Annotated in this window: 50 protein-coding genes, 1 tRNA gene, 2 pseudogenes and 2 riboswitches; of the genes and pseudogenes, 30 read left to right on the top strand and 23 right to left on the bottom strand. The window is 49.8% G+C overall.

Annotated elements, in window-relative coordinates:
- Positions 1-222 (top strand): annotated as a pseudogene (locus tag L2082_RS02995) (IS66 family transposase); the annotation flags it as partial.
- On the opposite strand, the gene L2082_RS02990 reads toward L2082_RS02995, so the two are convergent.
- From L2082_RS02990 to L2082_RS02960, 7 genes are all read right to left on the bottom strand, one after another.
- The gene (locus L2082_RS02990; RefSeq protein WP_446011439.1) at positions 170-3,040 is read right to left on the bottom strand and encodes an NHL domain-containing protein; all 2,871 of its coding nucleotides are present in this window, start codon (positions 3,038-3,040) and stop codon (positions 170-172) included. The pseudogene L2082_RS02995 and the gene L2082_RS02990 overlap by 53 nt on opposite strands.
- Entirely contained in the window at positions 3,037-4,524 is a 1,488-nt protein-coding gene (locus tag L2082_RS02985) for a hypothetical protein (RefSeq protein ID WP_446007896.1), read from the bottom strand. The genes L2082_RS02990 and L2082_RS02985 overlap by 4 nt, the downstream gene beginning before the upstream one ends.
- A 307-nt stretch (positions 4,525-4,831) precedes the next feature.
- A complete protein-coding gene (locus L2082_RS02980) occupies positions 4,832-5,794 on the bottom strand; it encodes a hypothetical protein (RefSeq protein WP_446007895.1) in 963 nt (320 codons plus the stop codon).
- Positions 5,775-6,089: a rhomboid family protein gene (locus L2082_RS02975; protein WP_446007894.1), complete on the bottom strand. Its 315-nt coding sequence runs from the start codon at positions 6,087-6,089 to the stop codon at positions 5,775-5,777. Before L2082_RS02975 ends, L2082_RS02980 begins: the two co-directional genes overlap by 20 nt.
- Positions 6,082-7,104 (bottom strand): hypothetical protein, encoded by a 1,023-nt coding sequence (locus L2082_RS02970; protein WP_446007893.1) that lies wholly within the window; start codon positions 7,102-7,104, stop codon positions 6,082-6,084. The genes L2082_RS02975 and L2082_RS02970 overlap by 8 nt, the downstream gene beginning before the upstream one ends.
- The gene (locus L2082_RS02965; RefSeq protein ID WP_446007892.1) at positions 7,101-7,667 is read right to left on the bottom strand and encodes a hypothetical protein; all 567 of its coding nucleotides are present in this window, start codon (positions 7,665-7,667) and stop codon (positions 7,101-7,103) included. The genes L2082_RS02970 and L2082_RS02965 overlap by 4 nt, the downstream gene beginning before the upstream one ends.
- A 40-nt stretch (positions 7,668-7,707) precedes the next feature.
- The gene (locus L2082_RS02960; protein WP_446007891.1) at positions 7,708-8,736 is read right to left on the bottom strand and encodes a zinc-ribbon domain-containing protein; all 1,029 of its coding nucleotides are present in this window, start codon (positions 8,734-8,736) and stop codon (positions 7,708-7,710) included.
- Between the two features lie 216 nt (positions 8,737-8,952).
- Here L2082_RS02960 and L2082_RS02955 point away from each other — a divergent pair, with 216 nt between their 5' ends.
- Entirely contained in the window at positions 8,953-9,240 is a 288-nt protein-coding gene (locus L2082_RS02955) for a DeoR family transcriptional regulator (RefSeq protein WP_446007890.1), read from the top strand.
- Between the two features lie 270 nt (positions 9,241-9,510).
- On the opposite strand, the gene rrtA is transcribed toward L2082_RS02955, so the two are convergent.
- Complete coding sequence (rrtA, locus tag L2082_RS02950; protein WP_446007889.1) at positions 9,511-10,113, bottom strand: rhombosortase; 603 nt, start codon at positions 10,111-10,113, stop codon at positions 9,511-9,513.
- Between the two features lie 199 nt (positions 10,114-10,312).
- A complete protein-coding gene (locus L2082_RS02945) occupies positions 10,313-12,436 on the bottom strand; it encodes a VIT and vWA domain-containing protein (RefSeq protein WP_446011438.1) in 2,124 nt (707 codons plus the stop codon).
- 192 nt (positions 12,437-12,628) lie between these two features.
- Here L2082_RS02945 and L2082_RS02940 point away from each other — a divergent pair, with 192 nt between their 5' ends.
- From L2082_RS02940 to L2082_RS02900, 9 genes are all read left to right on the top strand, one after another.
- Positions 12,629-13,237, top strand: a complete 609-nt coding sequence (locus tag L2082_RS02940; protein ID WP_446007887.1) for a TetR/AcrR family transcriptional regulator — start codon at positions 12,629-12,631, stop codon at positions 13,235-13,237.
- A gap of 279 nt (positions 13,238-13,516) precedes the next feature.
- Positions 13,517-13,741: a type II toxin-antitoxin system Phd/YefM family antitoxin gene (locus L2082_RS02935; RefSeq protein WP_446007886.1), complete on the top strand. Its 225-nt coding sequence runs from the start codon at positions 13,517-13,519 to the stop codon at positions 13,739-13,741.
- Complete coding sequence (locus L2082_RS02930; protein WP_446007885.1) at positions 13,729-14,232, top strand: type II toxin-antitoxin system VapC family toxin; 504 nt, start codon at positions 13,729-13,731, stop codon at positions 14,230-14,232. The genes L2082_RS02935 and L2082_RS02930 overlap by 13 nt, the downstream gene beginning before the upstream one ends.
- 270 nt (positions 14,233-14,502) lie before the next feature.
- Positions 14,503-14,745: a hypothetical protein gene (locus tag L2082_RS02925; protein WP_446007884.1), complete on the top strand. Its 243-nt coding sequence runs from the start codon at positions 14,503-14,505 to the stop codon at positions 14,743-14,745.
- A 419-nt stretch (positions 14,746-15,164) separates the two neighbouring features.
- Positions 15,165-16,343, top strand: a complete 1,179-nt coding sequence (gene cfa / locus L2082_RS02920) for a cyclopropane fatty acyl phospholipid synthase (RefSeq protein ID WP_446007883.1) — start codon at positions 15,165-15,167, stop codon at positions 16,341-16,343.
- A 598-nt stretch (positions 16,344-16,941) separates the two neighbouring features.
- On the top strand, positions 16,942-17,316 hold the full coding sequence (locus L2082_RS02915) for a hypothetical protein (RefSeq protein WP_446011437.1): 375 nt from the start codon (positions 16,942-16,944) through the stop codon (positions 17,314-17,316).
- 110 nt (positions 17,317-17,426) lie between these two features.
- Positions 17,427-17,939, top strand: coding sequence for an N-acetyltransferase (locus L2082_RS02910; RefSeq protein ID WP_446007881.1), 513 nt, complete (start codon positions 17,427-17,429; stop codon positions 17,937-17,939).
- 136 nt (positions 17,940-18,075) lie between these two features.
- A complete protein-coding gene (gene secA / locus L2082_RS02905) occupies positions 18,076-20,634 on the top strand; it encodes a preprotein translocase subunit SecA (RefSeq protein ID WP_446007880.1) in 2,559 nt (852 codons plus the stop codon).
- Positions 20,635-20,686: 52 nt separating this feature from the next.
- Positions 20,687-21,052: a YraN family protein gene (locus L2082_RS02900; RefSeq protein WP_446007879.1), complete on the top strand. Its 366-nt coding sequence runs from the start codon at positions 20,687-20,689 to the stop codon at positions 21,050-21,052.
- 9 nt (positions 21,053-21,061) lie between these two features.
- On the opposite strand, the gene L2082_RS02895 is transcribed toward L2082_RS02900, so the two are convergent.
- On the bottom strand, positions 21,062-21,520 hold the full coding sequence (locus L2082_RS02895; protein WP_446007878.1) for a PilZ domain-containing protein: 459 nt from the start codon (positions 21,518-21,520) through the stop codon (positions 21,062-21,064).
- Between the two features lie 232 nt (positions 21,521-21,752).
- Here L2082_RS02895 and pdxA point away from each other — a divergent pair, with 232 nt between their 5' ends.
- On the top strand, positions 21,753-22,856 hold the full coding sequence (gene pdxA, locus L2082_RS02890; RefSeq protein ID WP_446007877.1) for a 4-hydroxythreonine-4-phosphate dehydrogenase PdxA: 1,104 nt from the start codon (positions 21,753-21,755) through the stop codon (positions 22,854-22,856).
- A complete protein-coding gene (gene tmk / locus L2082_RS02885; RefSeq protein ID WP_446007876.1) occupies positions 22,844-23,434 on the top strand; it encodes a dTMP kinase in 591 nt (196 codons plus the stop codon). The genes pdxA and tmk overlap by 13 nt, the downstream gene beginning before the upstream one ends.
- Positions 23,435-23,565: 131 nt before the next feature.
- Here tmk and L2082_RS02880 read toward each other — a convergent pair whose 3' ends face one another.
- Positions 23,566-23,982 (bottom strand): secondary thiamine-phosphate synthase enzyme YjbQ, encoded by a 417-nt coding sequence (locus tag L2082_RS02880; protein ID WP_446007875.1) that lies wholly within the window; start codon positions 23,980-23,982, stop codon positions 23,566-23,568.
- 195 nt (positions 23,983-24,177) lie between these two features.
- Here L2082_RS02880 and L2082_RS02875 point away from each other — a divergent pair, with 195 nt between their 5' ends.
- The 3 genes from L2082_RS02875 (at position 24,178) to L2082_RS02865 (ending at position 25,672) form a co-directional block, all read left to right on the top strand.
- The gene (locus L2082_RS02875) at positions 24,178-24,621 is read left to right on the top strand and encodes a DUF4395 domain-containing protein (RefSeq protein ID WP_446007874.1); all 444 of its coding nucleotides are present in this window, start codon (positions 24,178-24,180) and stop codon (positions 24,619-24,621) included.
- A 415-nt stretch (positions 24,622-25,036) separates the two neighbouring features.
- Entirely contained in the window at positions 25,037-25,225 is a 189-nt protein-coding gene (locus tag L2082_RS02870) for a hypothetical protein (RefSeq protein WP_446011436.1), read from the top strand.
- 164 nt (positions 25,226-25,389) lie between these two features.
- Positions 25,390-25,467, top strand: a riboswitch (cyclic di-GMP riboswitch).
- Between the two features lie 34 nt (positions 25,468-25,501).
- Entirely contained in the window at positions 25,502-25,672 is a 171-nt protein-coding gene (locus L2082_RS02865) for a hypothetical protein (protein ID WP_446007873.1), read from the top strand.
- Here the strand turns inward: L2082_RS02865 and L2082_RS02860 are convergent.
- Positions 25,644-25,937, bottom strand: coding sequence for a type II toxin-antitoxin system Phd/YefM family antitoxin (locus tag L2082_RS02860; protein ID WP_446007872.1), 294 nt, complete (start codon positions 25,935-25,937; stop codon positions 25,644-25,646). The two genes, L2082_RS02865 and L2082_RS02860, sit on opposite strands and share 29 nt — an antisense overlap.
- Before the next feature lie 143 nt (positions 25,938-26,080).
- On the opposite strand from L2082_RS02860, the gene L2082_RS02855 reads away from it, so the two are divergent.
- Positions 26,081-26,332 carry a hypothetical protein gene (locus L2082_RS02855; RefSeq protein WP_446007871.1) on the top strand — a complete coding sequence of 84 codons (252 nt, stop codon included), beginning with the start codon at positions 26,081-26,083 and terminating at the stop codon, positions 26,330-26,332.
- 43 nt (positions 26,333-26,375) lie between these two features.
- Here L2082_RS02855 and L2082_RS02850 read toward each other — a convergent pair whose 3' ends face one another.
- The 4 genes from L2082_RS02850 to L2082_RS02835 form a co-directional block, all read right to left on the bottom strand.
- Positions 26,376-26,570: a type II toxin-antitoxin system Phd/YefM family antitoxin gene (locus tag L2082_RS02850; RefSeq protein WP_446007870.1), complete on the bottom strand. Its 195-nt coding sequence runs from the start codon at positions 26,568-26,570 to the stop codon at positions 26,376-26,378.
- A 221-nt stretch (positions 26,571-26,791) separates the two neighbouring features.
- Positions 26,792-27,133, bottom strand: a complete 342-nt coding sequence (locus L2082_RS02845; protein WP_446007869.1) for a hypothetical protein — start codon at positions 27,131-27,133, stop codon at positions 26,792-26,794.
- Positions 27,081-27,785: a transposase gene (locus L2082_RS02840; protein ID WP_446007868.1), complete on the bottom strand. Its 705-nt coding sequence runs from the start codon at positions 27,783-27,785 to the stop codon at positions 27,081-27,083. Before L2082_RS02840 ends, L2082_RS02845 begins: the two co-directional genes overlap by 53 nt.
- Before the next feature lie 476 nt (positions 27,786-28,261).
- The gene (locus tag L2082_RS02835) at positions 28,262-33,979 is read right to left on the bottom strand and encodes an RHS repeat-associated core domain-containing protein (RefSeq protein WP_446011435.1); all 5,718 of its coding nucleotides are present in this window, start codon (positions 33,977-33,979) and stop codon (positions 28,262-28,264) included.
- A 27-nt stretch (positions 33,980-34,006) separates the two neighbouring features.
- A riboswitch (cyclic di-GMP riboswitch) is annotated at positions 34,007-34,086 on the bottom strand.
- Between the two features lie 302 nt (positions 34,087-34,388).
- Between L2082_RS02835 and L2082_RS02830 the strand changes: the two genes are divergently transcribed.
- Positions 34,389-34,838 carry a LexA family protein gene (locus L2082_RS02830; RefSeq protein WP_446008327.1) on the top strand — a complete coding sequence of 150 codons (450 nt, stop codon included), beginning with the start codon at positions 34,389-34,391 and terminating at the stop codon, positions 34,836-34,838.
- A 15-nt stretch (positions 34,839-34,853) separates the two neighbouring features.
- Positions 34,854-36,137, top strand: a complete 1,284-nt coding sequence (locus tag L2082_RS02825; protein ID WP_446008326.1) for a Y-family DNA polymerase — start codon at positions 34,854-34,856, stop codon at positions 36,135-36,137.
- 122 nt (positions 36,138-36,259) lie between these two features.
- On the opposite strand, the gene L2082_RS02820 is transcribed toward L2082_RS02825, so the two are convergent.
- The 5 genes from L2082_RS02820 to L2082_RS02800 all read right to left on the bottom strand — a co-directional run bounded on the left by L2082_RS02820 (position 36,260) and on the right by L2082_RS02800 (position 40,533).
- Positions 36,260-36,336: transfer RNA gene (locus L2082_RS02820), tRNA-Pro, on the bottom strand.
- 48 nt (positions 36,337-36,384) lie between these two features.
- Positions 36,385-37,692 carry a branched-chain amino acid ABC transporter permease gene (locus L2082_RS02815; RefSeq protein WP_446008325.1) on the bottom strand — a complete coding sequence of 436 codons (1,308 nt, stop codon included), beginning with the start codon at positions 37,690-37,692 and terminating at the stop codon, positions 36,385-36,387.
- 185 nt (positions 37,693-37,877) lie between these two features.
- Positions 37,878-39,353, bottom strand: coding sequence for a sodium/proline symporter PutP (putP, locus tag L2082_RS02810; RefSeq protein ID WP_446008324.1), 1,476 nt, complete (start codon positions 39,351-39,353; stop codon positions 37,878-37,880).
- A 145-nt stretch (positions 39,354-39,498) separates the two neighbouring features.
- Entirely contained in the window at positions 39,499-39,765 is a 267-nt protein-coding gene (locus tag L2082_RS02805) for a hypothetical protein (RefSeq protein ID WP_446008323.1), read from the bottom strand.
- A 402-nt stretch (positions 39,766-40,167) separates the two neighbouring features.
- Positions 40,168-40,533 carry a CZB domain-containing protein gene (locus tag L2082_RS02800; protein ID WP_446008322.1) on the bottom strand — a complete coding sequence of 122 codons (366 nt, stop codon included), beginning with the start codon at positions 40,531-40,533 and terminating at the stop codon, positions 40,168-40,170.
- Between the two features lie 604 nt (positions 40,534-41,137).
- Between L2082_RS02800 and L2082_RS02795 the strand changes: the two genes are divergently transcribed.
- Positions 41,138-42,214: a hypothetical protein gene (locus L2082_RS02795; RefSeq protein ID WP_446008321.1), complete on the top strand. Its 1,077-nt coding sequence runs from the start codon at positions 41,138-41,140 to the stop codon at positions 42,212-42,214.
- A gap of 4 nt (positions 42,215-42,218) precedes the next feature.
- Here the strand turns inward: L2082_RS02795 and L2082_RS02790 are convergent, their stop codons facing one another.
- Positions 42,219-43,121 (bottom strand): AEC family transporter, encoded by a 903-nt coding sequence (locus L2082_RS02790; protein ID WP_446008320.1) that lies wholly within the window; start codon positions 43,119-43,121, stop codon positions 42,219-42,221.
- Between the two features lie 281 nt (positions 43,122-43,402).
- On the opposite strand from L2082_RS02790, the pseudogene L2082_RS02785 reads away from it, so the two are divergent.
- From L2082_RS02785 to L2082_RS02770, 4 genes and pseudogenes are all read left to right on the top strand, one after another.
- Positions 43,403-43,531, top strand: a pseudogene (locus L2082_RS02785) (type II toxin-antitoxin system RelE/ParE family toxin); the annotation flags it as partial.
- Positions 43,532-43,571: 40 nt separating this feature from the next.
- A complete protein-coding gene (locus L2082_RS02780) occupies positions 43,572-43,868 on the top strand; it encodes a HigA family addiction module antitoxin (protein WP_446008319.1) in 297 nt (98 codons plus the stop codon).
- A gap of 46 nt (positions 43,869-43,914) precedes the next feature.
- Positions 43,915-45,159 carry an RNA-binding domain-containing protein gene (locus tag L2082_RS02775; RefSeq protein ID WP_446008318.1) on the top strand — a complete coding sequence of 415 codons (1,245 nt, stop codon included), beginning with the start codon at positions 43,915-43,917 and terminating at the stop codon, positions 45,157-45,159.
- A gap of 332 nt (positions 45,160-45,491) precedes the next feature.
- A complete protein-coding gene (locus L2082_RS02770) occupies positions 45,492-46,271 on the top strand; it encodes a rhodanese-like domain-containing protein (RefSeq protein ID WP_446008317.1) in 780 nt (259 codons plus the stop codon).
- A 170-nt stretch (positions 46,272-46,441) separates the two neighbouring features.
- Here L2082_RS02770 and L2082_RS02765 read toward each other — a convergent pair whose 3' ends face one another.
- A complete protein-coding gene (locus L2082_RS02765; protein WP_446011434.1) occupies positions 46,442-46,612 on the bottom strand; it encodes a hypothetical protein in 171 nt (56 codons plus the stop codon).
- Positions 46,613-46,716: 104 nt separating this feature from the next.
- On the opposite strand from L2082_RS02765, the gene nifE reads away from it, so the two are divergent.
- The 6 genes from nifE to dprA all read left to right on the top strand — a co-directional run bounded on the left by nifE (position 46,717) and on the right by dprA (position 56,047).
- Positions 46,717-48,096, top strand: coding sequence for a nitrogenase iron-molybdenum cofactor biosynthesis protein NifE (nifE, locus tag L2082_RS02760; protein WP_446011433.1), 1,380 nt, complete (start codon positions 46,717-46,719; stop codon positions 48,094-48,096).
- Between the two features lie 371 nt (positions 48,097-48,467).
- Complete coding sequence (locus tag L2082_RS02755) at positions 48,468-49,652, top strand: pyridoxal phosphate-dependent aminotransferase (RefSeq protein ID WP_446008315.1); 1,185 nt, start codon at positions 48,468-48,470, stop codon at positions 49,650-49,652.
- 140 nt (positions 49,653-49,792) lie between these two features.
- A complete protein-coding gene (locus L2082_RS02750; RefSeq protein WP_446008314.1) occupies positions 49,793-50,776 on the top strand; it encodes a M28 family peptidase in 984 nt (327 codons plus the stop codon).
- Between the two features lie 63 nt (positions 50,777-50,839).
- Complete coding sequence (gene dnaG / locus L2082_RS02745) at positions 50,840-52,792, top strand: DNA primase (protein ID WP_446008313.1); 1,953 nt, start codon at positions 50,840-50,842, stop codon at positions 52,790-52,792.
- Between the two features lie 589 nt (positions 52,793-53,381).
- The gene (locus L2082_RS02740; RefSeq protein WP_446008312.1) at positions 53,382-54,887 is read left to right on the top strand and encodes a sigma-70 family RNA polymerase sigma factor; all 1,506 of its coding nucleotides are present in this window, start codon (positions 53,382-53,384) and stop codon (positions 54,885-54,887) included.
- 11 nt (positions 54,888-54,898) lie between these two features.
- Positions 54,899-56,047, top strand: coding sequence for a DNA-processing protein DprA (dprA, locus tag L2082_RS02735; protein ID WP_446008311.1), 1,149 nt, complete (start codon positions 54,899-54,901; stop codon positions 56,045-56,047).
- Positions 56,048-56,291 lie beyond the last annotated feature (244 nt).

The raw sequence follows: 56,291 nt of genomic DNA, 5'->3' as shown, positions 1-56,291 counted from the left end.
CTGACCAATAATGAGGCGGAGCAAGCACTACGTCATTGGGTTATTGCGCGCAAATTAAGCCACGGTACCCGTAATGGCCAAGGCAGTCATGTGTTCGCCATACTTGCGAGCGTGATTGATACGTGTAAGAAGCGCAACGCCTGTCCGTGGAAATATCTCGCTGAGGTTATCACGGCTCGGCGCCAGGGGCTGGATGTGCCTCCTCTGCCTCTTGCTGCGTAAAAAAATGAGAGGGATCTGAACGGTTACGTTGCCGGGTGTACTGCCAATGACCGCCTTCCTCGTCCAGCACCTCAGCGATCTTGCCGTTGGCATCAAAATGATGCTCAAAACGGTTACCGTTGGGTTCTTCTTCAACGGTCATCAGGTCATCAGCGGTGTAGGTGAAATTGTAGGTGCTGCTGTCCGGGTAGACGACTTGGGTGAGCTGCTGATCCGCATTGATATGCAGCTCGGTGCGCAGGCCGTCCGGGGAGATAATGGCGGTGGGAATGCCGTCCGCGCCCCGCTCAATGGTGGTGACATTGCCGAACTGGTCGGTGATGGAAATCAGGTTGTCGTCGCTGTCATAGCCGAATTCCTGCAAGACAAGCCCGCTGTCTAAGTCAATGGTCTTTTTATGCAGTCCGGTAGCGGACATGATGTAGCCGAGACCGTTTGGGTCGGCAAAAGGGATGTCACCGGTTGCCGCTATATGCGATTTGAACACAGCTGATGCAAGGGCGACTTTGCGGATGCGGTGATGACCATACTCAGCAATGAAAATATTGCCTTCATGATCCACTGCCACCCTGTTAGGTTCAAAAAGACTGGCAGCAGCAGCCGGGCCGCCGTCACCTTCAGAGCCTGATGACCCGTTACCGGCTACTGTGGTGATGATGCCGTTCGTATCCACCTTGCGGATACGTTTGTTGTAGTAGTCGGCAATAAAGAGGTTTCCAGCTTGATCTACAGCAAGATCCGCTGGCGTATTAAAACTGGCCTCGGTTGCCAGTCCGCCGTCACCGCTATAGCCTGATGATCCGTTACCGGCCACTGTAGTGATGATACCGCTGCTGGAATCAATCTTTTTGATATAATGGAACATTGGATCGGCATAAAGAAGGTCGCCAGTCTGGCTGACTGCTAATCCGCCGATTTTGTATGGTTTTAGCAAAGTGGTGATAATACCGTTTGCATCCACCTTGCGGATATACCTGCTAATCAGGCTGGTATTATGCCCAATAAAGATATTGCCGCTTGCATCCACCGCCAATTGATAAGGATTCTGAAGCTCGGTCTCAATAGCCGGAACATTGTCAGCACCGTTACCCGCCACTGTGGTGATAATCCCGTCAGTATCCACCTTGCGGATACGATGGTTCTCGTAGTCGGCAATGAAAATATTGCCGAGCTGATCAACCACGACATCGCTTGGTTCAGCAAGCTTGGCCTCAATAGCCGGAATGTTGTCGCCGTTATAGCCTTCAGAGCCGGTGCCTGCCACTGTTGTTATAATGCCGTTTATATCTACCTTGCGGATACGATGGTTTCCTCTATCGGCAATGAAGATATTTCCCGCTTGATCTATCGCCACTCCTATTGGCTTATTAAGCTCGGCTTCGGAAGCCGGAATATCGTCGCCGTTGTAGCCACCATTGCCGTTGCCTGCGAGTGTTGTTATGATACTGGAGTTCTTATTTTCTAAACTTGAGCCATTTCCTTTGTACAGGTGAACGGCTCGTCTTCCAAGAACATGATGATCAGACAGGCTCCAGCCTTCAGCAATGTTGCCCGCAGCTTTTCCGGCACCAACCTGAAGCTGAAACCGCTGCCAGGAAGTAACCTCCTGCCGCGCTTCAATGGCTGTCACCTCACTCCCGGCCTGAGCAAAGGCATTGGCAAAATCTCCGGCAGTGTAATACACGGCATCATAAACAAAGCCTACCGACACATCGGCCTCCACCGTTCCTACTTCCCGTCCCAAATAATCCAAACCATCCCAGACAAATTGCGCCTGCTGATTCGGCAGCGCATCCAAGGTCTGGGTCAGCTTGCGACCAGCAAGCTTCACCTCCACGATGATGCTTTTCAGGCTCTCCGGCACCGTATCGCCGCTGGCCGGCACCGTGATGACCTGCTTATAGCCGTCCACCCGATTTGAGGCGTAATGCAGAGTCATGCCGGTTCCCGGAATCGGAATATCTTCATGAAAGATGAGACCCCGTTTTTTGACGTAGGAGTTGATATTCTCGCAATCGCCTGGTGCATCATCTTTAGATTCTTCCGCATCAGGAACACCGTCAGGATTCGGCCCTGTCGCACCCTCCGGCGGGCCATAGGGCCAATTGCAGTCCCACGGCGTGAAATGGGTGACAGCCACCCGCCAGAAGGTCGCTCCCGGCGCATAGCGGCTCGCATCTTCCAAGCCAATCACTTCATCGGCAAAGGAACCGTCATTATTCAGATCATCTGGCTGGTCGTTGCCGTCTTTATCCAAGGCATCGACCATACCGTCGCTGTCCGTATCCAGCAGCTTGACCACAATCCCGTTCTCAGACGGCACCCAGACTCCCCGATCACGGTCGTAATACCCGACCGGCACGGCCTCGCCGACCTCAAAACCGAGGAAATTGTCCACCCAGACCGTGACCGGCTTGTCAAAGCGCACTCGCGCCGCACCATCCACGGACAGTTCCGTGCAGTAGGTATAGGCGGAATTCGGCGGCAAAACCGCAGGCATGGATTCCTGCGTCTTGAACTCCGTGGCCCTGGTGGTGATGTTCGACAATTCCTGAACAGTATTCCCATGTTTGTCCACCAGATAGGCCCTGTTGTCGCCCTGAAAGACCACGGTCGTTGACCGGTTGCCGAACTCATCGCTGACCTGCGTGCTGGTATGGGTGACCACGGTGGCAGGGTTGCCGTCAAAGGTGACTTCGGTAGCTACCGAATCTTCAGCCGTCATCTGCACGGTTTCCGCAACAGCAATGTCATTCCAGGGCACATAGACCTGACGATGCGAGGTGATGAAACCGTCATGCCTGTAGGCAAGGGTCATGGGCCGCCGCCTTCAACAGGCATGGTGAATCTGCCGTCTGTATCGGTGAGCACGGTACCGTATTCAGGATGGCCATGCACGGTGATCCGCACCTCGGCCAGCGGCGATCCGGAAAGATTATGCACCTGACCGGTGATCAGGGCAAATCGTTCTTCATCGTATGCATCGACCGTCGCATCGTCCGGGACAAGGTCGTCATACTGCTCACCATACGAACCTTCCGGCTGCGCTGCCGGGCTGCCAGTCACTTGCACTGTCACCTGCGCGCTGACCGTGCCTTTGTCTCCTGAACCGGTGATGGTGTAGGTTGTGGTATGTTCGGGAGTGACGCTCCGGGAACCCGTTGCCGCAACCTCCCCTATCCCGTTGTCAATGCTGATCTTGTCAACGTTGCTGCCGGTCCAGGTCAGGGTTGCACTGCCGGTCCAGGTCAGGGTTGCACTGCCGCCTGCGGTGATGGAGATCGGGTCGGCGGAAATCGTAATGACAGGTTCGTCAGCAGCAGGCAATACTTCAACTGTGGCAGTGTCCGTTGCCGTACCGCCCGCACCTGTGGCGGTAATGGTATAGGTGGTTGTTGCTGAAGGGGTCACGGAAACCGAGGCGTTGAGATCAACCGTGCCGATACCGTTATCAATGGTCACGGAATCCGCATTTGTGCTGGTCCAGCTCAGGGTTGCACTGCCGCCTGCCGTGATGGAGGTCGGGTCAGCGGATAAGGAAACTGTGGGCGCGGGCGATGCCGAAACCTCCACTGTCACCGTATCAGTCGCTGTACCGCCCGCACCGGTGGCAGTGATTGTGTAGGTGCTTGTTTCTGTCGGTGCTACGGCAACAGAGCCGTTGAGATCAACCGTGCCGATCCCTTTGTCTATGCTGACGGAATCCGCATTCGTGCTGATCCAGTTCAGGGTCGAACTGTCACCCGCTGTGATGGAGGTCGGATCAGCAGAGATCGTGACTGTGGGCGCAGGAGTTGTTCCGGCGACCTCGACCGTCACAGTGTCCGTTGCCGTGCCGCCCGGCCCCTGGGCCGTGATCGTGTAGATCGTTGTTATCGTCGGTGTGACGAACGTGAAACCGCTGAAATCGACCAGGCCGACGCCGTTATCAATGCTTACAGAATCTGCGTTCATGCTGGCCCAGATCAAGAATGCACTGTCGCCTGCGCTAATGGAGGTCGGATAGGCGCTCAGAAAGACCAAAGGAAACGGAGCATCAGAGATCGTGACTGTCACAGTATCCGTTGCTGTGCCTCCGGGGCCTTCAGCGGTGATCGTGTAGGTTGTTGTTTGTGAAGGCGTAACAGTGGTTGTGCCGCTTGCGGAAACACTGCCGCTATCCGGGGATATGCTGACCCTGTCCGCATTGCTGCTGGTCCAGCTCAGGGTCGAGCTGCCGCCTGCTGTGATGGAGATCGGATCAGCGGTAAGCCTTGCTGTGGGCGCGGGAGAAGGCTCTGTATCGTTTTTCAGCTTGAGCACCAAAAACTTCCCGACTTCCAGGGTAACACCAATACACGGCCGGACGATGCCGTCGCAGAGGCAGAGGAGAGAAGAAAACAACCCATAATGGAGATAATGAACAGCAACGTTATTTTTTTCACAAGGAACCTCGAATGTTCTTACTTGTCAAGAGGTGGTGGAGGTAATTATCAGGAGCAACATATGACCATATTCCACTCTGCCGACGAATGTTAATATCTTTTGCATAGAAAAACAAAATGGTAATAATATTCAATCCCGTTTTTAAAACGAAAATACGGGAGAGTTGCTTGCCCAGCTTGGAGCATCACTTACATAAACGCAAGTCAACCAGCAGATCCGTCCCGCTGCGTAAGGACATACCATAGAAGCAGCGCAGGGTGTAAGCGGCCTTCAGGAGCGGATCAAGAAGGAGATAGGCTCCACAGGAAATGGTGAGCAGGCTAGTGGTGTTAGCAACCCAGTAATATCCACTGCGGAGCATGACCGTTTCAACGCCGGTGAGCATGTTGATCAGATAGGGCAAGGCCATGAGAAGGAGAAGAATATTAGCAGCAACCACCACGCCCAAAGGGCTGGCTGGCCAGACCCCGATAACGATGAACAGGGTGCCAATGATAAACCAGGGAAGATCCCCAAGCAGATCAGGAGATACCCCCATCATTCCTGTGGAGGTGCTGATAGCAGCGGCCAGACCAAAACAGCAGAGGAAGACCAGAAACAGGGGCCAGGGACTGAGAATCCAGATGATCACATAATTCTGCCATTTCTCCTTTGTTGCCAGTTTGCGACTTTGCCGGGTAAGTTCTTTCTTATCCGCAACCGCACCAAGCACAGTATGGTTTTGGAAAAAGGCATTTATCCAGGGAAAGGGGATAAAGAGCAGGGGCATACAGAGAATAAAGAGAAGGATTCCCCAGGGCTGGATTCTGGCCTGCTGGACACAGATGCGAAGAAATTCAACGGGATTTATGGGTTGCGGGGGTGTGCCCAGCCGAACTTCATAAAGGATTCTCCCGTACACGGCCTGCCAGCCCTTCATCCAACAAAAGAGTACAGCCATAAGCAGAGAGGCCCAGAGGATGTGGTCAGCTGCAAAGCTGGATGAACTCATATCATTCCAGAAAAAGAGCAGGCCAATCACAAAGGGAATGGTGCCCAGATAATAGGCCACCAGAGCTGTTGAACCGCCACTCCTGACCAAGGTCAGGGCCTCGTCCATGAGCAGAAAATGATTGACGCTGAACAGCTCATCGTCTTGTTTGTTCATGCCAGATAGTCCCGTCGTGGATGGTTGCTGGAATGGAGAGAAGGCCGGTAGCCAGGAGATAAAAGGCCAGCCAGGCCCCGAGCAGGCCAAAGATCAGCTGCAAAGGCGGCAGTAGCTTTTTGATCCGGGCCTGCTGTTGCTCCTGTTGTTGCTTGGTCAAGGCCAGAAGGCAGTCAGAGCAGAGCAGACGACCGTCATGGTCACTGACGCATTCCCGACAAAAATAACGATTGCATTCCGGGCAACGGGCCACGGGTTCCCGGTCAGCATGATGAAAACAAAATTCTTTAAGCATCTGTTGCCGTTCCTCCGGCTTTGACGGTGAACCGAAGTCCAAGGCCTCCCAGCAGGCTGAAGCAAACAATCCTGGTGATCAACAATATCCTGAGATAGAGCGAGTCAGCTGGCTGTATCTGGCCCAGCATCATCCAGAGTTCATATTCATTACTGGGCATGGTTTGTAGTTTCGCCATTTGACGAAACAAGGCAACAAGCAGGCCAAAATTGGCAAGCACACTGAGTATCAGCCATAATGAGGACCACCAGGTCAGATTGGCTAACATCCCCCTGATTTTGCTTTTTGATTGGCGATACAGGGCCGTGACAAGTGCGAGCAAAGCCAGGAAACAGGTTATATTCTCAAGAATATAGATGAGTTTCCCCCGGCCTGCAAAGGAAACCAGATAAATGATAGCCAGCAGGAGAAAGAGAGTATAGCTGATCAAATGGGCCTTATTATCAAAGAACAGAGAAAATTCCTCCAGCTCTTCTGGCTTTTTTGCAGTCTGTTTGAGATGGTTGGCAGCGGCAACCTGTTCATGTTTACGACCAAGTTCTTCTTCGTGGTCTGGAGTAAAATTCCCTTGTACCTGTTCAATAGAAGCGTTCAGTTTTTTCTGAAGCTTTTGGGCAACAGGAAGCCGCTTGCAGGGGAGAAGTGTGGTCTGCACCGCAGTGCTGATCTGGACCGTGCAGGTTGCACCTTTGAACCAATTCACGGAGAGGAGTATAAAGCTAAGAAAAGCTATTGCCAAGTGGATTATCCTGCCGACGTCCCCGGACAGGCCAGCCAGAACCAAAAAAAACAGGATAATGACCAGGAAGATTATACTCTGATTGCGCCGTTGCTTATTTTCAGCAACCACCAGGGCCTGAATATCCTGGAAATAAAATTTTCGGTACAACTCCTTCCAACCCTCATTCCTGACCAGAAGCAGATGGTCCTCAGCAAGCCAGAGGCGTGATACGCCACCAAAGAATCCGCGATGTTGACATCCTTTGACCGGAGAGTAGGTATGTTGTTTCTTCATGTTAACAGGAAGGGCCAAAGATATACCACCAAGCCAATACCGATGATCTGAGCCGTGGCCAGGAGGGTAGCCATGGGAAAGCGCCAACGGCTGACAGGAGTTATGGAGATTGGTGTCTTATGATATTTGACGATAAGATAAAGGGTCAATGGGGCAGTGAGCACGGTCAAGGGTATGATCAGGAGAAAGGGCCAGAAAGCAAGGGCCAGCACAAGGATGTCATAGCGAACACATCCCTGCTTCTGCTCTATCACTCCCTGTTTATCCTTGCCCCGCTCCAGGCAGACAGGACAAATATGGCTTGCTCCCATATCAAGGTCGCAAAGGGCACAGAGAAAACGGCCACAGTGGGAGCAGTCAACTACAGCTTGTTTTTCTGGATGATAAAAGCAGCTTGCCTGGTTCGCAGCCTCCACCTGTTCCGGGTGGATAACCTTTTGCTCTCTGAGCAGGGCTGGATAAGCTGTGCAGTGCAGAGGTGCTGAACAACCTGGACAGAGCGAGTCTGTATTATACTGTTCAGCTGGAACAGGGGTTCTGCATATCGGACATTTGATGATCATCGGTTCCTGTTTCTGAGGCGAGCCCTGAGACCTTTTCTTCCTACTCTTCTGTGCCAAAAATAATCCTGTAGACGATACCGAGAACGATGGTTCCCATAGGTATGGTCCAGATCAGGCCGATTCCCAGGGGAATAGCAGAAACCATGAAAATAAGTCCCATAACAAAATAAAGTCCGAATATCTGGAACCAGCTATGATGAATTGCCTTGCGTGAGGCCTCCATAGCCTCCCAGGGGCCAAGTTCTTTGTCCATGATCAGGGGGATGGTGAGTCCGTAGGCAACACTGAGGTAAATTCCCGGAATAATCAGAAGCAGAAAGCCGATCATGATAATGATTGTCTGAAGGATCATGGCAATAAGAAGCGGCTTTACCTGGGCAATCCCGTCAAAAAGCATGGAAAAATTGATCGACTCATCCGATGCCCGTCGTACGCCCATCATCATTATACCAGCGGTCAGAACTACTGTCAGGGCTGCGTAGATCAACTGGAGCCCCAGCTGGCTGATGATAGCGAGCACTATACCGCTTTCATTAAGCCCCAATAAGCCTATGAGCATTCCGCCGATGAACATGATGAAGAAGGAAATAACATACATGGCAAAGACTCCGCCAAATATTGGTCCCTTTGCCCCCTTGACCTTTGCCCAGCCTTCTGAAAGAACCTCGCCTATCTGAAAACTGTACTGACCAGCTATGCCTTTTTCTAAGCTCCCGGAATCAGTTGCAACCGTCCCTTCCTTGAGTTTTTGGAGGATGATTGGCTTACAGGTTGCACAGATCTGTTGTCCTTCCAGCTCTATCAACTCGTCTTCAGGAAAAGAGTTACCGCAATTTGTGCAGGTCTTTGTCTCGTTAACCTGTTCATCAGGATTTGAAGAGGAAGGGAGCGGTGGGGGGGAGGCAGCACTCTCTGACTCAAAAGGATCATCAACAGGTGGTGCAACTTGCGCAGCTTTTTCCTCTGTCACGGTAAAGCTCTGTCCGCATTTGGGGCATTTTAATTTTTTGCCGACATATTTATCGTCAATGGAACCTTTGACATTGCAATGGGGACAGACAAGCTTCATTATTTATCTCCTTTTGTTGCTATCAATTGAGGATACACACGGAAATCAGTTACTCTCAAATTAAGATAACTTAAAGTTACGAAGCGATTACGTCAAGTTTTTCTTTATTCTTTTTACCATGATCCAGCAAGCCAGCATTGATACATACGCCACCATTGCCTATGAGGCAAATAGCCTCTATAATCACCTCATGGATTGAGGCGAAAATAGGGAGGCATGATGAAAAGTTTCTGGCAGGAGTTTACCGGGATAGAACTGAATCCGCGACAGAAAAAGGTGGTCAATGCCCTGCTTGATGCGGGGAAGAGAAGGTTTGAAGGGTACTTGGCTGCCAGGAAATACAGATCTCTGGCCAAGACGAGCAAGGCGACAGCCTCCCGCGATCTGGAGGATTTGGTCAGAAAAGGTGTGTTGCGGCGACTGGACGGCGGCGGGAGGAGTACGAAATATGATCTCTGCTGGGAGCGATTTGAGTCCGTGGGGCTATCTGTTCCCGGATCATGATCGGTTTGTTCCAGTGCAAGGATGGCCTGTATGATATTGAATTGGAAAATGATAAGGTGGTGAGCAACATTATTCGGAGCAGGCAGGTGTGGTCTTCGCCTGAATTACGATGCGTTGCCGTTCAAAAAGGTGGTGGAGAAAGAGGGGGTGGTGATGCTCCTTTCTCTGTATCATATCACCGATCAGGCTGTTTGTCGCTACTCAATGCAGCGGAAGGTCAGGCTGAGAATTTGCCTATCACTGCCAATGGTGCCGGGCATTACTGTTGGGTCATGAGCTGTTCACACTCCTTTTCGCCTCGCTTGTTATTACAAGGAAAAGTATTCCGGTAACCAGTCCGGCCCCATGTGCTTCGGGAAACCCGGCCCAGCTCAGATGGGTAAAAATTGCCTCCTGCGTTGTCGTTTCAACGATAATCTTCAAGACAGCGACCAGCCCGATAAGCGGCAGCATTGGATGCCTGTTCTCCTGCCAAATTCTTACTAACAGCACGACCAGCAAGCCGTTGAGCATCCCGGACAGACCGCAGTAGAGCAACAGCTCGTTTCGACCAAACCAGAGCCAGCTGCTGACTCCCAGGCAGCTGACAATGGTCACATCGGCAAACCGCCGCCAACCGATGCGCTGTTCCAGCAAGCCGCCGATGAGTGCCAAAGGCAGCAGATTCCAGAGCAGATGGGGCAAATCGCAATGGATAAAATGGCCTGTGAGTAATCGCCATATTGCCCCCTGAGCAATGGCGGTACGATCATACACCAAGGTTGCCGATGCCTCCCCGAAGAGCAAAAAAAAGAGTAAGGAGGCAGCGCAAAGGATAGCGGTGAGCCAAGGCTGTTGTTGCCAGCCTGAGTGATTATCGTTTCTGCTGAACATCTTCATTTGCTCCTCCCTGTTGTAGGGGAGACCGGCGGTCGCCCTTGGTGTATGCGATCATCCGGGTATTAATGGGCGAGCACCGCTCGCCCCTACGGTTTCTCTGGTTCCCAAGCTCCGGCTTGGGAACCTGTAATCCTTCCATTATGCAAGACCGACCAGCCGGTCTCCCCTACGATTCGTCCTGTTTCCGGTCTTTTCAGGCCTGTTTTTTCCTGCGCCCGATCCACGCCAACGGCAGCAGGAAGAGCAGAGAGATAAGGTCAAAGCTGCCTGCGCCACCGCCTCCGCCGGAATTGCGTGTAGTGGGCTGATTGCTGTTCTTAAACATGGGCCGTGCAGTGTCAGCGCGACGTTGGACAACCGGCTGGGCAGCCCGTTCTTTTTGGGCAGTGAATTCCCGTTGCAGACGTTTTGAGTTTCTGCGTTCAATACCAAGCTTTTTGAACACCTCATCCCGAACCACAATCATAGAGGTGTAATCAGTGACCAAGCCATACTGAATACCCAGGTCGGTTATTGCCTGCTTCATATCAGCATCTTCGCCGAAATTTTCCATCTCCCGGTTGAGTTGTTCAATGCTGGCATAGGCCCAGAGTCGTTCCAGTTCAGGGTTTGCTGTGGATGTCTCCGGGAAGGTGCAGTCAGTCTGATAGACCTTCTCTTCACCGGAGATCTTGCCGCTCAGGCTGACTTTTGCCTGTCCGTTGCCGCTGTAATGCCCGAACATGGTCAGCTGCTGACCACGGTAGAGGCTGCCGATCTTTTCTGGAGTCAGGTCAAAGGTTTTGATACCCTTGATTTTGAGTTGTGCCCCGTGCAGGGCCTCATGGGTGACCTTGGATTGGGCCAGCAGGATGGAGCCGACAATATCGTCGCTGTTGGAGACACTCATGGCAAAGCCGTTGGAGGCATCTGTAATCGCGGTGAGCAGGGGACGGTTGGCACTGTTGCCCATGATAAAGGTGAAGAGGCGTACATCATGGCTGCGAATCAGCTTGATAAAGTCTTTCTGCCGGGTAACACCCACATTGGCTACCCCGTCAGTGACCAGGAGGATCGCGCTGGTGCGGTCGCTGTCCAATCCCTTGATCCCCTTGTGCAGGCCGTCGTAGACATTGGTTCCGCCGTTGGGAGCGATTTTCCCTACCTTGTCGATATACTTCCGTACATTCTCCGGGTTGGCCAGGGTGTAGCCTCGGGTCAGCTCAGAGGCGGAATTATTAAAGAGGATGATTCGAAAGCGTTCATTGGGGGACATCTTTTGCAGGGCCCGGCTGACGCCGTCTGCCAAGGTCTGATATTTGCCCTTCATGGACCCGGAAATATCCAGAATAAAGAGCCAGTCCCGACCCTCGGTGATGGGCTGGAGATCCATGGCCGGAGTGACTGTCAGCATAAAGGTACCGGCTTTATCCTGTTCCGGCTTATAGGTGACCAGATCCACTGATCCGGGCAGGTTGTCGGCGTGGCGGTAGTAGACCACGATATCCTGATCCAAAGTAAAGGCCGTGCCATCAGGCTGAACCGGGGGTTGGAGAGTTGTTGTCCGAGCAATCTGCTGCCTGCCTTCTTCCGCATCAGTAATCGTCTCGGCCGCAGCAGGAGCGGCAGGATTGTCACCGCTACTGTTGCCGAGATGGACATGATAGCTGTCTCCCTTTTTGACTATCGCCGCATTAGGATGATTGGGCAGGCGTATTCCGTCCACCGGATAGCCGGGTCGCAGGATCAGGTCGAAACTGAAGGTATTGGTGACCTTTTCATTGGCTGTCCAAAAGGAGAGCTTGGTGTCATCCACGCCGCCTTCTTCTAAAGGATAAACATAACGGCCCATGGCGCTGTCCACCTTGACCGGCTGGATATAGCCGAAACGGATTCGGGTATCCTGTCCGGCCCGCACCGGTGAGACCGCGATGTCAAAGGTCTTATAACTGTCCTTTTCAGTCAGCCCGGCATCCTCGCCCGCAGCCTTCTGTTCTTCATAGACTTTTCTGGCCTTGCCCTTTTCCAGGACTTCACCGTGAACTGGCTTATTGTCGATCCACATGGTGAACTCGGCAACCGCCGCCTTTTCCGGCACCGGAAAGGAATAGATCGCCTCAAGATCCTGGGCGTGCGGATTATGAAAGACCTGCTCCACCGTGGTGATGGCGTAACCGTCCTCAATAACTACTTTAACTTGGTGATCCCTGACTTCTAGGGCAGGCAGGCTGTTGTCACTTGGCGTGAGTAGCCCGGCAGCTGAAGCGGATCCGAATCCGAGCATCGGGAACAGGCAGCACAATAAGGCGTTGATGATGAGTTGTTTCATGGGGTTCATGGTTTTCCTCCGAATTAGGGTTGGTTTTATGAACATTGTTCAACTTTAAAGTAAAAAATATATGAACACCGTTCACATCTCTACCGTACAATTTTATTGAACACTGTTCAAGTAAATTCTTTCCTTTCTCTCCTTTTTTTTGTACGATGGTCTTACAGGAAAAACAAAAGGCCAAAATTACAAGGAGTGCTTATGGGACGTGGGCAAAAAGTGGAGTACGGGCAATTGCGGGCCACTGTTATTGAAGTTTCAACAGAAATGGTTATGGCGCATGGTTCGACCTCTTTAAGTATCAGGAAAATCGCCAAGAAGATCGGCTGTGCAGTCGGCACAATATATAATGTCTTTAGTAATCTGGATGAAATTATCCTGACAGTAAACAGCACCACCCTGAGCGAATTGCAATCCCGGCTGCTGGCGGACACCGGGCAGAAGGATGATGCGCTTGCCGCCTTAATAGGATTAGGGCAATCCTATGTCGCCTTTTGTCGGGAAAATTATAATCTCTGGTCTTTAGTGCTTGAGCATAAGCTGGCACCGGGAAGCACTTTACCAGAATGGCATCAGCAACAGGTGGACGACCTCTTTTTATTGGTCACCCGGATGACGGCACCATTGGTGGCTGATGACAACGAAAGGGCGGAGCGAGCCGCACGGGTGCTTTGGGCCGGGCTGCACGGAATCTGCGCCCTTGCGATGAGCGGCAAGCTGGACGTTGTCCATGCGGAATCCGCCGAGGTGCTGGCCGAGTCTCTGGTGCGTAATTATTTACTGGGGTTGCGGGCGGAGGATATGGTATGAGAAGCCACCCACCGTTAAAACGGTGGGCTATTATCAATCGCCCCTCCGGGGTGGGGATATCCGGGAAACAGCGTCCCGGAGGGACTGCCGAAAATAGCCCGGTGTTTCAACGCCGGGCACAGAAAATAGGCTCCCCCCCTAACTCGTAGATGCGCCCAGCGGGATGAGCATTCCGTCCCGCCGGGCAGCAATCTGTGCTGCTCTATTATTCCTTTTCTTCTTCGGCAAGACCGGATAAACTAAGTCATGAGACTAAGTTTAAAAAAAGAGGAAGGAGTAATGGAAACCGTTAACGTCCATGATGCAAAGACACATCTTTCCAGACTGCTGACCCGTGTTCATGCTGGCGAAGAAATCGTTATCGCCAAGGCCGGGAAACCGTATGCAAAACTTGTTCCGCTGGCGCAGCCGAAGAAAAGACGGCCCGGCATTGCTCGGGGCGCAGTGACCGAAGAATTCTTTGAAGCACTACCGGAAGAGGAGTTGCAGGCATGGGAAAAATAACCCTGCTTCTTGATACGCATATTTTCCTGTGGTGGCTTTTTGATGATCCGCATTTGCCTGCAGAAATCAGGGGACATATCGTGGAGGCGGAGAATACAATCCTGATAAGTGCGGCCTCGGTCTGGGAGATTACAACGAAATTCCGCCTCGGCAAGCTGCCTCAGGCCGAAACAGTGGCTCGAAATGTTCCGAAATGGATCTGCGGGGTCGGGTTCACCGCCCTTCCTGTCGGTACTGATCATGCCCAGCTTGCCGGGGAATGGAAAATGGAGCACCGCGACCCTTTTGATCGAATGCTTGCGGCACAGGCAGAAGCGGATGATGCCGCTGACAAAGGAGGTGGCAGGGGGGAGTTGGTTGTTTTTGGGGGTCATGGCTTTCTTGTCAATATTTTCTGGAAGAGAAGCGGGTGCGGCAAGCAAAAATGGCCTTGCAATGCTGCAAAGTCGTTTTCTCCCGCTGCAGACCCGTTTTCTCCCGTTACAGAATGATTTTTGCCTGCTTCAGTACCATCTTTTCCCACTCCAGAATGCTTTCTTCCTGCTGCAGTGGAATTTCTGTCGATCCGGGAAGACATTTTCCTGCTGCAATGAGTTTTTCTCCCGTTCCAGCAGGACGCTCTCCCGATGAGGATGGTTTCAGTATATCTCCTGCTGAAAGGAAATGGAACCTCTTATAGCTTCATATCCAGCACACCAATCTTTGCTGAATTTTCCCCGTTGACATGGGGGGATGTGCTTTGTAGATTTCTCGGGTAAAAGATGAAACTCTACGGAAGCGATTCCTATGAAGAGCACAGCTTCCACCTTGAAAAATCGGTTGCCCTGGCAATGCAGTGCAGCGATGATCTGATGAATCTTCTAGGTGTAGAAATTCTTCAAGGCACAAAACTGAATAAGAACGGCCAAAAGCAAGATCAATACAGAAAGGTACGCAACTCAGCAATCTTTGCCAAATGGGCACAGAGCGTAAATAATGCAATAGTCCAATATAGGAATTTCTAGGCCTGCTTGAATACAACGCAAGCGGACAACACACTGGATACAAGATGGTGTCCTTTCCAGTCAAGAACAACCTGTTGCAAGGAGGAACTATACTGTGAAGATCACAAATTACATAGGCCAAGTCGAAACCTGTGGAATGCCGCCATGGTCGTGTTCATTGCCGGTATGCTCGGTTCGTTCATAGCCATCCCCGTGCTCAGTTCAGCGGCATTCTATCTGGTTGCTCTATCGGCAGCATTGCTGCTCCTGGGTACTTGGGTTTTCTGATCTACAGATTCCTTACGAACTGCCTTCCATCCCGGAAATTCAGAGAGTTTCAGCCGATATCGAGCCACATGTTTAGGAATTGATCGAAAAAGGAGGTATCCATTATCTTTCTGAGAACCAATACATCACAACAGAGAAAGGAGGAGAATGCAATGTCAAATGTACAAGAAGCTCTACTTCCCCCGAAAATCCTGTTTGACCTGGCAAAAAATGCAGGTGTGGCCTTTAACGGCGATCAGCCCTGGGACATTACCGTACATGATCCGGTCGTCTATCAACGCATCCTCTCGCAGGGTTCGTTGGGTTTCGGTGAAGCGTACATGGATGGGCAATGGGACTGCCCGGCCCTTGATCAGTTATTTGATCGTTTACTCAGTATCGAAGACATCGAAAAGACGGTGTCAAAGCGACAGAAACTCAAACTTGGTATCAAGGCGGTATACAACAAACTGCGGAATCTGCAGAACTATAAACGTGCCTTCCAGGTGGGTGAACAGCATTACGACATCGGCAATGACCTTTTTGAAATCATGCTGGATCCGACTATGAGCTATTCCTGCGCCTATTGGGAAAATGCGAATACATTGGAACAGGCTCAAAAAAACAAACTGGACATGATTTGTCAGAAGCTGAAACTCAGCAAGGGTGAACGCCTGCTGGATATAGGTTGCGGCTGGGGCGGTCTGGTCAGCTATGCGGCTGAATACTATGGTGTGGAGGCGGTTGGCATCACAGTGTCGCAGGAACAACAAGATCTTGCCTCGGCATACTGTAAGGGGTTGCCGGTGCGGATCGAGCTTATCGATTACCGGGAGTTAGACGGAGTTTTCGACAAGATTGTCTCAGTGGGCATGTTTGAGCATGTCGGCCTGAAAAATTATCGTACCTATTTCACTAAAGCGGCGGATCTGCTTGCGGATCACGGCCTGTTTCTTTTACATACCATCGGCAGATACAAAACATCACGATCCTTTGATCCGTGGTTAAACAAATATATCTTTCCCAACGGCAAACTGCCTTCTGCCGCAGATATCGCTCAAGCGGCGGACGGCCTTTTTCTGATTGAGGACTGGCATAGTTTCGGTCATAATTATGACCGCACTCTAATGACGTGGATGAAACGCTTTGATGAGGGATGGGACAAACTGAAACACCGGTACGATCAGCGATTCTACCGTATGTGGAAATATTATCTGCTCTCCTGCGCCGGTGTTTTCCGTTCACGACGGGGACAGCTCTGGCAGATAGTCTTAAGCAAGCGCGCAGGAAGGCGGTCGTATCGTTCAACACGACGCTTCTCTTTTTCTCAGGAACATGCAAAGGCAGATTAAAGGCTCCGATGGTATTTCCTGGTTCCCAAGCTCCGGCTTGGGAAGCCTTTATTGCTGAAGCTCTGTTTTGTTGGTACCGCCTTTCTACTCCTTCTCTTTGGAAAACAGCAAGGAGAGAGGCTCCTTTACTCACTAAATCCCTGACAGCAACTCGCCCGGAAGCATATCTAGGGTCAATCCCGCTCTGGCTGTTTGTTTTTTATATTAACAACCAGGAGTATTCTCAAAAATGTCCTGTTTGCAGTTTTCTTTTTACATAGTTAATAGCAAAGTGTATTTCTACTTTAACATAGGAAAAATGCCATGCTGCTGCCAGGAAACCTTTATCATTAAAAAAAATTTTTCCCAGTTTTTTTCAATAAAAACAAAGAGGTTTTCAAGAGTGCAATCAGCTTCAGCCGGGAAAAGTTCGGGTTTTGAAACCTCAGAATCTGGCCAAATCCCTTTCTGAGAATTCCCAAAGACGTACATCATGCTCTCGGGATAAGAATGCCTGATGAATAAATGTTTGAAAAGAAACCCTGATTATGGGATGATAGGACAAAATAAGCTAAGCACAACTTGTCTTGTGTATTCTGTTAACATTGCGTAGTTTTTCATGCCTCCACGTAAAAAAAATACGGCTGCTTCTCAAAAAGCACCATTTAAACATTTTATCTTTCAACTGAGCCTTAACGGAGTTGCCGGGATAGCCCTGGTCGCCTCTTGTTTGTTTCTCTGGATGTTTTTTATTGGCGTCTGGGCAGGGCGGACAATCATATCCCCCTGTCCTTCTGCCCCAGCTCCGGCTGCACAGGAAAATTCACAAGAGGCTGCACAAGAAGCTATACCGGAAACACAGCTGGAGGCAACAGTACCTGATATTGAACAACCCAATATTGAACAGGTTGATCCCCCTGCGATCTATATCCAGCCCAGAGAACGAAAAAAACGCATTTCCCCACACGAATCTCCCCTGCATCAGAGGCCTTGAGCAGGGAGATAACTTATCAGGCTGATATTATATATAAACCATTTGTCCCCTTGACCAACGAACGGTAAAGAGGTACCTTGGAAAAATTTTGAATAATTTGACACTCCATAATGAAGACTTGTACAACAGATTGCAGATGTACTCCTGCACCGGGTTTAACGAGTAGCTCAATCCGTCCGGCCCGGATGAGCGATGTAAAGGAGATCCACAGTCTCTTACAGCAATTCGCCACCAAGGGCCTGCTCCTGGGGCGCTCTATCAGCTCGCTCTATGATCAACTACGTGACTTTGTTGTGTTTGATGACAAGGGTATTCAGGGGGTCTGTGCTCTGCATATTTGTTGGGAAAACCTGGCAGAAATACGTTCTTTGGCTGTTGCAGAACATCACCAGGGCAAGGGGATTGGCAGGCATTTGCTCCATTCCTGCCTTGATGAGGCATGGAGCCTGGAGATCGGTCGGGTCTTCACCTTGACGTATCAGGCGAATTTTTTTAAAAAGCTCGGTTTTATTGATATTGAGAAGAATGATCTCCCCCATAAAATATGGAGCGACTGTCTCCAATGTCCCAAGTTTCCCGATTGTGACGAAGAGGCCCTGATCTGGACGGCAGAGAAAAAGTAGGGGCACGGCGTGCCGTGCCCCTACGGCATCCTGCAGACACACAAAAGAGATGACCGGTATCAGTCGGTACTGACCGGCGGTTACCCGCAAAAAAGAAAATAATGAGAACCTCCGGTTCTCCTTGCGGAGAGATAGAATGATAAACAAAGCGTTAACCAAAGTATTTGGCAGCAAAAACGATCGCGAGGTCAAGGCATTGCTCAAGGTGGTTGATCAGATCAACGACCTTGAGCCCGATATAGAACCATTAAGCGATATACAATTACAGGCTAAAACCAAGGAATTCAAACAGCGTTATACAGACGGCGAAACCTTGGATGATCTCCTGCCTGAAGCCTTTGCGGTCTGCCGGGAAGCAGCAAAGCGGGTGCTGGGAGAACGGCATTATGATGTCCAGCTCGTTGGTGGTATTGTCCTGCATCAGGGTAAAATCGCTGAGATGAAAACCGGTGAGGGCAAAACCCTGACCTCCACTGCTGCGGTCTATCTCAACGCCCTGAGCGGTAAAGGCGTGCATGTGGTCACGGTTAATGATTATCTGGCCAGCCGTGATGTGGAATGGATGGGCAAGCTCTATCATTTTCTTGGTCTGACCACCGGGGCCATTGTCCATGATATGGACGATGCTGCCCGCAAAGAGGCCTATGACGCAGATGTGACCTATGGTACCAATAACGAGTTTGGCTTTGACTATCTGCGCGATAATATGAAGTTTGACACCGCAGAATTTTGTCAGCGCGGCTTTAATTTTGCCATTGTTGATGAGGTGGACTCTATCCTGATTGATGAGGCCCGGACCCCGCTGATCATCTCTGGCCCGGCAGACATGTCCACTGACCTGTACACGAAGGTTGACGGGATCATGAAGAATTTTCAGGAAGAGGAGCATTACACCAAGGATGAAAAGGCCCGTCAGGTTCTGCTTACTGACGAAGGTGTGCTGCTGGGAGAAGAACTGCTGGGTGTGGATAATCTCTATGACCCGCGCAATATCAACCAACTCCATCATATCAATCAGGCCCTCAAGGCCCATGTCCTGTTTCAGCGGGATGTGGATTATATTGTTAAGAACGGTGAAGTAGTCATTGTTGATGAGTTTACCGGACGAACTATGGAAGGACGGCGCTATTCAGATGGTCTTCATCAGGCCCTGGAAGCAAAAGAAGGGGTGAACATTGAAAAGGAAAATCAAACCTTAGCATCCATCACCTTTCAGAATTATTTTCGGATGTATGATAAGCTGGCCGGTATGACCGGAACAGCAGACACAGAGGCACCGGAATTTAAAAAAATCTATGATCTGGACGTGGTCATTATTCCGACTAACCGGGATATGGTTCGAAAGGATTATGCAGATGTTATCTATAAAAACCAGGCAGCCAAATACCGAGCTATTGTCCAGGAAATCAAAGAACTGCACGAAAAAGGCCAACCTGTGCTGGTGGGCACCATATCCATTGATGTTTCAGAAAAGATCTCCAGCATGCTCAAAGAAGAGCGGATTCCCCACGAAGTCCTGAATGCCAAGCATCATGAGCGTGAGGCAGAAATCATCGCTGATGCTGGTCAAACCGGCAAGATCACCATTGCCACTAATATGGCTGGCCGTGGAACTGATATTAAACTGGGAGAAGGAGTACGGGAGGTGGGTGGACTCCATATTCTCGGCACCAGCCGCCATGAATCCCGCCGGATTGATAACCAGTTACGCGGTCGTTCCGGTCGTCAGGGCGATCCTGGTTCCTCCCGCTTCTTCCTTTCCCTGGAAGACGATCTGCTGCGCATCTTCGGTTCAGGAAAACTGGGCACGATCATGGATAAACTGGGCATGGAAGAGGACGAACCCATTGAGCATTCCATGATTTCCAAGGCCATTGAAAATGCCCAACGCAAGGTGGAAGGCCATAACTTTGATATTCGTAAGCATTTACTGGAATACGATGATGTCATGAATAAACAGCGTGAGGTCATCTACACCCAACGGCGCAAGGTGCTGGAGAGTGAAGATGTTCATGAGACTATCAAAGATATGATGCAGGAGCTGGTGGAAAGTCTTGTGGGAGAGACGGCTCAAGAGCGTAAGCATCCAGAGGATTGGGAATGGGATGCTCTCAATGATCGCGTTGAGGAGATCTTTAATATCAAGCCGGGCTGGCTGGATACAGATCCCACAGAGGTTACTGCTGACTCCTTGCAGGAGACCTTACAAGCCGCTGTTGAAGAGGCGTATAAGGCCCAGGATGAACGTAACCGGGCAGACCAGATGCGCCAGATTGAGCGGATGATCCTGCTCCAGATGGTGGATACCCTGTGGAAAGAACATCTGCTCAATATGGATCATCTTAAAGAGGGGATCGGCCTGCGTGGCTATGGTCAGAAAAATCCTCTGGATGAGTACAAACGCGAAGGCTTTGAGCTTTTCCAGTCCATGATTGAGACCGTGAAAGAACAAACCATCACCACCCTGATGCATGTCCGCATCCTTCAGAGTGATGAAGTGGATCGCTTTGAAGAAGAACAGCGACGCAGGCAGGAAGAAGAGCTGGAACAGGTGCGACTTTCGGCCAGAGCTGCCGGGGCTGATGACGAGGGTCCGAAAACTGTTCGCCGCGATACAGAAAAAGTCGGACGTAATGCTCCCTGCCCCTGTGGCTCTGGTCAAAAATACAAAAAATGTTGCGGCAGGTTGAGCTAAGGAGATTTGATCTCAGGAAAATACCCCGCTTCTTGGGGCGGGGTCGTTTACCATGAAAGCTTCAGTCACTCGCAAAGATTCCAGAAAAATAACCGGACACACAGGTGAAGAGGCAGCAGTCCGGTATCTGGAGCAACAGGGCTACACTATTCTGGAGCGTAATTTTCGTCTGCGGATCGGGGAGGTGGATATCATTGCCCGTGATGGTGAGGACTTCGTTTTTATTGAGGTAAAAACCCGGCGCACAAAAAAGTTTGGCAGTCCTTTTGAGGCAGTGGATGTTCGTAAGCAACAACAGATAACAAAGATTGCTGCTGCCTATGTGCAAGGTCGGGAGATTCCTGTTCGTTTTGATGTGGTTGCTGTCCACCTGAACGGACAGAATATACAGGTTGAGTTACTCAAGAATGCCTTTTAAAAAGGCCTCTTATTTCAGCCTGCTCAGATAATTCCGCATCTGTTTTATGGTTTGAACATGCACATTATCTGCCTGAAAAAAGATCAAATCGCCTTCAACTTCAAAAATATTATTATCAATAAACTCCTTCCCCAGCAGCATTGGGTCAATAGCCTTATAATAAAGAGCTGTTTGTAAAAAGAAAAAGCTGTCTAATTTCATAGAAAGAAATTCCACAGCCATGCCCTGCTCGTCAACTCTGCTAATAGCACCAACTGCCCTGATCGCCTCTTCGGTAAAAAAACCAGATTGTTTCAGGTTGACCGTACAAACATCGCCATTCAAAACCTGCTGGAACTCGCCCTCAATGTATAACCCGCCAAGGCTGATATTATGGATAAACCGCTTATACTCCACAGCACCAAAATCCAGCCGGACAGCCCACTGAATATTTAGCCGTGAGAATCGACGTCTATTTTTTGCTTTCATAATTTTTCTTTCATAACAGCACCCTCTTATTGGTGTGTCCCATCCTTCACTCTTTCCAAAGCAACTGCTCTATAAAACCAGTGTATCGCATTTTCAAACAAGAAAGAAGGAACGAAAAAGGAACCTGAAAACTGATCAATGTTTCCTCCAGCAGCTCAACAAGGATATCATCATGTTACCCCCAGCTAACTTCTTGACAAAAAAGCCTGTCCTCTTTAGGATAGCCTGAACAATGAATGCTTATACTACCGAGCCAGCCAACAGATCATCGCCTCCCTTATTCAATAAGAAGAAATATTATCAGCTTACTATGGAGCCAATTGCCGTAACTATGGGATGTCCGGTCGGGATTGGCCCTGAGATTCTCCTTTCTTTCTTTGAAGGACTTGAAAAGAGAACCAAGTTCCCTCCTGTCGTACTTGGGGATCTTGCGGTTCTTTCCCAGGTTGCTGCCCAGCTCAATGTGCAAATAGAGCCGGTTCCCTGGCTCCCTGGTCAGGAAATAGAGCCGGGCAGTCTGCCAGTCATGGAACTTTCACAGCTTAATGCCAAAAAACTGCATTGGGGAGAACCGATCCAGGAAACCTCGGTTGCCATGGCTGACTATATTCGCCACGCAGTCCAACATACCCTGCGTGGTGATTTTGCAGCAATGGTCACCTGTCCTATTTCTAAAAAAGCACTCAATAATGCAGGGATTCATTTTCCCGGCCACACTGAGATGCTGGCCCATTTGACAGAAACTGATAAGTATCTGATGATGTTGGCTGGTTCCCGACTCCGGGTGGTTTTGGTCACTATCCACGAACCCCTGGCAAAAATTCCTGAGCTACTGACCATACATGAAATTCAGGAGTGCATCAGAATGACAGCCCACGCCTTGCAAAAGGATTTTGCGATAAATAATCCCAGAATAGCAGTGGCAGGCCTCAATCCCCATAGTGGCGAACAGGGGATGTTTGGTCAGGAAGAGATTGAAATCATTAAACCTGCTTTGGAACAATATAATTTCAGAGGCTGCAATGCTGAGGTCAGCGGCCCCTGGCCCCCTGATACCATTTTTTATAAGGCTGCCAATGGGGAATTTGATGCTGTCGTCTGCATGTACCACGATCAGGGGCTGATCCCCTTTAAGCTCCTCCATTTTCAGGATGGGGTTAATGTTACCCTGGGCCTTCCCATTGTCCGCACCTCGGTGGATCACGGCACAGCCTATGATATTGCCGGTCAAGGTAAAGCGGATTCTTCCAGTCTCAGGGCAGCATGGCAGATGGCCGCAGAAATAGCATACAACAGGACACAACAGAACAGGAGTTTAAAAAAATGGGTATGCTGATTGCCTTTGAAGGCATTGACGGAACGGGGAAATCAACCCAGGTACAGCTTCTGGCCCATTTTCTTGAGGAACAGGGTTTTCCGGTGGTCACCACCTACGAACCCACAGACAGCGAGTATGGTCGTCGGATCAGAGAATTATACAAGGACAGGAGTAGCTGCACCCCGGAAGAGGAACTCAACCTTTTTATAGAGGATCGCCGCCTTCATGTCCACGAGTTTATCAAGCCGGAGTTGGCTGCTGGTAAGATCATTCTTACTGATCGGTATTATTATTCCACAGCCGCTTATCAGGGAGCAGCAGGTATGGATACAGGCGAGATCTTTGCCCGTAACAGCTTTGCTCCCAGGCCAAGTCTGGTACTTTTGTTGACTATGGACCCGGAGGTCTCCATTGCCCGGATCCGGGAAGGACGGGGAGAGGAACTTAATGATTTTGAACAACTGGATCAACTTCGCAAAGTGGCAGATCATTTTGCTGCCTTTTCTGACCCCTGTATCGCCCGTATCAATGCAGCCCAGTCGCCGGAACAGGTTCATAAGGATATTTGCAGAACAGTACAGGAGCGATTATTTTAGATGATGAATTGTAGGGGCAAGACCTGCGTGTCTGCCCGGTATAAAAGGGCGAACACATAGGTTCGCCCCTAGGGCTTTCGAAATAATGGATAGAATATTTCTCCTTGAATCCATAAAGTTACACGCTATCTTTACTCGCCGATAATCTTGACCAGTACCCGCTTTTTACGCCGACCATCAAACTCACCGTAAAAAATCTGCTCCCAGGTGCCGAAGTGTAATTTACCTTCAGTGATGGCCACAACCACCTCCCTGCCCATAACCTGTCGTTTCATATGGGCATCAGCATTATCCTCATAGCCATTATGGCGGTACTGGGAAACCGGGGCATGAGGGGCTAACTTTTCCAACCAGACCTCGTAATCATGATGAAGCCCGGCCTCGTCATCATTGATAAAGACTGAGGCCGTGATATGCATGGCATTGACCAGACAAAGCCCCTCCTGAATCCCGGATTCTGCCAGGCAGGCCTCTACTTCCGGGGTGATATTAATAAATTCCCGACGGGTCTTAATTTCAAACCACAGTTCTTTGTGATAGCTTTTCATTGTATCTCTTTCTTTTCGTTGTTTATTCTTTACTAAGTGCCTTTTTCAGCACGTCCTCTTTTCCTTGAAGACTCTTTTTTCCTTGACCTCACTCAGCCATTGCGTTACAGATTTCCCTTGCAGGATAGAATAAATATTCGTTTTTAAAGATATAATAGATATAGTTATCATTCCCAGGCTAAGAAGAGGTTTTCTATGAAGCTTATGTGCCCTGTTTCTTTGAAACAAATTAATGAAAATGCTGTACGTATCAATGCAGCCTTGGCCTTTCTCTCTATCCTGCTTTTTCTCCTGACTCCTTGGAAATGGATCATCCTGATTGTTGGATTCGATTTCTTTATTCGGGGTTTCCTTAATCCTCAATACAGTTTGTTCGCCAATATCAGCAAGAACATCCTGTCCCTTGTCAAAGCCAAACCTGTGATGGTTGATGCTGGCCCCAAAATCTTTGCCGCCAAAATCGGTTTTTTCTTCTGCTGCCTGCTCACCGTATCATGGCTCTTTGCCCTTGAACGAACCGCCCTGGTTGCAGGAGCAATGTTTATGATTTGTGCTGCCCTTGAAGCTGTCTTTAAATTTTGTGTGGCCTGCCAGATATACCCTTTTATCTACAGTCTGAAAGAGGTAAAAGTTGAATAGTAAGGGTACCTTGTTAAGGCGTAATGGATTTTATGAATTCGCTTAACCTCTTAGTGTTCGGCATATCACGTTGATAATATGGAAACATGTTATGAATATCTGGGCTGTATCAAAAAAGCCTGCATCATGTTTCACATAAAGGAGAAAATTCCGTGTTGGGAAGTTGAAGGAACATTATGTTCCCATGAGGGCGTTGAGATAGTATCAAAAGAAAATAACAAGAAAATGGACGCATGTGTTTACTGTCTTTACTATCAATCAGTGAATAACGAGAAATGAGTACATCAGTTGCATAATATTCGATAAGTAAGCAAGCCTCGTTCCCGGCTATTGATTATAAAAATGCTAAAGTACCTCTGATTCAGTACCCGGTCAACTATAAAGCCTTTTGGCCTTAGGGTGATTTCAAAAAGCTATGAAACTTCCAACACGACTTCGCAACGAACCAATTTTCTGGTTCCGAAACTTCACGATGTCTGTACCCAAGCAGAGCTTGGGCACCAGCCTAACTCTGGGCCTTGAGCCTTCAAGATGGATTAACGAAAATCATGAAAAACGATTTGCCCCTCAATCTCAGCGACCCTATGCTCAGATGATTCGCTGACAACATATATTATTTACGAGTAAAATTTTTCCCGAGGAAAAAGAAAGATTATCTTGACATGTTCATAAGAGGGGGTTATAAAAAATTATAGCCAATTGAAAAGTCTTTTTTTTCATAGCAGGTTCTTTTACATAACAAGCTTTCTGGACGTTGCAGGGCCGGAAAGTTGATAAAGCCACAACCGTCGCGAGGCGGTGTCGGAAAGCCACGGATCTCCATAAGGAGACCGCCGGGTTGCCTGCTTTCATTAAACGCTCTAAAACCAGGAGGAATGTTATGAAAACCACATCTCAAAAAATCCGCACAAGTTTTGTAACCGCCGCAGCAATTCTTTTTGCAGTTCCCCTTGCCGCTCAGGCGAAAGGTTCTTCCCTTGAAGTCATCCCATTAGATGAACGATGGGTTGTGCACATAAATCTCACCTGCCATATTCACTACCGCCCTTAATCCTTTTCTGCTCCCGCAGGTTCCGCAAAACTTCGACAGGATCCTGCTCCATTGCCAGGGCAGGCAGGCTGTGAAGTTTTTTCAACAATTCGCTTTGGCGCGGTGACACGTCCGTGTCATGAGATTTTCGTAGCTCCAGAGGTACAAGCCGAGCCAATGCTTTTCCTTTTCTGGCAATAATCACTGTATCGCCTTTATGAAAAACTTCATCAAGCAAGGTGCCGAATTGTCTCCGGGCTGAGGTTACATCAAGTATTCTTTCCATGGTATTCTCCCTGTAAAGTATAACAACTCTACAAGTCATGATACTTGCAGGGAAGAGACTCTGTCAAGCTGCTTGTTTTTTGTCGGAGGGAGGCAGAACTCCTTTTGATAGGCAAACCCTATGCCTTTTGACAGGCAAACCCTATGCTGTTTTTCAGACGGTCGAATAGAACGACGGTGGTGGATGTCCGGTTCATTCATGATTCGTTATTCACCACGGATTGTAGGGGCAGGTCCCCGTGCCTGCCCGGTTGCAATATGCCGGGATGGTGGACAAACCGGGCGGACACAGGGGTCCGCCCCTACAGGATCGGCCATGCCCTGATTGATTATCGGGGCAGGGTGCGGGCCGGGCATAATCGTCATGGCGCAGGGAAGTGGAATGGGTGGTGGTAATCCCGTTGGGGCACGGCACGCCGTGCCCCCTACTATGGAGGAATTATAATCCCAGTTCCGCAATCACTTCCGTGATCGGGATTGATTTCTGCCCCTGAGACTTTTCTTTCGCGTCTCTCAGTTCTCGTAAATCTTCATAATCTTCAATCAGCTCCGTCATTGCCTCGAATTCTTCAATCGGCAGAACAACAAACTCACTCTTTCCCTGCCGTTTAATCAGCTGCGGGTTCAATTTCATAACATCACCTCTTGCGGTACACCTCTTTTCTGTGTCGTATTCGATAAACCACAATCCTGTTGCCTTCAACTAGCTGTGCTTTCCAGTTGCGAACAGGCAAAACCTGTTCCGGGCCGGATAAAACTGAGAGAAACGTACTGCAGAACGACTTTCTCCCGCTACAGAGGCATTTTTACCCGCTGCAGAACGACTTTCTCCCGTTACAGAGGCGTTTTTACCCGCTACAGAATCACTTTCTCCTGCCGCAGTGCCATTTCCTCCCGCTTCAGGATGTGTTTTACCCGCTCCAATACCATTTCTGCCCGTTGCAGGGGCTTGTTGCCCTGTTTCATCGGGTTATTTTCCCGAAGAGGCAGGGTTTTCTCCGGCTCCGAAGGCGAACCGCCCCTACAGGATCGGCCCTGCCCTGATTGATTATCCGGGCGGGGTGCGAACCGGGCATAATCGTCATGGTGCAGGGGGATGGAATGGGTGGTGGGGAATCCCGTTGGGGCACGGCACGCCGTACCCCTACACCATCCACACCTCATGACCGCAAGAACCATACGGCGGCGTGAATTCACGGGTTTCACCGGGGAACGGAGGCTGGTCGGGATGCAATGCGTCCTGCTGCCAACGGGCCGGGTTATTGCGGATGTATTCGCGGATGCGGTGTAATTCGTTTTCATTGCGGATGACATGATCCCAGTAATTGCGCTGCCATAATTTACCGGGAAACGGTTGCCAACCGTTTTGTTTCACCCCGTCGATATACTGGTTGGTGGTCAGGGATTTGTATCGTTGCACCACATCCGGCAATGATAACGGTTCCGTAGGGGCAGGCCCCTGTGCCTGCCCTTGGTGGTTCTGCCGTGATGGTGGATCAATAGGGCGGACATGGGGATCCGCCCCTACAACAGGATCGGTCAACACAATAATTCCGTGGATATGATTCGGCATGACCCTGAATTCATCAATATCCACACCGGGATAATTATCCGGGATTTCATCCCATATTTTCTGCACCATTCGGCCTGCGTCGGTTAAATGAATTTCGGAGGAAATACCAGGGCAGACACGGGGGTCTGCCCCTACGGCGGCGGGAACGGAAATATGGCCCAACAGACATTCCCGATGTTGCACGCATATCGTCACAAAATAGGCCCCGGCCCGTGTGTAATCATACCCGCGCAGACGGATGGAACGGCGGTGATGGATGTCGGGGTTGTATTTCATGGTCGGTTATTCACCACGGATTGTAGGGGCAGACCTGCGTGTCTGCCCGGTTGGAACGTGCCGGGATGGTGGACAAACCGGGCGGACGGGACGGCGATGATACATGTCAGATTGTATTTCATGGTCGGTTGTTACCACGGTTTTGTAGGGGCAGGTCCCCGTGCCTGCCCGGTCGGAACGTGCCGAAATGGTGGACAAACAGGGCGGACACGGGGGGATAACCAGGGCGGCCACGGGGGGCCGCCCCTACACCCGGCCTTCGATTTTAAACATCACGCTGCCGATGAAAAGAATCGTGGGCTTGTGTTTTTAACGCGAAGGCTTGCGATTAAAAATCCATGCCCCGCAAAAAAACATCCGCCAACCGATTCTTTGCCCCTGCCCGGCATTTGCGGCAATTATTCGCATGATTCGGTTGCGCGGCCCAAGGGGGGTGCCGGAAATGGTGCATGGTGGAATGCACTTGCATTGCTTGCTCAAATTCCAGGAGTAAGAACTGATCGAATTTCATATATAAAATTACAAATACTTGGGAACAGACCACACCCCTCTTGTGATTGAAAAAACCAAAAAATATCTGTTGATTCTTTTTTAATTTCCTCTGCTTCTGCTTCTATCTTCTTTTTGGCCTCGGTACCAGAAAGAGATCTTTCACCTCCAAATCCTAAACACTCTATTGATGCTCCTATTGCAATATCATCACTTCCTATTGATAGACAACCTGCAAGGCTGGCCTTGTCTCCAGTTAATTTCTTGATTTTCTTGGAACCTAAGCATACTTGAAGTCCTATATCTCCTGAGTCAGAAATACGATATAATTCTCCACTAAATGCTTTTGCATCACCTTGGAGAGATATTTTCCCATTTTTAGAGTAACAAGCATTGAGAGGAGAGGCAGCTTTAAAAACAAAATTATTTATCAAACACGCCTTAACATCAGTATTAAACATGCTATCGTCGCTAAACCCATACCAATCCCACAACGTCACCGGATTATTCCTCACATATCCAAACCTATGCAAGCTCATAGGCTCATCTAACCTTCCCCTGTACACATCCTGCCCCATCCACACCCCGGTCTCAGGCTCATAATGCCGCGCCCCGAACCAGACCAGCCCGGTGTGCTCATCAAACTCCTTGCCGGTCAAGGTGTAATGGTTATGCGGATCAGTGAAGTTGCCGTTCTCCGGCAGCACAGCCCCGTAGGGATCATAGCGGTAGGTATGGTGCGAGTTGCCGTTCTGTTTGGTCAGCCCTGCAACATCGCCCTTATTGTTGTAGTGATACCAGTACATCTGCCCCTGAGTGCCGCCTTTGTACTGGTGCATCAGGGCCAGGTGATTGCCCGCGCCCCGGTAATAATCCGTGCGCTGGCCGTTGAGCATATCGTATTCAGCCACCGGATCAAGCCCGTCAAACACGTACTCATCCCGTTTATCCACCCCGTTGCCGCCCTGTTTGGGATCGTAATGCTGCACCAGCCGCCGACCGCCGCCGTCGTATTCCAGGGTGGTGAAGGCCCGGTCGATGCGATGCCCGCCTTTCTTCCCTTTCCCGACCAGTTGGTAATCCTGAGCCAAAACCAGACGGTTTTCCGGGTCATAGCTGTAATCAACCCCGTACTGGGGGCCGTTCCGGTCGATGAGCTGCCGGTTGATCCGGTTGCCGTTGCCGTCAAAGCGGTACTCGTATGCAAAATCATCGTTCTTCTTGTCCGCAGCGTTTTCCATAGCCAGCATCTGGTTGGCCGCGTTGTACTCATAGCGGCGGTAAAAGCCGTCAAAGGGGGTATTGGTCTGGAGATCGTCATTGCTTTCCCAGCTCAGGCGATTGCCCACCGGATCATAGCTGTAGGCTGTTTCCACGGTGCCGCCGTTGTTCTTGAGCGGGGACATGTTCATATAGGAAAGGCGATGGAGGCCGTCGTACTCATAGGTTTCGGTGATGGTTGACGGATTGCGCCAGCCGTATTCCTTGATGGCCTGGGTGACATGGCCGACCTGGTTATAGGTATAAGCAAAGGATACGACCTGTTGGGTAGGGGCAAGGCGTGCCGTGTCCCTACGGATCGTCCTGTAGACACGGTCGTATTCGATATTGCTTTCTGTATTGTTGGGATTAACGATCCGGGTCAGGTTGCCCACCAGATCGCGGCTGTATTCGGTCTGTACGGGCACGGCCTGCCGTGCCCCTACGGGATCCACGGTCATTGTTTTTAACCAGTTATTGGGGCTGTACTGGTAGCCCAGCTGATTGCCGTCCGGGTAGGTGATGCCGGTACGGTTGGAGGCCGCATCATACTGATAGGCCAGCATCCGGGCCAAGGGGTCGTTCTGCTGCGTAATCCTGGCCAGGGGATCGTAGTCCCAGCCGGTCTGTCCCAACCCGTCCTCCATCAGGACACGTCGGTTATCCGCATCATAAGCATAGCTGACTGCGGTGCCGTCGCTGTAGGCGATGCTTTGCAGCAGGTCATCCGGGTAAAAGCTGTACGCAGTCAGCGCACCCTTGCCGTCCCTGCGACTGATCCGATTGCCCATGCCGTCGTAGGTGTAGGTCCAGGTCCTGCCCAGCGGGTTGACCTCTTCAATCAGATTGCCCACTTTGTTGTATGCAAAGGCGGTGGCTGCCTCGTTGGCATTGATGATCTCAGTGAGCAGGCCACGGGCATCGTAGCTGTATCGGGTGAGCTTGTTGACATCATTGCCAGGAGCCTCGCCGGGCCGGTAGTTCTCCGTGACCCGGTGCAGGCGATAGACCCCGTCGTGTTCGTACCGGGTCAGGGTCTCATCCGCTTCAATCAGGGTAATCCGGTTGCCCATCAAATCGTAGACAAAGCCGGTGGTCTCGTCCTCGGCATTGGTGCTGCTGATGCGCCGGTTCAGGTCGTCGTACTGGTACAGGGTGGGATTGCCCTCGGCATCCATGATACTGAGCATATTGTCCACCCGGTCGTAGCTGTACAGGGTGCTGCCGCCTTCAAAGTCCTTTGCCTCTGTCCGCCGATGGGCCGCATCGTAGCTGAACTCGGCTGCATAGCCCAGGGGATTGGTCAGGCGGATCAGGTTGCCTGCCAAATCATAGCCGTACTCGGTGCGGACATTGGTCTGATGATCTGCGGACAGGCCGGAGTCTGCGTTACGGGTCACGGCAATGCGGCGATCCAGGGCATCGTAGGCAAAGCGGGTGCTGATCCCCAGGGCCGAAGTCCTGCTGATGCGGTTGCCGTCCGCATCATAATCATAACTGACCGCATGGCCTTCCGGGTCAGTAATCTGGGCCAGCCGGTAAGTCGGGGTATAGTTCATTGCAGTGCTGTAGCCGCGCGGGTTCAGGGCCTTGAGCAGATTGCCCATGGGGTCGTAGCTGAACTGCCACTCGTAGCCCTCTGCATCCTCGCTGCCGACGCGACGGCTCTGGAGGTCGTAGCGGTACTGGAACACATAGCCTTCCGGGTCAATCTTCTCCAGCAGGTCACCGACCAGATTATAGGCATAACGGGTGGTCACGTTGGTGTCCGCCGTAGCAGCCAAGGCAGGCTGCCAGTTGCGGGTCACAGCCACGGGTCGGTACAGACCGTCGTATTCCGTATGGGTGACCATGCCCTCGGCATCAATGAAGTCGGTGATCCTGCCCACAGGGTTGTACTGGTAACGGAACTCTGCCCCCAACGGCCCGGCAACCCTGACCAGACGCAGCAGGCTGTCATGTTGATATGCCCATTGCCTGCCTTCCGCATCCGTGAACCTGCTGCGTTCGTTCATCAGGCCGTACTCGTAGGTGGCCGCAGCAAAGCCGAGCTGATTGATGACCTGCACCGGTTTGTCCGAGGCATTATAGCTGTAGCGGATCGCCCCGCCGTTAGGATCGAGCTTGCGTTCCAGCAGGTCGTTGGCATCATAGCTGAACTCCAGGTGAAAGCCCAGCGGCCCGTCCACAGCAATGAGATTGCTATTCTCGTCCCTGGTGTAGCGGAACTGGCTGCCCAGGGGCTTGGTCAGGGAGTGCAGCCGCCCCAGACCGTCATGATCCAGGCGGGTGACCGCGCCTTCGGCATTAACGATGCTGATCAGATCGCCTTCGCTGTCATACTGATGCACGGTAGTGTTGCCGTTGAGATCGGTCATGCGCAGGGGCAGGCCGCGTTCATCATAGCTCACCGTGCCGCAGGCGTTGAGGGCGTTGCAGAATCGAATCAGGTTGCCGTGCTCGTCATAGCTGAAACTGCTCGTGCGCTCGGAGTCGGCATCCACCTTTTCCGTCATCTGAGTGACTTGGTGGCGTTCGTTGTAAGTCCAGTCCCGGTGCCATCCCAAGGGGCCTTGGGCCGTCAGGCGGTTGCCCTTGTCATCATAGGTCCACTGCCATTGCGCCCCGGCCTGATCTGTATAGGCGGTGCGGTTCTGATCCGCATCGTACTGGTACCGCTCTTCGCTGCCGTCCGGGTATTCCATCCTGATCAGGCGCAGGTCATCATCATAATGATGGACATGGGCATTGCCGTAGGCATCCGTGACCGTGGTCTTTCCGTCCTCATAGCTGAAGCTGTACTGCTCGCTTTCGCCCACGATCTGCTCAGTAACCCGGTATTCGTCATCGTAGGTATTGCGCACCAGGGGATGCCCCTTGGCCGAGATGATTTCAGTCATCTGGCCCAGATCATCGTATTGATATGCAGTGCGGTTGCCCCGTCCGTCGATAAAGGCGGTCAGCAGGCCGTCTTCGTACTCGTATTGCAGGCTGATGTCTTCCGGTAAACGGGCTTCTGTTATCTGCCCGTCGTCATTCAGAGTGAACTCCACCCGCCGTCCGGCAGCGTTTTCCAGAGCGGTCAGCTTGTCGCCGTCATAGAACAGGCGGACGGCATTGCCGTTGCGGTCGATCAGGGCGGTCAGGTGACCGTTGCTGTCAAAGCGTTTTTCTTCCGAAGCACAGCCGCAGTCCGCGTCCCGGAGCACGTACTCATCCCCTTCCTTGCTGATCACGTCATGGGTGCCGGGCGAGTCGGAGACGTATTGAGAACCGGATTTCTTGAAATTGGCCGTATGACCGTCCGGGTAGAGGATCTGCACGCCCTCAAAGGTCGGGGCCATGTCGATTTCCAGCAGGTACTGGCCCAGCTCCGAGGTCCAGCCCTTGCCGAAATACTGGGGCGGTTCGGCCATGACTTCCTCTGATCCATCCGGGTAAAAACGCACCCTGGAAGCCGGTGTCCAGAGCACGGCCTGGGAGTTGTAGGTACGGTTCAGTTTGATGGTGCTGTCGCCAGGACCGGCTACCGTGGCGTCCGCCTCTTCATAAACAAAGTTGCCTATGGCGGTGTTGACGGGGTCGGCATCCTTGCCGCATGTTCCGCTACAGTTGCTCAGAAAAGAACTCGAACCATACAGCGACGAGTAGAATGAAGGATAATTATATGCGAGGGAATCCGACATACCGCACATCCCGAAGACTGTAATCGCGTTACTGTTATCCCCCTGCCAAGTGCTGTCTCCTCCGGTGTACTGGCCGCCTGACCCCGCCTCCATGTCAGTTGAGCTGTTGTCAACCTCCAGAACCGGGGAACCAATGGTGTTTTCTACCTCAGTGCTGACCGCCACTTCACCGTTACCCATATCCACATGATCAGCCGAGTTGATGACAGGTAAGGGGCCTACGCAAAGGCCCGGCCCCATACCGCCGCCAAAGCTCATCCACATTCTGCCGCCGGGCAACAGCGGCATGGGAGAACCGGAAGCGTCAAGAATATCGAAATATACTTTACAGCCTGCCAGTTCAGAAGGTGCAGCGGGTATATTGGCCGTCACCTGACCGGTTGCACCGGCAGCAAGGGAAAAGGTCGGATTGCTGCCGCTGTAATTCCCTGACAGACATTCAGGGGTTGCCGGCAGTACCGAGTGAAAGGCCAGCTTATATCCGTTGGCATCACAGGAGGGAGACGTATTCCTAACGGTGAAAGTTATTGTGGCCGAGGTTCCAACAGCCGGATTAGGCGGGACCATAGTGTCCGCCATATGCTTGATGGTCGGCATACAGGCAGAAACCGGACTTGCAGCTGTCAGGGAAAAGAGAGCCGGCAGAACTGTAAGAAAGGTAAGAAAGCCGAAGAATCGGAATGAAGTAAAACTTCGGGAAGTACGGAGAAGAGGGACAAAAACAGTTCGTTGAAGAAAAACACTTCGTGCGGACGGCATAGCACACCTCCTGGTGTTGAGAAAAAAGTGGGTAACCGACTGTCTCCTTACAGTGAAGACCCTTGGCTTTCCGGCACCGCCTCACGGCGGCTGTGGCTTTATGCAACTTTCCGGCTCCTCTTCCAGAAAGTGACGTATTTCTATGCTGATTGCGTATAACGTCAGAAGATACCCGCAATAATCAGCGATTGTCAAGTGTTTTTTCATCGCAATAATCCGCATGGATTGTCAACGATCTTTCTTTATCTCGTGTTACGGCAACAGAAGCTACGTATCCAGAAAATGAAAAGAAGCGGGGCAGGGTTGCTTTTCGGTTCAGGGACAACCATTTTTATGCTATAACGTGAAAGTATATTCAACGCCGCAACCATCCGGGCATTATTAAGATAAAGCTGAAAGATCATTTACCTTGAACAAAAAAACAACGACCGGTCCCAATATCAGCCAAGTCTTCAGGGCAGGGCAAAAAGAGCGGGTGGAACTCCTCCTTTTTTCTGGTGGAGTCTCTGCGGGCTTTCCCTCACCGGCAGAAGACTACACAGATGGCAGCCTTGATCTGAACCAGCTGCTCATCAAGAATCAGGCCGCAACCTTTTTCGTCCGGGTGGATGGTGAGTCCATGACCGGGGCCGGGATTCAGCATGATGATATTCTGGTGGTTGACCGATCCCGACAGGCAAAGCATAATGATATTGTTATTGCCGTGGTGGACAATGAACTGACCGTCAAGCGGCTTGTCCTGAACAAGGGCACGGCCCGCCTTATTGCCGAGAATCCAGCCTATCCTTCTATTGACATCAACAAGCATGAAGGCTGTCAGATTTGGGGCGTGGTCACCTCTGTTATTCATCAATTCTGATGCGGTGCTGCTGATATGACAGCGGAAAACAAGCTCTTTGCCCTGGTGGACTGTAACAATTTCTATGTTTCCTGTGAGCGGGTGTTTCAACCCGGCCTGCACAATCGACCCGTTGTGGTGCTCTCTAATAATGACGGCTGTATCATTGCCCGCTCAAACGAGGTGAAAGCCCTTGGTATCAGCATGGGTGAGCCGTATTTCAAACGCAAGCCCTTTCTTCAGCGGCACGGAGTCCAGGTCTTTTCCTGCAACTTTGGCTTGTACGGTGACCTTTCCCACCGGGTTATGTCAGTCTTGCAGGAGGAAGAGCCGGAAGTGGAAATCTATTCCATTGATGAGGCGTTTATCAGGCTCTCCGGCATGGACAATCAGCAGGCCGCTGACCGCTGCCGGGCATTACGGAGCAGAATCTTTCAATGTGTGGGCATACCTGTTTCCGTGGGAATCGGCCCCACCCGCACCCTTGCCAAGCTGGCCGCATCCATAGCCAAGAAAAACCCTGACTGCGGGGGCGTGTTCAATTTCGGCCTGAGTCCGTCGCCGGATGATCTTCTTGTGGAAACAGCAGTACACGATATATGGGGCATAGGCAGGCGATACACGGAAACCCTGAACCGACACGGGATTTTTACAGCCCTTGACCTGAAAAACAGTGACAGCGGGCGGATTCGCGGCCTTCTCGGTCTGTCCGGTCAACGCACTGTGACGGAATTACAGGGCAACCCCTGTATATCCATTACCGAGACCGGGGCAAACAGAAAATCCGTGGTCAGCTCCCGAACTTTCCGCCACCCGGTGACCGCCCTTAACGAGATCAAAGAGGCGGTATCAAGCTTTGTTTCCGTTGCAGCTCGTAAGATACGGGATCAGGGTATGACAGCGGCCAATGTCCATGTTTTTCTCTCCACGGGCTATGTTACCGACAAACAGCACCCCTCCTTTTCCGCAAGTCGCATGGTTTCTTTACAGCAGGAGACCTCTGTAACCCCGATTTTGATCAAAGCGGCCTTCAAAGCAGTGCGTGAAGTATACAGGCCCGGATATGGCTATAAAAAGGCGGGTGTCATGCTCACTGGTCTGCGTTTGGCAGGTATGCGACAGCAGAGCTTGTTTTTCAGGTCAGAAGAGGAACAGAGTGTCCCGATAATGGAAGCGGTTGACCGGATTAATGATACATGGGGCCGGGATACGCTGCGTTATGGGTGTACAGGGCTGCGCAGGGAATGGAGTTCTCAACGGTTGATGAAGTCACCGGCATATACAACGGATTGGGGGGAAATACCTGTTGCAAAGGCGTAGGGGCGCGAATAACTTTTTTTTTATATCTCCAGCTCACTCTTTATCCTTTCCCACAACGCATCATAGAAAGGGTTTTAAACAAAAAAGGAGTTAAGCATTTCTGCCTAACTCCTTCATATTACTGGTCGGAACGAGAGGATTTGAACCTCCGACCCCTTGACCCCCAGTCAAGTGCGCTACCAAACTGCGCCACGTTCCGATATGTTTTTTTATGCAGGCACTATCTACCATTTCAGAGAAGGAGCTGTCAATAGTTTTTCGCAGAATTATCCCTGTCTTTTTTTCCGGCGACTCCGCCGGGTCGCATCAGTTTTCGGACATTGAGTTCAGTAAAGGAAATCAGACCATGGGGCCGGAATATCATGATGAGAATCAGAATCAGAGGGATGATGATCCACTTGAACAGTTCCAGGGGCCGCAATGCCTCGCTGAGCACGGAGATACTGACCGCGCCAACAATGGAGCCGACAATGGAGTTGAGTCCGCCAAAGTAGACCATTGCCAGGATTTCCGCCAGCTTTTGGATGCCAAAGGTACCAGGATTGATATAGCGGAGTACATGGGCGAACAATCCGCCAGCCACTCCGGCCCAAAAGGCCCCAAACATAAAGGCGGTCATCTTGGTTTTGCGGGTATTGACGGTCATGGAATCAGCTGCTGCTTCGTTATCCCGGACTGCATTCAGGGCCTTACCCATGATAGAGGTGGTAAAATTATGGATGATCCAGATGCAGAGTACTGTCCAGAGAAAGACCACAGGCAGGGAAGAATAATCAGGCTGGCTGCTCATGCCGCGTGGTCCACCGATGATCTCCATATTTTCAATGGCACTTTTGACGATGAACATAAAAGCCAGGGAGATGATGGCCAGATAATCACCACGGGTGCGGAAGGAAGGAATAGCAACAATCAGCGAGCCAAGGGAGGCCGCAGCACCTCCGGCGATCAAAATCAAAGGAAAGAGCCAAGGGCCAAGGGCCGGATTAAGCAGGGCCGGGCCAAAGAGTTTATCATCAGCAAAAAGCCAAAGAGTCAGAGTGGAGGAGGTATAAGCACCCAAGGCCATGAAACCGGGGTGGGAACAGGAAAACTCGCCCTGATACCCGTTGATGATATTGAGGCTGATGGTGAGGATGATGGCGATCATGGTCAGTTTGACCACCAGGACCCGGTAGTCGTTTATTCCGGCCCAGAGATGAAGGATGCCGTAAAAGGCAGCCAGATGCAACAGGGTGGCGGCTGAGGTCGGCATCTTTACGAGCAGTTCGGCAAGCCGGTTGGTTAACGGCGCAGACAGGCGACTCACCAGGAGGATCGGAATAATATAAATGATCAGGTCATAGCCCAGCACCGACGGGATGAGAGTAGGGTCTTTCAATATAATCAGGGTGCCGAACAGTACCGGTATCTTAGGCAGAAAGAGGTGGTAAGCAATGAGGTTACCCAGATAAAATTCCAGCAGGGCAGCAGTCAATCCGCCCAGAAACCAACCTGCTAAAGGGATGACTGTGAAGGTTTTGAGGAGGTTGCGTATTTTTTGCAGTATATTTTGCATAATGCGGGGAAATAAATTCAATAAGATGATAAGGACTTTCCCGAAAAATAACGTTCTGTTTTCGGTACAGCCCAAGGTACCACCCTGGTTGATCGGGGTGTTACCCCGAGCTGGATAAATATAACCCCGTTGGGGTATGTGTATGCACAAACTTAGCGTCTACATGCAAAGTTGTCGAGTGCTATTTATGCGGAACTTTTTCCGCTCTCCTTCACCTGCCGCTTTGCCGCATCAAATTCCTTCAATGCCTTTTCCGAAGGCATGTCCGTTAATGCGCTGACAAAGATAATTGTCATAAAGGCAATAATAAAGCCGGGCAGGAGTTCATAGAGATATTCCCCCTCAATGGAAATATAATTCTTCACGATAAAGATGGTGGCAGCACCGGCAACCATGCCAGCCAAGGCCCCGTACTTGGTGGTTTTGCGCCAAATAAGCGAGAGAATCATCACCGGGCCAAAGGTGGCCCCGAAACCTCCCCAGGCATAGGCCACCATCATCAGGATGGTATCGTTGCTGTCTGAGGCAAGATAATAGGCCAGCAGGGCAAAAGCGACCACCCCGATTCTGCTGATCCAGGCCCGTTGTTTACCAGTTAAGCGGCTGAAAAAGGGGAGATCTTCGGTTAGAGCTGAGGTCAGAACCAGAAGTTGCGAGTCCGCTGTGGACATCACCGCAGCCAGGACAGCAGCAAGAACAAAGCCTGCAACAAGGGGATGGAACAGGGCACTGACAAGGGCGAGAAAGACCCGCTCACTATTTCCGCCTGAACCGGTAATCCCATCCAAAGGGGCCAGTGCATCGTAGCCAATGGCGAGCAGGCCGATCTCCACTGCCAGCACAAGGCAGAGGATCATCCAGCCCATGCCGATCCGGCGGGCCGAGGCGACATCCCGCACTCCTTTAATGCCGATAAAGCGGGCCAGGATATGGGGTTGACCAAAATAGCCCAGACCCCAGGCCATGAGCGAGGCCCCTGTGAGCCAGCTGGTCTTGAATTGCAAGGCCTCGGGTCGCACAGCAGAGATGTTTATCCCGGAACCGGAAAGGGTAAAAAGAGCCAGCAAGGAGCAGGCAACCAGAGCTGCAAGCATGAGTAATCCCTGGATGAGATCAGTCCAGCAGACTGCCAGGTACCCACCAAGAAAGGTGTAGGAAACCACCACCAGCGTGGTTATAAGCAGGGCCGTCTGCTCACTGGCCCCAAAACTATGGGCAAAGAGCAGGGTGCCGCCTTTCAAACCTGATGCGACATAAAGAGTGAAAAAGATTAGAATCACCAAGGTGGACACGGTCTTGAGGATGCCTGTGTTGTCATCAAAGCGCCTGGCAAGAAAGGTGGGCAGGGTCAGGGCATTCACCTGCTCTGTGTACGTCCTGAGCCGCGGCGCAACAATAGACCAATTGGCATAGGCCCCGATAATCAGGCCCAGGGAAATCCAGACGCCTTCGACCAGGCCGCTGGCAAAGACCGCACCAGGCAGTCCCATGAGGAGCCAGCTGCTCATGTCCGAGGCACCGGCGCTGATAGCGGTTGTTACCGGTCCCAGAGTACGACCGCCAATAATAAAGTCTTCGTTGTTTTTGGTTCGGCGCATGGAGTAATACCCGATGCCCAGCATGAGCAGGAGGTAGAGGCCGAATTGTATGGTGAGTATCATGAGAGGTTATTCTGCTTCAGGATTTTGCGCGGTGATGGGAGCAAATAAAAAACCGGGTGACGCGCTGAACACGTACCCGGTAAGGCCAAACCATTTCACATAACATTAGGCGTTAATTTGTATTATTAGAAGCCGGGAGTTAGATTCATGCGTCTACCCATTTAGCAACTAGATTGCCATTATTAAGGCAAATTTTAAATATTTCTTTAAAAGAACGCACTCTTTCTAATGAAGTTGCTTTGTTAGAACAATCTTCTTTGAACGCATCTATATCACTATGCTCCATAGCACCGATAGTGATTTGGTAAGTACCGCATTTTGGATTTTCGCATATAAATTCTTTTACATTCCCGTTGTCAATTGTGTTATCAATTTCTGCAGGTTCACCGCATAAAAAACATTTTCCTTTCATTATAGTCGTCTTTTTCGAGTAGAGATGAATGAGTAACCAGGGACGGGGTAGACCCTAAGTACAATAAATAATGATTTCAGTCTACCAAAAATACATGTTGCATTGAAAAAGTCAATAAAAAGTAATCATCCCGGCATAACAAGGCGAAATCAGAGTGCGCGGTGATGGGGGGGCAAAGTACAAATCGACGATAATTTTGCACTGTTTCTTTGCAGCGAGCCATCCTGAAAAACTTAAAAAAGTGGCTCTCGAAAGCGCAGTGAGTTTTGCTTCCGACAACACTCGTACTCTATTCACAATTACAGCATGTTGAAAGGGGAATTTTATAATTTCCTATACAGTAAAAAACCGGGTTACGCCTTGATCACGTACCCGGCTAAACCAATTAAAATTGGTCTTGTTCTATATACTTTCCTGCTTTGCCTTAGCCTCAATAGATTCTAACAAGTTGACAAAAACATCACAGTCAGTTTTGAAAGTAGCTAACGCCTTACGTCCCTCCTGACTCTTCCTTTTTTCTTCAGGCATCTGTATGAGATGTTTAATCTTCTCATGAAATTCTTTGTGAAGAGTCTCTATACGGCGCATCTCAGAATAAGCAGAAAATTCCTGTAGCCCAGAGCTATACAGCCATTTGCCAAAGTCGCAGCTTGCATGATCAGGAACTTGAGAAACACTCAATTGTTCCACACCATAAAAGAAATCAGAGAGCTTAGACTTCCATTGTAAATGCGCAATGATTGCTGTCTGAATGTGTGTGACATCCATAACCCACTCCTTTTGTAATAATTGTTCATATCATGTTTGCAAGTAAGACAATATAGCAACGGTCGAAAAAAAAGCTACCTCTTTTAGGGTGTTAAGGAGTCTGTTTGAACAGAAAATGCTACAATGCAGTACGTTGCTTTCAAATAAGAATAGCATAGCAAGGGAGTTACAAAAGGATAGCTTGACGAAAAAAAACACATCAAGCCGTTTCGACCAAAGGGGAGACCAGGGAAAAGTCTCATTCCGGTATCACACCCCGCAGCCATGCGGGTTTCAGGCCGGGGTCGCGGGTTCGATTCCTGATATCTTTCTCTCCCCCTCCACATCACACCCCGATCCGACATAAATTCATCGGGTATCAAACGGATCGTTTATCGAGTATCAAAAGGATCATTTATCGGGAATGCCCCTGACAATTCATCGGGAATGCCTCGACCAATTCATCGGTAGTATTTTTTACCGAAACACACTCGCACGTACATAAAACAATAAGTATGTATCAATTTTAAAGAAAACCCTTGACAGGATAGTAGCGGCTTTTTAAAATGACGGCAGATATTTTCTATCGTTCCAAGACACTATCCCTCTGCAACGGAGAACCGCCATGCCTGCGATCCACTGTAAAATCGAGCCTAACCTACTGACCGTTCCGGAAACCTATAAAATCCGCTTCATCCCCAACAATAAGCTGATGACAGACGATATCGCCGCAGAGATGTGTGCTGTCGCCCCTATCCTCACCCCGGATGTGGCCAAAACCGCCATGAGCGCCTATCATCAGACCATTCAGAAGAATATGATGAACGGCAATCATGTTACCGTGGATGACAGCCTTATCTACACCCTCTCCTTTACCGGTCGCCTGGACAATCCCGACGACCCGCTGCCGCCTGTTGCCGAGACGCTGCATGTGCGGATTCACGCGACAGCGAACTTTATGAAAGAGATTCACCATCAGGCCAGGCTCGAACGGGTGGATATGACGGAAAAACTGCCGCAGATCAATCTTATTGAGAACAGTACCCTGCAACTCGATAATATCCTGAGCAGCACCGATATCCTCCAGCTGCACGGCGATAATCTGGATTTTGATCCGCGACTCGGCAACGGGGAATGCGTCATCACCGGGACCCGCAGCGGCAGTGCGGTCCAGAGCCAGTTCGGGCCGATCACCGATACCAATATCATCCTTATCCCGACCATTCCGGCTCAGGACGATCCCTGGAATAATGAATATACCCTGTCGCTCTCAGTGCGTTACACCGAGCATGGCACCCTGCGCACCAGTACCTACCGCAGCAGACTGCGCTCGCCCCTGACCGTGCCTGACATGGGACATCCCAATCCGCCCGAGACCGGTATCCTGACCGGCAATGCCGCTGCGCCCTATGTCGTCATCACCGGCGGTACGGTCACGGCGGATGAACGCCTGCGCATTGAGGTGCTTCAGGATCTGACAGAGAACTGGCTGCTGTTCTCGCTGCTTGATATGCTGGAGGACGGTGCAACAGGTGAGGAGGTGGTGGTGAAGGAGAATGGGGCGTACAGCCTGCCCGGTTTTGCCGATTCCGCTGTCAGCAACCTCAATATTACGGTCAATGATTACACCGCACTCTGGGATATGCTCCGCAACGATTACAGCGGCAGGCTGGTGGATGTGCTGGATGTGAAGATAGGGTAAATGATTAGATCATCAGCTGATAAAGCAGCGGCAAGGTTGCGAAGCTGAGGATAATCCCTATACCGACCAGGGCCGCTGTGAGGGCTGGCGACAGGTTGGCAAGAATGGCTAAGGCCCCGGCAGAGACCATAGGCGGCATCCCGGCCTCAAAAATCGACACCCGCACTGCCTCCCCTTTTAAGCCAAAGAGTTTACACATAAACAAGGCGACTAAGGGTGCGATGATGAGTTTTATCCCAAGACCTATGCTTAACTGAGAAACAACGTCTTTGCTCAATTTCAGGGTGAGCTGAAAGCCCACAGCAACCATGACCAAGGGAACCAAGGTGGCAGACATTGTTTTGAGCAGGTTGGTCACTGTAGCAGGATAGGCAGAGGATTTCAAAGCAAAGGCCAGGATCAGAGCGATAAAAGGGGGAAAGGTTATAATCTTTTTAAGCGCAGTCCAGATACTGGGTTTGTTTTTACCTGCTCCATAAACAGCAAGGATAAGCGAGCCATAGGTTGCAAGGCCGAGGAAGGTGCCCAGTTGATCATAGACCAGGGCATAAGGTATTGCCCCTTCCCCGAAAAACGATTGCACCATAGGGATACCCAGAAACGAGGTATTGCCCAGAGGAATGAGCAGGAGCAGGCAGCCGGTTGTTGGCCGGTCCCAGCGAAAAACCTTGGACAACAGCAGCACCAAGGCACTTGAAAACAGAAGCATTACCCAGGGCATGATCGCTGGTACCAGAAGATCACGGGAAAAAGTCAGCTCTGGAATCTTGAGCAGAACCAGGGCGGGAAGGGAAATATAAATAACAAAGAGATTCAGTGCCGTGCCTGTATCCTCGGGAAAGGTGGGCAGGCGCTTGATCAGCATCCCGATGAGAAGAAAGGAGAGGGTAATTATAAAATTTTCCATGATGTTGTCAGTTTGTACTTCTTTTTAAATGTTTTTTCTTCAACAAAATTGATGGGTTTTCCAGAGAAATACATGCATGCCTGCATAGGCAGAATATGCTGTTGGAAAACGTATCCTTATTTTACCGTCTTTTCAAGAAGTGTGTTCGTCAATCTGATAAGGAAGAAAGTAGAGTGCTTTTTTATTGAATAAAGTCTAGATGCTTGGCTAGGTTTTGCGTTGACACTTTATGATCAAGGCGGCAGCGGACAAGGCTGCGACGGAATTTTCTGTTCCGGCTTTTTGATCTGCATGAGTTGTCAGGAAAACGGAAAGGTACATGGAGTGTGTGGGTTAACGGCAACTGGAGGGTAACATTCAGCTTTGACGGAGTTGATGCGGTTTCTGTGAATTACGAAGACTACCACTGAAAAGATACATTGAATCAAAAACACGGGAGGGATAAGTAGAATGATCACCCAAAGAAAGCCTACTCATCCAGGTGAGATATTGAAAGAAGATGTGATCGTACCGTTAGGGTTGAGTGTAACGGAAGCAGCTAAACGTTTGGGAGTTACTCGCAAAACATTATCTGCTCTGATAAATTGTAAAGCTGCTCTCAGTCCTGAGATGGCGATCAAGATAGCTCAGGCCACAGGCACTTCTCCTGAAAGTTGGTTTAACATGCAGGCCAAACTCGACTTATGGAATGCCTCTCAACGTACTTATAAAATGATGAAATTTCCAGAATGTCGAGTGCCCGCTTAACTGGAAAGGCTGATGAAGTTCCCAGGGGCAACAGAAAAGGAAACCTATGCGCAAAACAGAACTCCTTGAAATAATCTGTAACGGCGAGAACTCTGGTGTAGAGTTCAAACGGGATGACATCCGTCCCGAACAGCTGGCAAAAGAGATTGTAGCTCTCGCCAATCTGAAGGGCGGGTATATCCTCATCGGCGTGGAAGACAACGGCACCATATCCGGTATCAAACGCCCGGATATTCAGGAATGGGTCTTGAACGTCTTCCGGGACAAGGTACATCCCCATATCATTCCCTTTTACGAAGAAATACGGTTTGACGAAGAACGCAAAGTCGCCGTTGTCACCCTCTCCCCCGGCATTGCCAAACCCTATGTGCTCCGCCATAACGGCAGAGAAGATGTATATATCCGCATGGGTGACCGCTCGGAACTGGCCTCACGGGAACAGCAGGTTCGTCTTTTTGAGAGCGGCGGCATGCTCCATGTTGAAACCCTGCCCGTTGCCGGAACCACAATAGATTCACTAGATCTGGATCGGCTCAACTTCTATCTCGCCTCAATCATTGAAGACCCAGAAGTACCGACCAACCAGGAACAGTGGATCGAACGCCTGCTTGGCCTCGGACTCATGTCTGAAGACGGGCTGGGCAATACAGTCTGTTCCATTGCCGGGCTGGTCTGCTTCGGCATCCGCCCGAGGCGATACCTTCCCCAAGCCGGACTGCGGGTCATGGCCTTTACCGGCGGGGACAAGGAATATCAGGCCCGTCTGGACACCGTGCTTGACGGCCCGCTGGTGGGACGCTGGCGCATGGTGAATAAACATCGTGAGCTGGTTGACCGGGGAATGATTGAGCAATTCGCTGCAACCATCCATCCTTTTATCTCCTGCGAAGACGATGATATCGACGAAAATATGCGGCGGGGCAAAGAAATCTTCTACCCTGTCCAGGCTGTGCGGGAAACAGTGGTCAACGCCTTGGCCCATCGGGACTGGTCCAGATCCGTGGATATTGAAGTCAGCGGCTATGCAAATCGGCTGGAGGTGATCAGTCCGGGTTCCCTGCAAAACTCCATGACCATCACCAAGATGATCGCCGGTCAGCGTTCTCCCCGCAATCCTTTGATCATGGAGATTCTGCGTGATTACGGATATGTTGATGCCAGAGGAATGGGCGTGCGGACCAAGGTCATCCCCCTGATGCGCCAGCATAATGGAGTGGAACCGATTTTTGAAGCGCATGAGGATTACCTGAAGACCATCCTGCTACGAGGAACCGCAGATCCTGAGAGCTGAGACCAAGCTCCTTGCTTAGATTTTCCAATTTGACGGAATTAACAATTTCACGTATAGTGTGCGCTGTAACTTAAAATAACCTCACCAATACACCAACAGAATATACCAATAAGTATGATTACGTACTTTTACTTTTCTTACTGACTGTGCCGCAAGGAGCCGCCCCGGGTCGGGTGGACGAATCGCAGGCGCATTCCCCTCTTTTCTTCCTGAATTAACTCCTTTCAGAGTTTCAGTCTTCAAGAAGCCATAGATGAGATCTCGCCTGCTCCTTTCAGGCTCATCAGGTTATTGAAGGATTGAATACCCAAACAAAACTCAAAGGAGTACCAATGAGGAAGAAAAATCTACTGTTTACGTTACTGTTCACCCTGTTTTTCTCGGCTCTGTCTGTTGCAGGTGCATGGGGAGAAGTTCCTGCGGTTCAAAAGACCAAGGACGGCTATGTGATAATTGACACGCTTGGCCTGAAGAAACTTTTGGACACGGAACCCACAGATATTGTAGTCGTGGATGCTCGGAACCCAGAGGAATACCAGGAAGTGCATATTAAAGGCGCGATCAATGTACCCCAGAAAAAGTTCAAGAAATATGACCATCTTCTACCCAAGGAGAAAAGCTCCCGGATTGTTTTTTACTGCAATGGAATAAAATGCGGCAAGAGCCGAAAGGCTGCAAAGGCAGCTTTGAAAATGGGCTATGAACGAATCTTTGTCTATGCTGAAGGCATGCCGGTCTGGGAGGAAAAAGGGATGCCCATCTATGCTGGCCCGGATTATGAAAAACGGATCGAAACGGATAAGCTTTCTCCGGAGGAGTTGAACACCCTTATCCAGAGTAAAGCAAATACCTTTACGGTGGTAGATGTCCGCGACCCAGAGGAGTTCAACAAAGGACATATCCCCGGTGCTATTAATATCCCTTCGCCGACCTTTGCTTCTCAATCCGAGGTGTTGGATAAAGACAAACAGATCATTGTCTACTGTAACGGCGGAGGCAGGAGCTATAACGCCTATCGTAAATTGATGAAGCTGGGATATAAGGATATCCGCCAGACCCTGTTCTTTGATTGGCAGGAAGCTGGGTTGCCGGTGGAGAAATCTGAGGAATAAGAGTTTTTTTTATCTCTCTCAGGGAACCAAGAAGAGCCGGAGGAGCTGAAAGTTAGGCTGCTCCGGCTTCCTTGGGGCGGGTAACAAGTGATGGTTCGAAAATGAAGCAATACTGCGCTGGGTATTGCCTTAATGTCTCGTTGTTTTCTTTTTTGTAAAAACGTTAACAATTATTTTGTTTCGCTTGAATCATCTCTTCTTTTTGGCAACTCGTTAATCTGCTGAAACAGCATCTGAACATTGTTCTTTCCAATTGCCTTTCCTGTACCGGCATAAGCATTGCATGAAACAAAATATGCAAGTTGGTCGGGTGACTCCAAGGAGTCACCCGATACTTTCATATATAAACTTCCAGCCCGGTGCGGCAGACCGGGATAATATAACATGAAAGGCCGGAAGCGCCTTCGGGTTTGCTAACCGTTTTCATATACATTCGAGGAGCATCATGGAAGCAGTCGCTTTAAAAGAACGGGAAAATCAGATTCATGTCAAAGGGGAAACCCCTTTAAAAATTGTTTGCAATAAAGATAGCCTGGCAGGTGCAGTCAGTCAGCGTGCCTGCGTGTTCTGTGGTTCACGAGTGGTTTTATACCCCATTGCTGATGCCCTCCATTTAGTGCATGGCCCCATTGGCTGTGCCGTGTACACCTGGGATATTCGCGGTGCCCTTTCTTCCGGGCCGGAATTACACCGCCTTTCCTTTTCCACGGATCTTCAGGAGATTGATGTTATCTTTGGCGGAGAAAAAAAGCTGCGCCGTGCCTTAATGGAGCTTATTGAGCGGCATAAGCCCAAGGCCGCTTTTGTGTACTCCACCTGTATTGTCGGTATTATCGGCGATGATTTGGAAGCCGTATGCAGAAGCGTTACCGAGGAGACCGGTGTTACCGTGATTCCCGTGCAGTCGGAAGGTTTTAAGGGCAATAAGCGGGCCGGTTACCAGGCTGCCTGCGATGCTATGTTCCGCCTTATCGGCACTGGCGAGACAAAAGGCATCTCCAAATATTCGCTCAATATCCTTGGTGATTTTAATCTTGCTGGCGAAATCTGGATGATCCGTGAGTATTACGAAAGGATGGGTATTGAGGTGGTCGCTAATATTACCGGTGATGGCCGGGTGGATGATATTCGGCGGGCACACGGTGCTGGTATCAACGTGGTGCAGTGTTCTGGATCAACCATGCAGCTGGCAAATATGATGGAAGAAAAATACGGGGTTCCATCCTTGCGGGTATCCTATTTTGGTATTGAGGATATGTCCGAGGCCCTCTACGATATCGCCAGGTTTTTTCAGCAGAAATATCCTGATGACCCGGAAACCCATCGTATCATGGAGCGAACCAAGGCCCTGGTCCAGGAAAAGGTTAGTGAGCTGGTACCAAAATTAGAAAAGTACCGTAAGGCCCTGGCTGGTAAAAAAGCAGCTATCTATGTGGGGGGTTCTTTTAAGGCATTTTCTTTAGTCAAAGCCTTTCGCCTGGTGGATATGGACGTGGTGATGGTGGGTTCTCAGACCGGTACAGAAGAGGATTATCGGGAACTGGAAGCAATCACTGATCCAGGAACTGTTATTGTGGATGATGCCAACCCGCTGGAGTTGAATAGCTTTCTCAAGGAAAAAGGTGTGGATATTTTTGTTGGCGGGGTTAAGGAACGACCCATTGCCTATAAATTAGGGATTGGGTTCTGTGATCATAATCACGAGCGCAAAGAAGCCTTGGCAGGGTTTGAGGGGATGCTCAACTTTGCCAAGGAGGTTTATTCCTCGGTGATGAGTCCGGTGTGGCGTTTTGTGCCCAGGAATCAGGTTAACGATAGCATGTAATATTCTGTTGTCTTTGGTTTATTTCTTCAAGGTCTGGCAGTCCTGCTAACCATTCTCATCTTTAACACCTCAGTTATGCATACTGCGTCCAGTCATTATCATTGTGGTACTGGCTGAACGTAGTATTTGGTCTTTTCATTTTCCTCTCTTGAAACGGATTGTTTTTTAGAGAAAATAATTGTTATGGGGCAAAATAAGATTCTGCCCAATGGGGAAATCATAGTTGCATTTTCGTATGATGTGTAGTTAGTTCAAAGTGCCTTTTGTTGATAAAGGACAAAGTGATATCATTTTGATTGCATTGACCGTTTTATCGAAGGTGCGGTGGGAGTTTTCCGTGCTTCGAATCAAGTAACAAGAAAGAGGAAAGAATGACCGTAGCAAAGAAAATGCAGGAGTTTGCTGATAACTCTTCCTGGATTCGCAAGATGTTTGAGCAAGGTGCCAGGATGAAAGCGGAATTTGGCGCGGAAAATGTGTGTGATTTTAGTCTCGGGAATCCCGATGTTGCCCCGCCTGAAAAGTTTTTTGAGGTACTGACTGATCTAGCAGAATGTGATACTCCGGGGATGCATGCCTATATGCCCAATGGCGGTTATCACTATGTGCGGGAGGCTGTTGCGGCTCGTTTATCCAATGAGCAGGGAGTGGAAATCGGGATGGGTGATGTTCTGATGACCTGTGGAGCAGCAGGTGCCCTGAATGTGGTTATGAAATCCCTTCTTGATCCTGGTGACGAGGTTATTGTTCTGAGTCCTTTTTTTGTTGAATACCAGTTTTATGTGGATAATCATGAAGGAGTGGTCAAAGTCGTACCCACAGACGATACATTTCAGCCTGATCTTGCTGCTCTTGAAGGAGCCCTGACCGAGAAGACCAAGGCTGTGTTGATCAACAGTCCCAATAATCCTACCGGCCAGATGTACAGTGCAGAGTCTCTGACTGCCCTTGGTGCCTTGCTGGACCGGGCTGGAGAGAATTTTTGCACGACAATCTATCTGGTTGCTGATGAGCCGTACCGTAAGATTGTTTTTGATGGAGCAGAAGTCCCCTCTATTATGGCAACCACAACCAATGCCATTCTTGTTTCTTCGTACTCCAAGGATCTTTCCCTGCCTGGCGAGCGGATCGGTTATCTTGCTGTTCATCCGGAAATGCATGAAAAGGATCTTCTCCTCAATGCAATGACCCTGGCCAATCGTATTCTCGGCTTTGTCAATGCCCCGGCCCTGATGCAACGGGCTATTGCTGAGTTGCAGGAAGAAACCGTGGATAGCTCTATTTATGAGCGGCGGCGTAAAGTTTTTTGCAAGGTGCTGGATGAGGCTGGTTTAGAGTATGTTATGCCCAAAGGAGCTTTTTATCTGTTTCCCAAAACTCCTATTGCTGATGATGTGGAGTTCTGTAAGTTACTTCAGGAAGAAAAAATTCTGGCGGTTCCGGGGCAAGGATTCGGAACTCCCGGTTATATCCGACTGGCTTTTTGTGTGGATGAAAAGGTGATTGCCCGATCTGCTGATGGATTTAAACGGGCTGTGGTCAAAGCAACTGAGTAATAAAGGATTTTTTTTCGAGTAGACTGAGATGGATCGCGCTGAATCAAGGTGTTCTGGTGAGGGGATGTTCTGGGGGAGCTGATGCAGAATACGCGCTTTGAGTGCAGGAACAGGCGGAATTGAGAGCAATGAAAGGGATTTTGCCGAGCATAACTCGCATCTTGGCTGCTCTTGCCTGTTTTTTTATCCTGATCTGCATTCCGGCACTGTTGGCTGTCCGACAACCGACCTTGAAAATAACACCCTTTCCAGCAGGTCTACGGGCCGATCCTGACCGATTGCGTTGGCATGTTGAGCATTTGGCAGGAGAACTTTCTCCGCACAACCATAATCATCCTGAAAAACTTGCTGCCACAGTCCGTTACATCACAACAAGACTTTCCGTTCCCGGTGCTCAGGTTTCTCTTCAACCCTATATAGCGGAAAATGCAGCGCCGGGTCAGCAGGAGCAAGTGAATATCATTGCCCGCTTTGGTTCCAAGCAAGGGCTGGTGGTAGTTATTGGTGCCCATTATGATGTTTTGGGCGATTTCCCTGGTGCAGACGATAATGCCAGCGGCATAGCCGGGCTTTTGGAATTGGCTCGACTTTTGAGTCAGCGAGAGAGAGGGGGCAATATTGAGCTGGTCGCCTATGGGACGGAAGAGCCACCTTTTTTTGGAACTGACCAGATGGGTAGTGCTGTTCATGCCCAGAGTTTTGCAGAGCAGGGGAGGGCGGTCAAGGCCATGATTTGCCTGGAAATGATTGGGTATTTTGTAGAGCAACAGGAGTATAAATCCTGGGATCTCCGCTTGGCCTATCCCCGGAACGGGCTCTACGCTGCTATTGTCGGTCGATGGCAGGACCGGTATTTGGCCAAGACCGTCAAGCGCAGTTTTAAAGGGGCCTCTGATTTGCCCGTAGTGAGTTACTCAGGCCCTGTTCTTTTTGGTGCAGACCTTTCCGATCATCGTAATTATTGGCAGCATGGCTATCCGGCTGTCATGATTACTGACACGGCTTTTCTGCGAAATCCTCATTATCATACTGCTGAAGACCTTCCTGCTACATTGGACTATCAGCGTATGGCCCAAGTGGTTGACGGTGTCCTGAATGCAGCTCTTACCCTTTTATCTCCTTAGTCTGGCGAGAAAAAAGTGGAAATGTTATTAATTGAACGTTAACTGAGTTGTTAAAAAAAAAGTATGATGTCGAGCAGGGGGGCCTGGGATGAGGTCAAAAATCGAGTCCGTGAGGCTGCAGATATTGTCCAGGTCGTTGGAGAACATGTGCAGCTGAAAAAGGCTGGAGCTAACTTTACGGGTTTATGCCCGTTTCATGGTGAAAAAACACCGTCTTTTTCCGTGAGTCCGCAAAGGCAGAGTTTTCATTGCTTCGGCTGTGACGAGTCCGGTGACGTGTTTTCTTTTATGATGAAATATCATCATATGACCTTTCCTGAAGCACTTAAAGACTTGGCTCAACGGTATCAAATTGATCTGCCTGAACGTAACCTGAGCAATGCTGAACGAGTGCGTTTACGTCAACGTGAACAGTTGTACCGGGTTCATCAGGAAGCAGCCAGTGTTTTTCATAAGACCCTGGTTGGTTCAACTCAGGCCAAAGCTGCCCGGTTATACTTACACGAACGAGGGGTACCCCAAAAGGCCATAGAGAAATACCAGCTTGGCTATACCCCTTCTCCGGAAAACGGAGGATGGCAGTATCTTATCTCGCGTCTGCAAAAAAAGCATTTTCCTGTGGAGGTTATTGAGCAGGCTGGCCTTGCTGTACGAAAAACGCAAGGCCGGTATTATGACCGATTTCGTGATCGGGTGCTTTTTCCCATTTATGATATGAGTGGGCGTGCCGTGGCCTTTGGAGGACGTATCCTTGGTCAGGGGAAACCTAAGTATATGAACTCTCCTGAGAGCATGATCTTTACCAAGAGCAAGCTTCTCTTTGGCCTGTATCAGCATCGCCAGGCTATCCGTTCTGCCCGGCGTGCCATTGTGGTGGAAGGAAATTTTGACCTGCTCCTGCTGGCGATTCACGGGATTGATAACGTGGTTGCACCCCTGGGAACAGCCTTGACTCGTGAGCATATCAAGGCATTACGACGCTATTGTGATGAGGTGGTGTTGCTTTTTGATGGGGATTCTGCCGGGCTCCGGGCTGCCCGACGATCAATACCTTTTTTTCTCAGTGAGCAGCTGGAGGTGCGGGTGGCTCTGCTGCCAACAGGGCATGACCCTGATACTTTGGTCAGGGAAAAAGGGGCTACAGCTGTGCAAGCCCTGGTTGAAGCAGCTGATCCTTTAGCAGAATTTGTTTTTTCTGCTCTGAAAGAAGAGCATGGGCTGACCTTGTCCGGGAAAAATCGAATTATAGCTGAATTAGCTGAATTAGTGGGGCAGGCTGCGCATGCGAATCAACAAGAGCTTATGGCTGCTCATTTTGCTGAGCAACTTGGTATTTCTCCTGAACGTTTTCTGGTTGAGAAAAAGGAGGTTAGTCAAGTCCCGCACCCTCTTCAGATTGATCAGGTGGACCGGCCACCTATGCCTCAATGGGAGCCAGAGGGCGAGGCTGGCATGCCCATGGGAGAGGAGTGGACTCTGCCGGTTTTTCCTTCAGATAGTCAGGATGGGTGGGATGAAGTCTCTGGATTGGGGGAAGCAGAGTGGGAGGCAGGTTCTTTGTACGAGGCCCCGAAAAAGCAACGGCAGTTGTTAGAATTTTTGCTGCTTTACCCAGAGTTCCTGCCAAGATTACTTGCTGGAAAGCTGAAAGAGGCCCTTGGCTCCTCGCCAATTATGGGGTTGGTTGAGGCAATGGAGCAGCTGACATATGCTGGTTCTTTTACACCTGAGCATTTGCTTTCTGTTGTATCGTCAGGTTCTGATCGGCAATATATTGCAGAATTATTGAGTCGAGATGGCGGCAGTCCACTAGGAGAAGAAAGTGAAGAGCAGGGGCGACTCCTTTGTGAAGAATTACTTGTATGGTTACAAGAGCTGCAATGGCAAAAAAAGGCTGATGACTTGCAAAAGCAGATTATAGCAGCTGAGCAAGAGGGGGATTATGAGCTTGTTAGTACGTTGCAGAAAGAATTTTGTTCTGTAAAGGAGAAAAAAAAGGAAAACGATAATTACTAGCCAATGGGATGCTTTCTTGATAGGGGCTGAAATTGTGCTACATTGTAAGCGTAAAGGAAAATTTTTCTTTGCAAGAGAATGCAGTTTTGTACTCGAACAATTGTTATTGATAATTGTCTGAAAATTTATTATATTTATTTCTTAAGCAAAGGTCTGTTTTCTGTTTGCAGGGGGATTTTCAGGTGAAAAAAGAAAGAATCTTTTTTTACGTGTAAAAAAAACTGTACAACCAGTGTAGGAAATTGTACATTATAGGGTAGGGCATGGATGGTACTGCCTGTTTTTGGATGTGTTGAGTGAAGTTCTTGTTTGTTTTTTTTTCAGTCTAAAAAGTTTGTAGAGCAATAAGATGGTTGAAGCAGACCAGGGCAGTTGGTGTTGGGGAACACCTGTTGACTGTTTAATTTATATTGCAAACTTCTTTTTAAACTGGACGACTTATTTAGGTGATAGAAGGGTTGAACGCCTTGGATGTGAGTAAATCTATTGCTTAGAGTCGGAACCTAGGAAAGCCGTTTGCGTGAGTCCACGGGGAGAGGACTTTACCAGAGCTATTTCGGTTTGTTGATGATACGGAGGAGGTATCTACGTGAAGAACCAGACAGAAAAATCTTCAGGAATCTATGAAGAAGATGGCTTATCAATTGTCAAAAGTCCCAAAAAAGGTGATGAGACCGTTGAGGATAATCATAAGGAGGCGTATAGCACCGATCCTATGAATATCTATCTTCGTGAAATGGGCAGTCTTGATCTGCTCAGTTATGAAGAAGAGATAAAGCTTGCGCAGAAACTGGAAGATGGAGAAGCCAAGATTCAGAATGCTGTTCTGCGATTGACTTTGGGGCTTAATACCTTAAACGGCCTGAAGGATGGGCTGGAAAGGGGAAATATGCGTATCGGATCCGTTCTTAATGGGATTTCCGACAGCAATGAAAAAGAACTTGAAGCAGTTAGAACATCTTTCTTGGCGTGTATAGAGGAAGCGAACACGCTTAATCAGCAAAGGATGGAGTTGTTCCGGAAATTACAAGAACAAGGGGCAGCCGATCAGAGTGACGAACTCTGGAAGGAGATTCGCTCTGTTGGCTTGCAGATTGCTGAATTATTTAAGCCTTACCGAATCGGTTCTAAGAAGCTTTTGGCAACAGCGAAAACTGTCGAAGAGTTTAATGCTAAACTGAAAATGGTTCGTGTTCAGGCTGAGAGAGACGCTTTGCTTGCTACCCATAAGGGTGAGGCTGAAGAAAAACAACAGCAAATAAGCAACAATCAGGAGCAGGTTGATCTTGAGCTGGCAGAAGCCATTGGTATAGATTGTCCAGGTTTTGACGAGCTTTTTCGAGAAGTCAAGGAAGGAAAAGAGACTGTCAGGGAAGCAAAAAAACACCTTGTACGGGCAAATCTCCGTTTGGTGATTTCTATTTCCAAGAAGTTTCTCAATCGGGGTATGCTGCTTCCTGATCTTATCCAGGAAGGTAATATTGGCCTGATGAAGGCGGTTGAGAAATATGATTATAACAGAGGGTATAAGTTTTCCACCTATGCTACCTGGTGGATACGTCAGTCAATTAATCGTGGCATAGCAGATCAGGGGCGGACAATCAGATTGCCTGTGCATATGATTGAAGCTATCAATAGGATGCTTCGTTTTACCCGTGATTTTCAACGAATAGAAAGCAGAGAGCCGAGTTTGGAAGAAATGGCAGACCAGCTGGATACAGATGTGGAATATGTTCATGCCGCATTAAAGACAGCACGGGATGCGATTTCCCTTGATGCACCTGTGGGTGATGAAGAAGATACCATGCTCAGTGATTTTATTGTTGACGATATTAATCTTGGTCCCCAGGAATTTTCCATTACAGAAAGTCTGAAACGTTGTCTTTCTAAAGTGATGGGTGAATTGACTGAACGGGAAGAGCAGGTACTCCGCATGCGCTATGGTATTGAGGTTGACTGTGATCATACCTTGGAAGAAGTGGGGCAGCGATTTGACGTGACACGGGAGAGGATCCGTCAGATTGAGGCTCAGGCAATCAAAAAATTGCGGCATCCTACCAGGAGTAAATATCTTGAATCTTTTATGTTCGATTAGTTGACTGCTTGATGGAAGGACGCAATGACATCCGGGAATGGCTGGCATTGGCCGCTTTACCCGGTTTGGGTTGTGTCCTTACCCGTCGTCTTCTTGGTGCCTTTGGTACACCGGCCAGGGTACTGGCTGCTGGCAAAAAGGTTGCCCAGGTTGATGGCATTGGCAGAAATCTGATTGAACTTTTTTCTTCTCCAGCCCGCTTAGATAAAGCCCGCTTCTGGGCTGATCAGGAATACAAACGAGTTTGTGCTGCAAATATTCAGCTGCTCTGCTGCGATGACTCGCTGTATCCTTCCCTTTTGTTGAATATTCACGATGTCCCAATTCTTCTTTACTGTTTAGGTGATCTTGATTGCCTGGATGTCCCGGCAGTGGCAGTTGTTGGTTCGCGAACACCCACTGATTACGGGAGAAATATCAGTGCAGAGTTTGGTCGTCAGCTGGTCAGAAATGGTTTTGCTGTGGTCAGCGGACTTGCTCAGGGGATTGATGGGCAGGCCCATAGTGGTGCTCTGGAGGCAAATGGCAGGACCATAGCCGTGTTGGGCTGTGGTCTGGATGTGGTGTACCCCAGAAAACATAGTCATCTGTACAAACAGATAATAGAAAAGGGGTTGTTGCTCAGTGAATATCCGATGGGTACTCCACCAGAGGGGTTCCGTTTTCCGGTGCGTAATCGAATTATTAGTGGGCTTTCCCTGGGTGTGGTGATTGTTGAAGCTGCTGTTCGGTCTGGAGCCCTGATTACAGCCCGGCTTGCTCTTGAACAGAACCGGGAGGTGTTTGCAGTGCCTGGCCGGATTGATTCGCCTAAAAGTGAAGGGCCACACGGCTTGCTCCGGCAAGGTGCTGTCTTGGTTCGCTCTGCTGAAGATATTGTGGCAGAGTTGCCTCCCTCCTCCTATGCAGCAGAGAACACCTTATCTCGTGAACACGAGATCTCATCTGTTGTTTCACCCAATACCTTTACGGCCCTTCCTGATGATCTTTCTCAGGAGGAAGAGGCCTTGATGACGGTAATAAAAACAGATCCAATAGATATTGAGCAGCTCTCAGAACACATGGGCCTGCCGCTGAATGCCCTCCATAGCCTCCTTCTTGGTCTTGAGTTGCGTGGCTTGATTCAGCAGGTACCAGGCCAGCAGTATATACGATCTTGAGAAGAGCTGTTTGCATTACCTGAGATTGTATGCTATTTTTTTATCAAGTCTGGTGAATAATGCTCTTTATAAGGGACTCAACAAGAAATACTCTACCCATTATTTCGGTTGACGTAGCCCAACTTTGTGAGAATCATTATCGAAACAATCCTAACTACCTGATTATTCGTTGGGCGTAAAAATATTTTTCGTTTATTATCAAGTAATTATATTTTTCAAGGCTTTTGCGGTGCCAAGAAATGAT

The sequence above is a fragment of the Candidatus Electrothrix sp. genome (assembly GCF_052785085.1).
This window is presented reverse-complemented; position numbering and strand designations above follow the sequence as displayed.

Excerpts from the sequence above, each read along its gene's own strand:
- L2082_RS02990 (WP_446011439.1), bottom strand. The coding sequence starts at position 3,040 with ATGACCCTTGCCTACAGGCATGACGGTTTCATCACCTCGCATCGTCAG.
- L2082_RS02980 (WP_446007895.1), bottom strand. The coding sequence starts at position 5,794 with ATGAACAAACAAGACGATGAGCTGTTCAGCGTCAATCATTTTCTGCTC.
- L2082_RS02975 (WP_446007894.1), bottom strand. The coding sequence starts at position 6,089 with ATGCTTAAAGAATTTTGTTTTCATCATGCTGACCGGGAACCCGTGGCC.
- L2082_RS02970 (WP_446007893.1), bottom strand. The coding sequence starts at position 7,104 with ATGAAGAAACAACATACCTACTCTCCGGTCAAAGGATGTCAACATCGC.
- L2082_RS02965 (WP_446007892.1), bottom strand. The coding sequence starts at position 7,667 with ATGATCATCAAATGTCCGATATGCAGAACCCCTGTTCCAGCTGAACAG.
- L2082_RS02960 (WP_446007891.1), bottom strand. The coding sequence starts at position 8,736 with ATGAAGCTTGTCTGTCCCCATTGCAATGTCAAAGGTTCCATTGACGAT.
- L2082_RS02955 (WP_446007890.1), top strand. The coding sequence starts at position 8,953 with ATGATGAAAAGTTTCTGGCAGGAGTTTACCGGGATAGAACTGAATCCG.
- rrtA (WP_446007889.1), bottom strand. The coding sequence starts at position 10,113 with ATGTTCAGCAGAAACGATAATCACTCAGGCTGGCAACAACAGCCTTGG.
- L2082_RS02945 (WP_446011438.1), bottom strand. The coding sequence starts at position 12,436 with ATGAACCCCATGAAACAACTCATCATCAACGCCTTATTGTGCTGCCTG.
- L2082_RS02940 (WP_446007887.1), top strand. The coding sequence starts at position 12,629 with ATGGGACGTGGGCAAAAAGTGGAGTACGGGCAATTGCGGGCCACTGTT.
- L2082_RS02935 (WP_446007886.1), top strand. The coding sequence starts at position 13,517 with ATGGAAACCGTTAACGTCCATGATGCAAAGACACATCTTTCCAGACTG.
- L2082_RS02930 (WP_446007885.1), top strand. The coding sequence starts at position 13,729 with ATGGGAAAAATAACCCTGCTTCTTGATACGCATATTTTCCTGTGGTGG.
- L2082_RS02925 (WP_446007884.1), top strand. The coding sequence starts at position 14,503 with ATGAAACTCTACGGAAGCGATTCCTATGAAGAGCACAGCTTCCACCTT.
- cfa (WP_446007883.1), top strand. The coding sequence starts at position 15,165 with ATGTCAAATGTACAAGAAGCTCTACTTCCCCCGAAAATCCTGTTTGAC.
- L2082_RS02915 (WP_446011437.1), top strand. The coding sequence starts at position 16,942 with ATGCCTCCACGTAAAAAAAATACGGCTGCTTCTCAAAAAGCACCATTT.
- L2082_RS02910 (WP_446007881.1), top strand. The coding sequence starts at position 17,427 with ATGAAGACTTGTACAACAGATTGCAGATGTACTCCTGCACCGGGTTTA.
- secA (WP_446007880.1), top strand. The coding sequence starts at position 18,076 with ATGATAAACAAAGCGTTAACCAAAGTATTTGGCAGCAAAAACGATCGC.
- L2082_RS02900 (WP_446007879.1), top strand. The coding sequence starts at position 20,687 with ATGAAAGCTTCAGTCACTCGCAAAGATTCCAGAAAAATAACCGGACAC.
- L2082_RS02895 (WP_446007878.1), bottom strand. The coding sequence starts at position 21,520 with ATGAAAGCAAAAAATAGACGTCGATTCTCACGGCTAAATATTCAGTGG.
- pdxA (WP_446007877.1), top strand. The coding sequence starts at position 21,753 with ATGAATGCTTATACTACCGAGCCAGCCAACAGATCATCGCCTCCCTTA.
- tmk (WP_446007876.1), top strand. The coding sequence starts at position 22,844 with ATGGGTATGCTGATTGCCTTTGAAGGCATTGACGGAACGGGGAAATCA.
- L2082_RS02880 (WP_446007875.1), bottom strand. The coding sequence starts at position 23,982 with ATGAAAAGCTATCACAAAGAACTGTGGTTTGAAATTAAGACCCGTCGG.
- L2082_RS02875 (WP_446007874.1), top strand. The coding sequence starts at position 24,178 with ATGAAGCTTATGTGCCCTGTTTCTTTGAAACAAATTAATGAAAATGCT.
- L2082_RS02870 (WP_446011436.1), top strand. The coding sequence starts at position 25,037 with ATGAAACTTCCAACACGACTTCGCAACGAACCAATTTTCTGGTTCCGA.
- L2082_RS02865 (WP_446007873.1), top strand. The coding sequence starts at position 25,502 with ATGAAAACCACATCTCAAAAAATCCGCACAAGTTTTGTAACCGCCGCA.
- L2082_RS02860 (WP_446007872.1), bottom strand. The coding sequence starts at position 25,937 with ATGGAAAGAATACTTGATGTAACCTCAGCCCGGAGACAATTCGGCACC.
- L2082_RS02855 (WP_446007871.1), top strand. The coding sequence starts at position 26,081 with ATGCTGTTTTTCAGACGGTCGAATAGAACGACGGTGGTGGATGTCCGG.
- L2082_RS02850 (WP_446007870.1), bottom strand. The coding sequence starts at position 26,570 with ATGAAATTGAACCCGCAGCTGATTAAACGGCAGGGAAAGAGTGAGTTT.
- L2082_RS02840 (WP_446007868.1), bottom strand. The coding sequence starts at position 27,785 with ATGAAATACAACCCCGACATCCATCACCGCCGTTCCATCCGTCTGCGC.
- L2082_RS02835 (WP_446011435.1), bottom strand. The coding sequence starts at position 33,979 with ATGCCGTCCGCACGAAGTGTTTTTCTTCAACGAACTGTTTTTGTCCCT.
- L2082_RS02825 (WP_446008326.1), top strand. The coding sequence starts at position 34,854 with ATGACAGCGGAAAACAAGCTCTTTGCCCTGGTGGACTGTAACAATTTC.
- L2082_RS02815 (WP_446008325.1), bottom strand. The coding sequence starts at position 37,692 with ATGCAAAATATACTGCAAAAAATACGCAACCTCCTCAAAACCTTCACA.
- putP (WP_446008324.1), bottom strand. The coding sequence starts at position 39,353 with ATGATACTCACCATACAATTCGGCCTCTACCTCCTGCTCATGCTGGGC.
- L2082_RS02805 (WP_446008323.1), bottom strand. The coding sequence starts at position 39,765 with ATGAAAGGAAAATGTTTTTTATGCGGTGAACCTGCAGAAATTGATAAC.
- L2082_RS02800 (WP_446008322.1), bottom strand. The coding sequence starts at position 40,533 with ATGGATGTCACACACATTCAGACAGCAATCATTGCGCATTTACAATGG.
- L2082_RS02795 (WP_446008321.1), top strand. The coding sequence starts at position 41,138 with ATGCCTGCGATCCACTGTAAAATCGAGCCTAACCTACTGACCGTTCCG.
- L2082_RS02790 (WP_446008320.1), bottom strand. The coding sequence starts at position 43,121 with ATGGAAAATTTTATAATTACCCTCTCCTTTCTTCTCATCGGGATGCTG.
- L2082_RS02780 (WP_446008319.1), top strand. The coding sequence starts at position 43,572 with ATGATCACCCAAAGAAAGCCTACTCATCCAGGTGAGATATTGAAAGAA.
- L2082_RS02775 (WP_446008318.1), top strand. The coding sequence starts at position 43,915 with ATGCGCAAAACAGAACTCCTTGAAATAATCTGTAACGGCGAGAACTCT.
- L2082_RS02770 (WP_446008317.1), top strand. The coding sequence starts at position 45,492 with ATGAGGAAGAAAAATCTACTGTTTACGTTACTGTTCACCCTGTTTTTC.
- L2082_RS02765 (WP_446011434.1), bottom strand. The coding sequence starts at position 46,612 with ATGAAAGTATCGGGTGACTCCTTGGAGTCACCCGACCAACTTGCATAT.
- nifE (WP_446011433.1), top strand. The coding sequence starts at position 46,717 with ATGGAAGCAGTCGCTTTAAAAGAACGGGAAAATCAGATTCATGTCAAA.
- L2082_RS02755 (WP_446008315.1), top strand. The coding sequence starts at position 48,468 with ATGACCGTAGCAAAGAAAATGCAGGAGTTTGCTGATAACTCTTCCTGG.
- dnaG (WP_446008313.1), top strand. The coding sequence starts at position 50,840 with ATGATGTCGAGCAGGGGGGCCTGGGATGAGGTCAAAAATCGAGTCCGT.
- dprA (WP_446008311.1), top strand. The coding sequence starts at position 54,899 with ATGGAAGGACGCAATGACATCCGGGAATGGCTGGCATTGGCCGCTTTA.